This is a genomic window from Bradyrhizobium ingae (genome assembly GCF_055791185.1).
This window is the reverse complement of the sequence record NZ_JBVUBB010000034.1, coordinates 1-54,483: the sequence shown is the minus strand read 5'-3', so window position 1 is coordinate 54,483 and position 54,483 is coordinate 1. Positions and strand designations below refer to the sequence as shown.

Annotated in this window: 58 protein-coding genes (1 of these 58 only partly in view); 25 read left to right on the top strand and 33 right to left on the bottom strand. The window is 64.4% G+C overall.

Annotated elements, in window-relative coordinates; all coding sequences use genetic code 11:
* Positions 1-373: the 5' portion of an NADPH:quinone oxidoreductase family protein gene (locus tag ACV1FX_RS33095; RefSeq protein WP_473121738.1), read on the bottom strand. Its footprint begins 602 nt before the window's first position; 373 of the gene's 975 nt are visible here — the first part of the coding sequence; its start codon is at positions 371-373; the stop codon falls past the left edge of the window.
* Positions 374-605: 232 nt separating this feature from the next.
* On the opposite strand from ACV1FX_RS33095, the gene ACV1FX_RS33090 reads away from it, so the two are divergent.
* The 6 genes from ACV1FX_RS33090 to argG all read left to right on the top strand — a co-directional run bounded on the left by ACV1FX_RS33090 (position 606) and on the right by argG (position 6,643).
* Positions 606-1,445 (top strand): SDR family oxidoreductase, encoded by an 840-nt coding sequence (locus tag ACV1FX_RS33090; RefSeq protein ID WP_473121737.1) that lies wholly within the window; start codon positions 606-608, stop codon positions 1,443-1,445.
* Positions 1,446-1,605: 160 nt separating this feature from the next.
* On the top strand, positions 1,606-2,247 hold the full coding sequence (locus ACV1FX_RS33085) for an invasion associated locus B family protein (RefSeq protein WP_473121736.1): 642 nt from the start codon (positions 1,606-1,608) through the stop codon (positions 2,245-2,247).
* A 179-nt stretch (positions 2,248-2,426) separates the two neighbouring features.
* Positions 2,427-3,629: a dual-specificity RNA methyltransferase RlmN gene (gene rlmN, locus ACV1FX_RS33080; protein ID WP_473121735.1), complete on the top strand. Its 1,203-nt coding sequence runs from the start codon at positions 2,427-2,429 to the stop codon at positions 3,627-3,629.
* 176 nt (positions 3,630-3,805) lie between these two features.
* Positions 3,806-4,300: a hypothetical protein gene (locus ACV1FX_RS33075; RefSeq protein WP_473121734.1), complete on the top strand. Its 495-nt coding sequence runs from the start codon at positions 3,806-3,808 to the stop codon at positions 4,298-4,300.
* 132 nt (positions 4,301-4,432) lie between these two features.
* Positions 4,433-5,209, top strand: coding sequence for a phosphatase PAP2 family protein (locus ACV1FX_RS33070; protein ID WP_473121733.1), 777 nt, complete (start codon positions 4,433-4,435; stop codon positions 5,207-5,209).
* A gap of 96 nt (positions 5,210-5,305) precedes the next feature.
* Complete coding sequence (gene argG, locus ACV1FX_RS33065) at positions 5,306-6,643, top strand: argininosuccinate synthase (protein ID WP_473121732.1); 1,338 nt, start codon at positions 5,306-5,308, stop codon at positions 6,641-6,643.
* A gap of 55 nt (positions 6,644-6,698) precedes the next feature.
* Here argG and ACV1FX_RS33060 read toward each other — a convergent pair whose 3' ends face one another.
* The 10 genes from ACV1FX_RS33060 to sdhC all read right to left on the bottom strand — a co-directional run bounded on the left by ACV1FX_RS33060 (position 6,699) and on the right by sdhC (position 18,606).
* Positions 6,699-8,651, bottom strand: coding sequence for an OmpA family protein (locus tag ACV1FX_RS33060; RefSeq protein WP_473121731.1), 1,953 nt, complete (start codon positions 8,649-8,651; stop codon positions 6,699-6,701).
* 164 nt (positions 8,652-8,815) lie between these two features.
* Positions 8,816-9,103, bottom strand: a complete 288-nt coding sequence (locus ACV1FX_RS33055; protein WP_473121730.1) for a hypothetical protein — start codon at positions 9,101-9,103, stop codon at positions 8,816-8,818.
* 87 nt (positions 9,104-9,190) lie between these two features.
* The gene (locus ACV1FX_RS33050) at positions 9,191-9,577 is read right to left on the bottom strand and encodes a VOC family protein (protein WP_473121729.1); all 387 of its coding nucleotides are present in this window, start codon (positions 9,575-9,577) and stop codon (positions 9,191-9,193) included.
* Between the two features lie 24 nt (positions 9,578-9,601).
* The gene (locus tag ACV1FX_RS33045) at positions 9,602-10,426 is read right to left on the bottom strand and encodes an FkbM family methyltransferase (protein WP_473121728.1); all 825 of its coding nucleotides are present in this window, start codon (positions 10,424-10,426) and stop codon (positions 9,602-9,604) included.
* A gap of 263 nt (positions 10,427-10,689) precedes the next feature.
* Positions 10,690-12,648: an ABC transporter ATP-binding protein/permease gene (locus ACV1FX_RS33040; RefSeq protein WP_473121727.1), complete on the bottom strand. Its 1,959-nt coding sequence runs from the start codon at positions 12,646-12,648 to the stop codon at positions 10,690-10,692.
* A gap of 58 nt (positions 12,649-12,706) precedes the next feature.
* Positions 12,707-14,845 (bottom strand): ATP-binding protein, encoded by a 2,139-nt coding sequence (locus ACV1FX_RS33035; protein ID WP_473121726.1) that lies wholly within the window; start codon positions 14,843-14,845, stop codon positions 12,707-12,709.
* Positions 14,846-15,039: 194 nt separating this feature from the next.
* Positions 15,040-15,822, bottom strand: a complete 783-nt coding sequence (locus ACV1FX_RS33030) for a succinate dehydrogenase iron-sulfur subunit (RefSeq protein WP_473121725.1) — start codon at positions 15,820-15,822, stop codon at positions 15,040-15,042.
* 130 nt (positions 15,823-15,952) lie between these two features.
* Positions 15,953-17,803 carry a succinate dehydrogenase flavoprotein subunit gene (sdhA, locus tag ACV1FX_RS33025; RefSeq protein ID WP_473121724.1) on the bottom strand — a complete coding sequence of 617 codons (1,851 nt, stop codon included), beginning with the start codon at positions 17,801-17,803 and terminating at the stop codon, positions 15,953-15,955.
* Between the two features lie 3 nt (positions 17,804-17,806).
* A complete protein-coding gene (gene sdhD, locus ACV1FX_RS33020) occupies positions 17,807-18,211 on the bottom strand; it encodes a succinate dehydrogenase, hydrophobic membrane anchor protein (RefSeq protein ID WP_473121723.1) in 405 nt (134 codons plus the stop codon).
* Positions 18,208-18,606, bottom strand: coding sequence for a succinate dehydrogenase, cytochrome b556 subunit (sdhC, locus tag ACV1FX_RS33015; RefSeq protein WP_473121722.1), 399 nt, complete (start codon positions 18,604-18,606; stop codon positions 18,208-18,210). Before sdhC ends, sdhD begins: the two co-directional genes overlap by 4 nt.
* 524 nt (positions 18,607-19,130) lie before the next feature.
* On the opposite strand from sdhC, the gene ACV1FX_RS33010 reads away from it, so the two are divergent.
* The gene (locus ACV1FX_RS33010) at positions 19,131-19,991 is read left to right on the top strand and encodes a sulfite exporter TauE/SafE family protein (protein ID WP_473121721.1); all 861 of its coding nucleotides are present in this window, start codon (positions 19,131-19,133) and stop codon (positions 19,989-19,991) included.
* A 101-nt stretch (positions 19,992-20,092) separates the two neighbouring features.
* Here ACV1FX_RS33010 and ACV1FX_RS33005 read toward each other — a convergent pair whose 3' ends face one another.
* Together ACV1FX_RS33005 and ACV1FX_RS33000 are read right to left on the bottom strand one after the other, a co-directional pair.
* A complete protein-coding gene (locus ACV1FX_RS33005) occupies positions 20,093-20,599 on the bottom strand; it encodes a DUF3658 domain-containing protein (RefSeq protein ID WP_473121720.1) in 507 nt (168 codons plus the stop codon).
* Positions 20,600-20,628: 29 nt separating this feature from the next.
* Complete coding sequence (locus ACV1FX_RS33000; RefSeq protein WP_473121719.1) at positions 20,629-22,158, bottom strand: malonate--CoA ligase; 1,530 nt, start codon at positions 22,156-22,158, stop codon at positions 20,629-20,631.
* A gap of 85 nt (positions 22,159-22,243) precedes the next feature.
* Between ACV1FX_RS33000 and ACV1FX_RS32995 the strand changes: the two genes are divergently transcribed.
* From ACV1FX_RS32995 to ACV1FX_RS32980, 4 genes are all read left to right on the top strand, one after another.
* Entirely contained in the window at positions 22,244-23,005 is a 762-nt protein-coding gene (locus ACV1FX_RS32995; protein WP_473121718.1) for an SDR family oxidoreductase, read from the top strand.
* A gap of 255 nt (positions 23,006-23,260) precedes the next feature.
* Entirely contained in the window at positions 23,261-23,815 is a 555-nt protein-coding gene (locus tag ACV1FX_RS32990) for a fasciclin domain-containing protein (RefSeq protein WP_473121717.1), read from the top strand.
* 182 nt (positions 23,816-23,997) lie between these two features.
* On the top strand, positions 23,998-24,627 hold the full coding sequence (locus ACV1FX_RS32985; protein ID WP_473121716.1) for a cytochrome b/b6 domain-containing protein: 630 nt from the start codon (positions 23,998-24,000) through the stop codon (positions 24,625-24,627).
* Positions 24,628-24,641: 14 nt separating this feature from the next.
* Positions 24,642-25,424, top strand: a complete 783-nt coding sequence (locus ACV1FX_RS32980) for a molybdopterin-binding protein (RefSeq protein ID WP_473121715.1) — start codon at positions 24,642-24,644, stop codon at positions 25,422-25,424.
* Positions 25,425-25,479: 55 nt separating this feature from the next.
* Here ACV1FX_RS32980 and ACV1FX_RS32975 read toward each other — a convergent pair whose 3' ends face one another.
* Positions 25,480-26,703 carry a YbfB/YjiJ family MFS transporter gene (locus ACV1FX_RS32975; RefSeq protein WP_473121714.1) on the bottom strand — a complete coding sequence of 408 codons (1,224 nt, stop codon included), beginning with the start codon at positions 26,701-26,703 and terminating at the stop codon, positions 25,480-25,482.
* Between the two features lie 132 nt (positions 26,704-26,835).
* Between ACV1FX_RS32975 and leuB the strand changes: the two genes are divergently transcribed.
* Positions 26,836-27,948: a 3-isopropylmalate dehydrogenase gene (leuB, locus tag ACV1FX_RS32970; RefSeq protein ID WP_473121713.1), complete on the top strand. Its 1,113-nt coding sequence runs from the start codon at positions 26,836-26,838 to the stop codon at positions 27,946-27,948.
* Positions 27,949-28,103: 155 nt separating this feature from the next.
* Here leuB and ACV1FX_RS32965 read toward each other — a convergent pair whose 3' ends face one another.
* Both ACV1FX_RS32965 and ACV1FX_RS32960 read right to left on the bottom strand, forming a co-directional pair.
* A complete protein-coding gene (locus ACV1FX_RS32965; RefSeq protein WP_473121712.1) occupies positions 28,104-28,490 on the bottom strand; it encodes a hypothetical protein in 387 nt (128 codons plus the stop codon).
* Positions 28,491-28,657: 167 nt separating this feature from the next.
* Positions 28,658-29,440 carry a hypothetical protein gene (locus tag ACV1FX_RS32960; RefSeq protein ID WP_473121711.1) on the bottom strand — a complete coding sequence of 261 codons (783 nt, stop codon included), beginning with the start codon at positions 29,438-29,440 and terminating at the stop codon, positions 28,658-28,660.
* 116 nt (positions 29,441-29,556) lie between these two features.
* Between ACV1FX_RS32960 and ACV1FX_RS32955 the strand changes: the two genes are divergently transcribed.
* The gene (locus ACV1FX_RS32955; RefSeq protein WP_473121710.1) at positions 29,557-30,591 is read left to right on the top strand and encodes an aspartate-semialdehyde dehydrogenase; all 1,035 of its coding nucleotides are present in this window, start codon (positions 29,557-29,559) and stop codon (positions 30,589-30,591) included.
* Between the two features lie 129 nt (positions 30,592-30,720).
* Here the strand turns inward: ACV1FX_RS32955 and ACV1FX_RS32950 are convergent, their stop codons facing one another.
* Entirely contained in the window at positions 30,721-31,365 is a 645-nt protein-coding gene (locus ACV1FX_RS32950) for a carbonic anhydrase (protein ID WP_473121709.1), read from the bottom strand.
* Between the two features lie 106 nt (positions 31,366-31,471).
* Here ACV1FX_RS32950 and ACV1FX_RS32945 point away from each other — a divergent pair, with 106 nt between their 5' ends.
* Positions 31,472-32,353, top strand: a complete 882-nt coding sequence (locus tag ACV1FX_RS32945; protein WP_473121708.1) for an HpcH/HpaI aldolase/citrate lyase family protein — start codon at positions 31,472-31,474, stop codon at positions 32,351-32,353.
* A gap of 39 nt (positions 32,354-32,392) precedes the next feature.
* The gene (locus ACV1FX_RS32940) at positions 32,393-32,623 is read left to right on the top strand and encodes a hypothetical protein (RefSeq protein WP_473121707.1); all 231 of its coding nucleotides are present in this window, start codon (positions 32,393-32,395) and stop codon (positions 32,621-32,623) included.
* A 333-nt stretch (positions 32,624-32,956) separates the two neighbouring features.
* On the opposite strand, the gene ACV1FX_RS32935 is transcribed toward ACV1FX_RS32940, so the two are convergent.
* A complete protein-coding gene (locus tag ACV1FX_RS32935; protein WP_473121706.1) occupies positions 32,957-33,457 on the bottom strand; it encodes a DUF1269 domain-containing protein in 501 nt (166 codons plus the stop codon).
* A 227-nt stretch (positions 33,458-33,684) separates the two neighbouring features.
* Between ACV1FX_RS32935 and ACV1FX_RS32930 the strand changes: the two genes are divergently transcribed.
* Both ACV1FX_RS32930 and ACV1FX_RS32925 read left to right on the top strand, forming a co-directional pair.
* Positions 33,685-33,957: a SemiSWEET family sugar transporter gene (locus tag ACV1FX_RS32930; RefSeq protein WP_473121705.1), complete on the top strand. Its 273-nt coding sequence runs from the start codon at positions 33,685-33,687 to the stop codon at positions 33,955-33,957.
* A gap of 1,083 nt (positions 33,958-35,040) precedes the next feature.
* Positions 35,041-35,550 (top strand): BA14K family protein, encoded by a 510-nt coding sequence (locus tag ACV1FX_RS32925; protein WP_473121704.1) that lies wholly within the window; start codon positions 35,041-35,043, stop codon positions 35,548-35,550.
* Between the two features lie 63 nt (positions 35,551-35,613).
* Here the strand turns inward: ACV1FX_RS32925 and ACV1FX_RS32920 are convergent, their stop codons facing one another.
* The 4 genes from ACV1FX_RS32920 to ACV1FX_RS32905 form a co-directional block, all read right to left on the bottom strand.
* Positions 35,614-36,033 (bottom strand): hypothetical protein, encoded by a 420-nt coding sequence (locus tag ACV1FX_RS32920; protein ID WP_473121703.1) that lies wholly within the window; start codon positions 36,031-36,033, stop codon positions 35,614-35,616.
* A gap of 190 nt (positions 36,034-36,223) precedes the next feature.
* On the bottom strand, positions 36,224-37,009 hold the full coding sequence (locus ACV1FX_RS32915; protein WP_473121702.1) for a glycosyltransferase family 32 protein: 786 nt from the start codon (positions 37,007-37,009) through the stop codon (positions 36,224-36,226).
* Between the two features lie 93 nt (positions 37,010-37,102).
* Complete coding sequence (gene leuD, locus ACV1FX_RS32910; RefSeq protein ID WP_473121701.1) at positions 37,103-37,708, bottom strand: 3-isopropylmalate dehydratase small subunit; 606 nt, start codon at positions 37,706-37,708, stop codon at positions 37,103-37,105.
* A gap of 258 nt (positions 37,709-37,966) precedes the next feature.
* Positions 37,967-38,365, bottom strand: coding sequence for a metallopeptidase family protein (locus tag ACV1FX_RS32905; protein ID WP_473121700.1), 399 nt, complete (start codon positions 38,363-38,365; stop codon positions 37,967-37,969).
* Positions 38,366-38,525: 160 nt separating this feature from the next.
* Between ACV1FX_RS32905 and ACV1FX_RS32900 the strand changes: the two genes are divergently transcribed.
* On the top strand, positions 38,526-38,801 hold the full coding sequence (locus tag ACV1FX_RS32900) for a hypothetical protein (protein ID WP_473121778.1): 276 nt from the start codon (positions 38,526-38,528) through the stop codon (positions 38,799-38,801).
* A 1-nt stretch (position 38,802) separates the two neighbouring features.
* On the opposite strand, the gene ACV1FX_RS32895 is transcribed toward ACV1FX_RS32900, so the two are convergent.
* A complete protein-coding gene (locus ACV1FX_RS32895) occupies positions 38,803-39,015 on the bottom strand; it encodes a hypothetical protein (protein ID WP_473121699.1) in 213 nt (70 codons plus the stop codon).
* Between the two features lie 242 nt (positions 39,016-39,257).
* Between ACV1FX_RS32895 and ACV1FX_RS32890 the strand changes: the two genes are divergently transcribed.
* The 3 genes from ACV1FX_RS32890 (at position 39,258) to ACV1FX_RS32880 (ending at position 40,603) form a co-directional block, all read left to right on the top strand.
* On the top strand, positions 39,258-39,476 hold the full coding sequence (locus tag ACV1FX_RS32890; RefSeq protein WP_473121698.1) for a hypothetical protein: 219 nt from the start codon (positions 39,258-39,260) through the stop codon (positions 39,474-39,476).
* Between the two features lie 95 nt (positions 39,477-39,571).
* The gene (locus ACV1FX_RS32885; RefSeq protein WP_473121697.1) at positions 39,572-39,838 is read left to right on the top strand and encodes a hypothetical protein; all 267 of its coding nucleotides are present in this window, start codon (positions 39,572-39,574) and stop codon (positions 39,836-39,838) included.
* Positions 39,839-40,051: 213 nt separating this feature from the next.
* A complete protein-coding gene (locus ACV1FX_RS32880; RefSeq protein WP_473121696.1) occupies positions 40,052-40,603 on the top strand; it encodes a hypothetical protein in 552 nt (183 codons plus the stop codon).
* Between the two features lie 131 nt (positions 40,604-40,734).
* Here ACV1FX_RS32880 and ACV1FX_RS32875 read toward each other — a convergent pair whose 3' ends face one another.
* The 5 genes from ACV1FX_RS32875 to ACV1FX_RS32855 form a co-directional block, all read right to left on the bottom strand.
* Positions 40,735-40,944, bottom strand: coding sequence for a hypothetical protein (locus ACV1FX_RS32875; RefSeq protein WP_473121695.1), 210 nt, complete (start codon positions 40,942-40,944; stop codon positions 40,735-40,737).
* A gap of 96 nt (positions 40,945-41,040) precedes the next feature.
* Complete coding sequence (gene leuC, locus ACV1FX_RS32870) at positions 41,041-42,447, bottom strand: 3-isopropylmalate dehydratase large subunit (protein ID WP_473121694.1); 1,407 nt, start codon at positions 42,445-42,447, stop codon at positions 41,041-41,043.
* A gap of 325 nt (positions 42,448-42,772) precedes the next feature.
* Positions 42,773-43,153 (bottom strand): 50S ribosomal protein L19, encoded by a 381-nt coding sequence (rplS, locus tag ACV1FX_RS32865; protein ID WP_027523516.1) that lies wholly within the window; start codon positions 43,151-43,153, stop codon positions 42,773-42,775.
* A gap of 111 nt (positions 43,154-43,264) precedes the next feature.
* The gene (gene trmD / locus ACV1FX_RS32860; RefSeq protein WP_473121693.1) at positions 43,265-44,011 is read right to left on the bottom strand and encodes a tRNA (guanosine(37)-N1)-methyltransferase TrmD; all 747 of its coding nucleotides are present in this window, start codon (positions 44,009-44,011) and stop codon (positions 43,265-43,267) included.
* Between the two features lie 68 nt (positions 44,012-44,079).
* A complete protein-coding gene (locus ACV1FX_RS32855) occupies positions 44,080-45,333 on the bottom strand; it encodes an MFS transporter (protein WP_473121692.1) in 1,254 nt (417 codons plus the stop codon).
* Between the two features lie 128 nt (positions 45,334-45,461).
* On the opposite strand from ACV1FX_RS32855, the gene ACV1FX_RS32850 reads away from it, so the two are divergent.
* Complete coding sequence (locus tag ACV1FX_RS32850; protein WP_473121777.1) at positions 45,462-46,373, top strand: LysR substrate-binding domain-containing protein; 912 nt, start codon at positions 45,462-45,464, stop codon at positions 46,371-46,373.
* Between the two features lie 5 nt (positions 46,374-46,378).
* On the opposite strand, the gene rimM is transcribed toward ACV1FX_RS32850, so the two are convergent.
* The 3 genes from rimM to ffh all read right to left on the bottom strand — a co-directional run bounded on the left by rimM (position 46,379) and on the right by ffh (position 48,921).
* Positions 46,379-46,891: a ribosome maturation factor RimM gene (rimM, locus tag ACV1FX_RS32845; RefSeq protein WP_473121691.1), complete on the bottom strand. Its 513-nt coding sequence runs from the start codon at positions 46,889-46,891 to the stop codon at positions 46,379-46,381.
* Positions 46,892-46,900: 9 nt separating this feature from the next.
* Positions 46,901-47,233 (bottom strand): 30S ribosomal protein S16, encoded by a 333-nt coding sequence (rpsP, locus tag ACV1FX_RS32840; RefSeq protein WP_027523519.1) that lies wholly within the window; start codon positions 47,231-47,233, stop codon positions 46,901-46,903.
* A gap of 131 nt (positions 47,234-47,364) precedes the next feature.
* A complete protein-coding gene (gene ffh, locus ACV1FX_RS32835; RefSeq protein WP_473121690.1) occupies positions 47,365-48,921 on the bottom strand; it encodes a signal recognition particle protein in 1,557 nt (518 codons plus the stop codon).
* A gap of 333 nt (positions 48,922-49,254) precedes the next feature.
* On the opposite strand from ffh, the gene ACV1FX_RS32830 reads away from it, so the two are divergent.
* Positions 49,255-50,250 (top strand): MBL fold metallo-hydrolase, encoded by a 996-nt coding sequence (locus ACV1FX_RS32830; protein ID WP_473121689.1) that lies wholly within the window; start codon positions 49,255-49,257, stop codon positions 50,248-50,250.
* Between the two features lie 201 nt (positions 50,251-50,451).
* Here the strand turns inward: ACV1FX_RS32830 and ACV1FX_RS32825 are convergent, their stop codons facing one another.
* On the bottom strand, positions 50,452-51,171 hold the full coding sequence (locus ACV1FX_RS32825; RefSeq protein ID WP_473121688.1) for an SIMPL domain-containing protein: 720 nt from the start codon (positions 51,169-51,171) through the stop codon (positions 50,452-50,454).
* A gap of 5 nt (positions 51,172-51,176) precedes the next feature.
* Positions 51,177-51,923 (bottom strand): GyrI-like domain-containing protein, encoded by a 747-nt coding sequence (locus ACV1FX_RS32820; RefSeq protein ID WP_473121687.1) that lies wholly within the window; start codon positions 51,921-51,923, stop codon positions 51,177-51,179.
* A 274-nt stretch (positions 51,924-52,197) separates the two neighbouring features.
* Between ACV1FX_RS32820 and dapF the strand changes: the two genes are divergently transcribed.
* Together dapF and mtaB are read left to right on the top strand one after the other, a co-directional pair.
* Positions 52,198-53,073, top strand: coding sequence for a diaminopimelate epimerase (gene dapF / locus ACV1FX_RS32815; RefSeq protein WP_473121686.1), 876 nt, complete (start codon positions 52,198-52,200; stop codon positions 53,071-53,073).
* Entirely contained in the window at positions 53,073-54,326 is a 1,254-nt protein-coding gene (gene mtaB / locus ACV1FX_RS32810) for a tRNA (N(6)-L-threonylcarbamoyladenosine(37)-C(2))-methylthiotransferase MtaB (RefSeq protein WP_473121685.1), read from the top strand. The genes dapF and mtaB overlap by 1 nt, the downstream gene beginning before the upstream one ends.
* Positions 54,327-54,483: the final 157 nt, after the last annotated feature.

Sequence of the window (54,483 nt, the reverse complement as noted above, 5' to 3'; positions counted from 1 at the left end):
CGTAGATGATGATGATGCCGGCCGCGCGGTCATAGTCGAGATTGTCGGGGATCTTCACGATCGAAGCGGCCGGCAGCGCGATCTTCTCGCGCGCGCCGTTGTGGCCGCAGGAGGCCACGACGCGGTCGCCCACTTTCAGGTCGGTCACGCCGGAGCCGATGCTCTCGATCACGCCGGCGACTTCGGCGGCCGGCGAGAACGGGAACGGCGGCTTGATCTGGTACTTGCCCTGAATCATCAGGATGTCGAAGAAATTCAGCGCTGCCGCCTTGATCGCGATCACGGCTTCGCCGGGCCCTGCCACCGGATCCGGCACATCGGCGAGGACGAGATCGTCGGGTTGGCAATATTGCGAGCAGAGGATGGCTTTCATGGCGACACCTTCTTGAGACACATGTTCATAGACATGCTTGGCGTTTCGAAATCGGAATTATGGTTGGGCTCGTTTCTGCCGGATTTAGTGCGAGCCGACAATCCGGTTTCTTTCTCCAACGCGCCGCGCCGACTTTCCCGATGTCATCCTGGCTTTCGCCGGGACGTCTACTGGAGAGATTCTTCGCTGCGCTCGCAATGACGGGAGTTCGCGGAACGGAAGGATTCAAACGATGTTTGAAACAGGCCTGCTCAGGGACAAGCGCATCCTGGTGACCGGCGGCGGCTCCGGGCTTGGTGCTGCGATGGCGCGCCGCTTCCTCGCGCTCGGCGCTGAGCTCGTGATCTGCGGCCGCAAGCTCGATCGCCTCGAGGCTGCCGCCAGCGAGATGCGAAACGGGACCGGCGGCAAAGTCACGATCATCGCCTGCGATATCCGCGACGGCGCTATGGTCGACGGCATGATGGATCAGGTCTGGCGCGAGGCGCCGCTCGACATCCTCGTCAACAATGCGGCCGCGACCTTCATCGCGCAGAGCGAGCATCTGTCATTCCGCGCCGCGGACGCGATCCTGGCGCCGACGCTGCACGGCGCGATGTATTGCACGCTCGCTGCGGGTCGACGCTGGATCGAAGGCGGACACAAAGGCGTCGTGCTCTCGATCCTCTCGACCTCGACCATCACCGGCCGCGCCTTCACCGTGCCTTCAGCGATGGCGAAGTCGGCCGTGCTGGCGATGACGAGGAGCCTCGCTGTGGAATGGGGACCGAAGGGCATCCGCACCGTCGCGATTGCGCCGGGTCCGTTCCCGACCGCCGGTGCCTCCACCCAGCTGCGCCCGGAGGGCCGCGATGAGGGCTGGGCGTCGCGCAATCCGCTGGGCCGCACCGGCGAGCATGCTGAGCTCACCGACCTCGCCAGTTTCCTGGTCTCCGACCGCGCCGGCTATATCAATGGCGAGATGGTAGTGATCGACGGCGGCGCTCATTTGCGCAGTTCCGGCGCCGAGGATCTGCTCGCCTGGACCGAGGCGCAATGGGCCGCTCAGCGCACCGTAAAGTCCAAGAATTAGTTCAAGAGTTAGTCCAAGAGTTAACCGAAGGCCTAGACGTTCGGCTAGGACTTTCTTCCGTAACCTCGTTCCGAATCAGGCGCTTACCGGCTATTTTCGCCTTGGGACAAAGTCCGGCCGAGCCATCTTCCAGTCACAATATTGAGGGAACCACTCCAGCATGTGGCGGGTGCTTTTTTTATCCTTGATGACTGGTGTAGTGGCGTGCGGGATGGCCGATCTCGCGCGCGCGCAAACCGCCCAGCCTGCCCAGCCGGCGCCCAAGGCAGCGGCTAAGCCGGCCGCGGCTGCCAAGACGGCCGCAAAGCCCGAGAGCAAACCGGTGGCGCCGCCGCCGGCGATTGCAGGCGGTGCGGAGCCGACCCTGATCGGCCAGTTCGGCACCTGGGGCGCCTATTCGGCGACACCCAACGGCAAGAAAGTCTGTTTTGCGCTGGCAAAACCCTCGTCCTCGAAGACCAATCCGCCGAACCGCCCGCGCGATCCGGCCTATGCCTTCGTCTCCACCCGGCCGTCGGAGAGGGTCAGCAACGAAGTTTCGGTCATGATCGGCTACGCGCTGAAACCCGGCTCGGAATCGACCCTGGAGGTCGGGGGCGCGTCCTACGCGATGTATACGCAAGGCGACGGCCTCTGGATCAAGAACGCGGCCGAGGAGGACCGGATGGTCGAGGCCATGCGCAAATCGGCCGATCTGGTGGTCAAGGGCGTCTCGGCCAAGGGCACCGAGACCACCGATACGTTCTCGCTCAAGGGCCTGGCGCAGGCCCTCGATCGGATCGCTCAGGACTGCAAGCGTTAGCGCGGTCGCAATCGGCAGGGCCGGTTGCTATATAGAAGCAGTTCCGAGAATTTTTCCGTCATTCCGGGGCGATGCGAAGCATCGAACCCGGAATCTCGAGGTTCCGGGTCTGGTCCTCAGGGGCGCTTCGCGATCCCTTCGGACCATCCCGGAACGACCAATAACCCTAGGTCCATTCAATGCAGTCGCCTGCCACGCCGCACAACGCAACACTCGTGGAGAAGACTCCGCTCGAAACCTATGTGCCGCCGGCGAGGCCGTCGCTGATCGGCCTGTCGCGGGGTGAGCTCGCCGATCGCCTCGGCGAGATCGGCGTTGCGCCCGCGCAGCGCAAAATGCGCGTCCAGCAATTGTGGCACTGGATCTATTTCCGCGGCGCCAAGAGTTTCGATGAGATGACCTCGATCTCGAAGGACATCCGCGCCGAGCTCGCAAAGCACTTCACCGTCGACCGGCCCGAAGTCGTAGCCGAGCAGATCTCCAACGACGGCACCCGCAAATGGGTGTTGCGCCTGCCGAGCGGCGACAATGCCGAGAGGGCGCACGAGGTCGAGTGCGTCTACATCCCCGAGACCGATCGCGGCACGCTGTGCGTCTCCTCGCAGGTCGGCTGCACCTTGAACTGCGCCTTTTGCCACACCGGCACGCAGCGGCTGGTGCGCAACCTCACCGCCGGCGAGATCGTCGGGCAGGTGATGGTGGCGCGCGATCGCCTGAATGATTGGGCCGATCGGGAGAACGGCACGCGCCTCGTCACCAACATCGTGATGATGGGCATGGGCGAGCCGCTCTACAATTTCGACGCGGTGCGCGATGCGCTGCTCATCGTCGGAGACAATGAGGGCATCGGCATCTCCCGCCGCCGCATCACGCTGTCGACCTCGGGCGTGGTGCCGAACATCGTGCGTGCCGGCGACGAGATCGGCGTCATGCTCGCGATCTCGCTGCATGCGGTGCGCGACGAGCTGCGCAACGAGCTCGTGCCGCTCAATCGCAAATATCCGATCGCGGAATTGTTGCAGGCCTGCCGCGATTATCCGGGCGCTTCGAATGCGCGCCGTATCACCTTCGAATACGTGATGCTCAAGGGCGTCAACGATTCCCTCGACGACGCCAGGCTGCTGGTGAAGATGCTCAAGGGCATCCCGGCCAAGATCAACCTGATCCCGTTCAATCCGTGGCCCGGCACGGCCTATGAATGTTCGGACTGGGACCAGATCGAGAAATTCTCCGAATACATCTTCAACGCCGGCTATTCCTCGCCGGTGCGCACCCCGCGCGGCCGCGACATCCTCGCCGCCTGCGGTCAGCTCAAATCGGAGACTGAAAAGCTCTCCGCCCGCGAACGCCAGGCGCTGCGCGCGATGGCGATGACCGATTGACATGAAGCGGCCATCAACATCCGTCATGGCCGGGCGTCATTATTTCTAGGCAATCGTTCCGGGGAGGCTGAGAGCCGAGCCCGGAATCTCGAGGTTCCGGGTTTTCGCTTCGCGCGTCCCGGAATGACGGTGGGGGACGTTGTGTTACATTCGGTCAACGATGATGGATGCGTCCGATGGCACTGATCGGCCGCCTCGTCGTGATCTTTCTCGGCTTTCTCGCGTCATGCCTGGTCGGCGGCATGATCGTCGTCGCTGCGCTGCTGTTCCCGGAATTCTCCGATCTCGGCGCAGGTCCCGTCGATGAAGGCACGATCGACATCCTGCTCGGCTTTGGCTTCATCTTCGTCTCCGGCTTTGCGCTGTTGCCGGCGATGGTCATCGTCGCGATCACCGAGGCCTTCTATATCCGCAGCGCGCTCGCCTATGCGGTCGGTGGCGGGCTCGTCGGGCTTGCCTGCTATCTCGGCCTCATTCCATTCCATCCCGAGACGCTCGAGTTCGAGGGCATCGTGCGCCGCCATCTCGAGATCATGACCGGCGCGGGCATCATCGCCGGCTTCGTCTACTGGATGATCGCCGGCCGCACCGCCGGTGCCTGGCGCCATCCGCCGCCCCCGCGCAAGCCGCCCCCACCGCTGCCGTCGCATTCGCGGCCGGATGCGCCGTAGGTAGTGTAGTCATTCCGGGGCGGTCCGTAGGACCGAGCCCGGAATCTCGAGATTCCGGGTTCGATGCTTCGCATCGCCGGAATGACAGCCGAAGGGTTTCCATCTCATTTCCACTCCGCTAAACCGCGCGCCATGAACCGGACCGGACTCTTCATCGCGCTGGCGCTGTGGCTCGTGATCGGCGTCGTCTTCGGCGTCTTTCCCGAGCTCGATCTCAAGCTCGCCGCGCTGTTCTTCGATCCCGCGACGAAGACGTTTCCGCTCAAGCTGAATGGCTGGGCGGGCTTTGCACGCGATGCGGCGATGTGGATCGCCTGGGCGTTCGCAGCTCCATCGATCGTGGCGCTGGTAGCCAAGCTGATCAGGCCCGACCGGCCGCTGATGGTGTCGGGACGAACCATCGTCTTCCTGCTGGTGACGCTGACGCTGTCGGCCGGCATCCTCACCAATCTCGCCTTCAAATCCTATTGGGGCCGACCGCGCCCGGTGGTCGTGACCGAGTTCGCCGGCGATCTGCCGTTCGTGCCGTGGTGGGATCCGCGCGGTGGCTGCGGGCGCAACTGCTCGTTCTTCTCCGGCGAAGGGGCGACCGCGTTCTGGACGCTGGCGCCGGCGGCGTTAGCGCCACCGCCGTGGCGGCCGCTTGCCTATGCGGGCGCCGTGGTATTCGGCGCGGTCACCAGCGGCCTGCGCATGGCCTTCGGCGGGCACTTCTTCACCGACGTCTCGATCGCCGGCCTCGTCACCTTCGTGGTGATCTGGCTCGCCTACGCCCTGATTTACCGCTGGCCGCGGACGCGATTTTCGGACGAGGCGGTCGATGCCGCCCTGACTCGGCTGGCCTGGCCGGCCTATCGGCTCCGCCGCCGCCTGTTTGGCGGCGAAACCGGCCCGGCGACGTCGATGTGAGCCATTAAAGGCGTGCCCACGCGCGCGAAATTTGATAATCGCGCAAGTCAAATCGAACCACGACATCAGCCCTTTTGAGATCCGATTGGAAGCGCCATGACTACGATTTTGAAGAGCCTGCCCACAGGGGAAAAAGTCGGCATCGCTTTCTCCGGCGGTCTCGACACCAGCGCAGCTCTGCTCTGGATGAAGCAGAAGGGCGCGCGCTGCTACGCCTATACCGCCAATCTCGGCCAGCCGGATGAAGCCGACTACAACGAGATCCCGCGCAAGGCGATGGAGTTCGGCGCCGAAAAGGCGCGCCTCGTCGATTGCCGCACGCAGCTCGTCCATGAAGGCATCGCCGCGATCCAGTCGGGCGCCTTCCACATCTCGACCGGCGGCATCACCTACTTCAACACCACGCCGCTCGGGCGCGCCGTGACCGGCACGATGCTGGTTGCCGCGATGAAGGAAGACGGCGTCAACATCTGGGGCGACGGCTCGACCTTCAAGGGCAACGACATCGAGCGCTTCTATCGCTACGGCCTTCTCACCAATCCGGGCCTGAAGATCTACAAGCCCTGGCTCGACCAGCAGTTCATCGACGAACTCGGCGGCCGCGCCGAAATGTCGGCGTTCATGACGGCGCAGGGCTTTGCCTACAAGATGAGTGCGGAGAAGGCGTACTCGACCGACAGCAATCTGCTCGGCGCGACGCATGAGGCAAAGGATCTCGAGAGCCTCGACAGCGGCATCAAGATCGTCAACCCGATCATGGGCGTGCCGTTCTGGCGCGAGGACTGCAACGTCAAGGCCGAGAAGGTCGTCGTGCGTTTCGAGGAAGGCCAGCCCACAGCGCTCAACGGCCAGACCTTCAGCGATCCCGTCGCGCTGTTCCTCGAAGCCAATGCCATCGGCGGCCGCCATGGCCTCGGCATGAGCGACCAGATCGAGAACCGCATCATCGAGGCCAAGAGCCGCGGCATCTATGAAGCGCCGGGCATGGCGCTCCTGCACATCGCCTATGAGCGGCTCGTCACCGGCATCCACAACGAGGATACCATCGAGCAGTACCGCATCAGCGGCATGCGTCTTGGCCGTCTGCTCTATCAGGGACGCTGGTTCGACTCGCAGGCCCTGATGCTGCGCGAGACCGCGCAGCGCTGGGTCGCGCGCGCCGTCACCGGCGAGGTGACGCTGGAGCTGCGCCGCGGCAACGACTATTCGCTTCTGAACACGGAAAGTCCCAACCTGACCTATGCGCCGGAGCGGCTGAGCATGGAGAAGGTGGAGGACGCGGCCTTCACGCCGGCCGATCGCATCGGCCAGCTCACCATGCGCAACCTCGACATCGCCGATACGCGGATGAAGCTCGGTCTCTATTCGAAGGCCGGCCTGCTGTCGGGCAGCGAAGGCTCGCAGATCTTCAGGCTCGAGAGCGACAAGGGTTAATCGAGAAACAAAAATGGCCGGGATCGCTCCCGGCCATTTTCTCTTTGCGATGTTCTTACTGCCGCGGCGGGGGTGCCGCGTTGGCCTGGCCGCCGTTGAGCAGCGGGGTGATGCGGCGGACGGTGACGCGGCGGTTGATGAGGCTCGGGCCGTCCGTCTGCTCCTTCAGGTACTGCTTGCCGTAGCCCTGCGAGGTCAGGTTCTCGGCCGGCACACCGAACTGCTGGGTCAGCAATTCGGCCGCTGCCTGCGCCCGGCGATCGGACAACGACAGATTGTCGACGTCGTTGCCGACCGCATCGGTGTGGCCCTCGATCAGGAACACTTCTTGCGGGTTGGCCTGGATCGCCTGGTTGATACCGTCGGCGATCACCTGAAGCCGCGCCGCCTGGTCCGGCGGAATGGTCCACGATCCCGTCTCGAAGTTGATCGAGTTGACGTCGATGCTCGGCATCTGCATGCGAACATTGGGGCTGTAGCGGATCTCGTCGAGCGAGTAGCGCCGATCGATCCGCTGTACCGGTGGGGCCCGCATCGTCTCGTAGATCACCTGCGGCGATGCCTCCTGGGCGTCGACGATGTAGCGATCGTAGGGGATGCTGACCACCGGCGGCGGCACGTCGACATAGAAGCCGCCGACCGCCCGCGGATCGCGATAGGTGTTGTCGATGATCACGATTTCGCGTCCACGCGTGTCTCTGCGGATTCGCCGCAGCAGCGAACCGTCCGGACCGACCACGGTGATCACCTCGGTGCCATCAGGACGGATCACGACCGTGCGGGTTTCGCCGCCGACCGTCTCGGTGCGGATGTCGCGGGCGCCGTAGCGGAAGCGATAGAGGTCGTTGCCGCGGACATATTCCTGACCGCTGGGGTCGCGGATGATGATGCGGTCCGGCTCGGTGTAGATGGTGCGGCCGCCTTCGACGACCTCGTGCCGCTGATTGCGATAGTCGGCGATGGTGGCGCCGATCACCGCTCCGGCGACCACGCCTGCACCGATCGCGAGCGGCGTCAGGTCACGCTGCGGCGGACGCGGCGGAGGCGGCAGCGGTGCTGCGACCGTGGGCGCGACCCGGAAGGCCGGCGCCACCGTCGGCGGAGCGTATTGCGCCCGGTTGGGCGGCGGGGCTGCGGCTGGCGAGCCAGGGACGACAGTCGGCGCCGCGGCGCCGGCAGGAGCTGCGGGCCGGGCCGGGGCGCCCGCCTGTGGCGCAGGCGGAGTTGCGGCAGCGGGCGCGCCCGCAGGCGGTGTGGCTGCAGGAGGCGTCGCACCCTGACGTCCGGGTGCCGGCGCCACGGCGCCGCCCGGCGCTGGCGTAACGGTTGGCGCCGGCGTGACGGCCGGTGCGGGCGCAGGCCCGCCCGGTCGGACAGACGGCGGCGCGCCGGGAGCGGGCGTTGCCGCGGGTGCAGGCGTGCCTGTCGGGGCCGGACGGGCGTTGGGTGCGGCCGGCGTCGGCGCGGGTGATGCCGCAGGCGCCGGCGTTGGCGCGACCCGTGCTGGAGGTGCCGCCGGGGGAGTTGGTGCCGGCGTCGGGGCAACCCGGGACGGCGCCGCCGCAGGCGGCGGGGGTGGCGGCGTGGGCGTGCGCGTCGGCTGCGCAGCAGCGGGCGGCGTCGGCGGCTTGGGCGCAGCAGGCGGCGGCGTGGGTGCCGGAGGGGCCTGATGCGTGGCCGGCGGAGGAGGTGGCGTCGTCGGCCGTGACGGTGCAGGCGCGGCCGACGGTGGTGTCGGGACATGCGGAGGCGCAGCCGTCGGCGGCGGCGTGCTGGGCCGCGCAGGTGCTGCAGGCGGCGGGGTCGGTGCGGGGCGAGCGGCCGGCGGTTGTTGCGGCGCTGCCTTCGGCTGCTCCCGCGAGGGCTGCTTCGGTTTTCCGTCAGGGCCGACTTCGCCCTGCGCCTGTGCGGTCACGATGGGTGCGCTTTGCGCATGCGATGCGGAGCTTGCGAATGGCATCGCGGTCAGAGCCGTCGTGGCAAGCAGCACGAAGCGAAATTGAGTCATGTGGTGGGATCCTAGGGAAGGTTCTTGCAGAGGAAGTTCTGGAACGGAAGTTCTTGGAACGTCAGTGTTGCGATCAACGGATACGCGTTAGGCCGGATTGTGGCGGGCGAAGCAGCCGCGTCTCGATTTATTTCTGCATGCAAATCACTTCAGAACATCGACGTTCATTGCGCATTCAGGCCCATCTTGCAATCGCCTCGGAGGCGAGGTTGCGACAAATTCGTGTCCGTCGCTGGATTGGGCGTGCGCGGCGCGCTCGGTCCGCGCGATGGAATCTCGTCCGGCCTCTTGCCCGGCAGCTCGTCGGGCCGCGGTGATTCGCCGGGCTCGCGCACCGGTGGCGTTATATCCGGCTGCGGATTTCCCGGCGGCATTTCCGGCGGCATTTCCGGCGGCGGCTCGCTCGGTGTGCCCGGTGTTGCTGGCGGAATCTCCGGGGGCTCGATCGGCATCATCCATCATCGACATGTCGTTGCTCGAAAGACGACAACGTTGCCGGTGCGTCGATGTTCCCCATGCAACATGACGACGGAACAGGCTCACTCCGGCGCATGACAGACAGCTTCGATGTTGTGGCCATCGGGATCGAGCACGAACGCGCCGTAGTAAGTCGGATGATAATGCGCGCGAATGCCCGGCGGTCCATTGTCGCGTCCGCCGGCGGCGATGGCCGCCTTGTAGAATGCATCCACCGTGGCGCGATTCTTGGCGAGAATCGCGACATGGACCGGCTTGTTCAACGCGCCTTCGCCGCCGATCCAGAAGTCCGGCTTGCCGTCGGCGCCAAAGCCCGCGGCGGGATCGTGGCCGGTCTGCTCCTGCGTGACCTCCATGATCAGGCTGTAGCCGAGCGGCGCCAGCGCCTTGGTGTAGAACGCCTTGGCACGCTCATAGTCGGAAACCGGAAAGCCCATGTGGTCGATCATCGGATTCTCCGTCGTTGATTATCGTCAGCGCGACAGGAAGGTGTTGCTCCGCGTTCTGCGCGTAACGGCAAAGCCGCGCGCGACCATGTCTGCAATACAATCCTCACGCCATTCGTTTTGTGACAGATGCTCGATCACGACAGCGCGGGGCCATAGCGATTGCGGCGCATCGCGGAAGAAGCCGATCAGCACGCGGTCCTCGAAGCCTTCGACGTCGATCTTGAGGGCATCGACCGTCGTGGCGCCGGACTCTTCGAGAATGCGTATCAGTCGCAACGACGGCACTTTGATGGCCTTCGCGGTCGCAGTGCCCGTCACGACATGACTGGCGCCGAGATTGTCGCCGTCGGTCTCGATCAGCAGCTCGCCATCGGCTTCGCCTGCCGCCGCCTGCACGAGGCGGACCTGCGTCGATTGTGAGGCCGTGTTGTTGAACGACAGCCGCGCGAAGGTCATCGGATGCGGCTCGATCGCAATGACCTTGCCTTGCGCGCCGACGTGGCGCGCCATCACCAGCGCGAAGGTGCCGACATTGGCGCCGACGTCGACGAACACGCCGCCTGGCGGCGTGTGCTGGCGCAGGAAGTCGAGCTCGTCGAGATTATAGTCGGGATTGAACAGCGCGCCGCGCTCGGTCGCGCTCGCCTGGTGATGGAAGCGGAACGATGCGCCCTGATATTGCACGTCGACGGGACCGGTACGCAGCAAATTGACCAACCGCGACAGCCACGGGCGGAATGCGCCGCGCTTCAGCCCGGATCGGTGCGCAAGCGAAATGATCGCGGCCTGCGCCGCATTGGGCGCGAACGCGCCGAATGGCGCGGGCGTGGTGTCGGTGTCGGGCGTCAAGCAGAAGTCCTCGTTGCAAGCGGCGCATGCATAGCCGGTTTCGCCAGCAACTCCAATGTTCGATCCTGGCCACAATCTCAGTGCCGTCACGGCCTAGAGCATGATCCGGAAAAGTGTGAAGCGGTTTTCCGAAAAGATCATGCTCAAACAATAACCTAAAGCGCGATGACGATTCATCCTGATCTCATCGCGCTTTAGTTGCGCAATTGCGCACCAGGCCGGGACGACGAAGACAGAATCCTCCTCGGTGCGTGCCTACGGTGTCAGACCGCCTTTTTTGGTGCCGGCTTTCGCTGACGCAGGAAACGGCCGAGCAGTCTTCGCCGGCCCTTGCGCGGGACGAGGTCGACGTCGCTGACGAGCTTTGCGCCGCCTTTGCGCCGCTCGAGCACGATCTTGCGACTGTGGAAGGCTTCGAGCTCGGCGCGATGCGCGACGCTGACGATGGTCGCCTTCGGCAGTTCGTCCGTAATCATCTTCATCATGCTGTCCTGACTCTTTTCGTCGAGTGCCGACGTCGCCTCGTCGAGCACGACGATATCTGGCTGGTGCAGGAGCAGGCGTGCGAAAGCGAGGCGCTGCTTCTCGCCGCCGGACAGCGTCTGATCCCATGGTCCCTCTTCCTCGATCTTCTGCTTGAGATGGTCGAGCCCGACCTTGTGCAGAGCCTCGCCGATCTCCTCGACCGCCCAGTCCTCCGCCGCGCCGGGATAGGCGACCGCACGGCGCAGACTGCCTGATGGCACATAGGGCCGCTGCGGCAGCATGAACAGCCGTCGGTCGGGATGGAGATTGACGCTGCCGCCACCCCATGGCCACAGGCCTGCGATCGCGCGCACCAGCGTGCTCTTTCCGGTGCCGGATTCGCCGGCCACCAGCAGCCGCTCGCCGGGCTCGATCACCACCTCGGTTTCGCCGACCACGGCGGTGCCGTCGTCCAGCGTGACGGAAAGATCGCGCAATTCGAGCATCGCATCGTTTCCGGTTTCGCCACGCTTGATGCGGCCGAGGCCGTCGCCCTGCTCGGCGCGCTCGAGCCCATCGAGCGACATCATCAGCGAGGCGATGCGGCGCGCGCATGCATTCCAGTCGGCGAGCCGCGGATAATTGTCGACCAGCCAGCCGAACGCGCTCTGCACGATGGTGAAGGCGGAGGCCGCCTGCATCACCTGTCCCAGCGTCATGCTACCGTCGAGGAATTTTGGTGCGCAGAGCAAGAGAGGGACCACGGGAGCAACGAGGCTCGAGCCCTGCGAGACCAGCGTCGTGCGCATATGCTGGCCGGCAAGGCGCGCCCATTGCTGGAGCACGTTGGTGAAGTTGCGGTCGATGCCCTCGCGCTCCTCGTCTTCGCCGCCGAGCAGGGCGATGCTCTCGCCGTTCTCGCGCACGCGCGTGAGGGTATAGCGGAAGTCGGCTTCCGCCTGGTTCTTGTCCTCGGAGACTTGCACGAAGCGCCGGCCGATCACCAGGATCGAGCTGGATGCGATTGCGGCGTAGAGGATCGCGGCGACGACCAGGAAGCCGGGAATGGTGAGCGACGATCCGCCGATCGTGACGGTGAGCGCGCCGCCGATGGTCCAGAGCACAACGATGAAGGTCGCGGCCGACAATAGCGCCGAGGTGACGCCGGCAAGGAAGTCGACCGGCGAATCCGTTGCGATTCGCAAATCCTCGGCGATCCGGTATTCGGGATTGTCGTGATCGCCGCTGACGAGATTGAGCTGGTAATAGCGGCCGCTCGCCAGCCAGCGCGTCAGCACGCTGGCGGTGAGCCATGCGCGCCAGCGACGCTGGATGCGCATGCGCGCGAACACCTGCGCGACGCCGAGCACGATGCTGCCGATCGCAAGCGGGAAGAACACGGCCGTGAGATGGAAGACGGTCGCCGCATCCCGCTTCTCGATCGCATCGAAGATCGCGCGGTTCCAGACGTTGATGCCGTATTGAAATCCGACCGTCGCGACGATCAGCACGACGAGGCCGATCGAAAACGGCCAGGCCAGCCTGTCGCCGTTGCGTCCCCAAAAACCCCTGGCGGTGATCCAGAAGCGCGTCAGCAGATAGTCCTTGCGCGCCTGCTCGACCTCCTCGGGCGAAAGCTCTGCGTCGGGTTCGAGCACCTCCGGCGGGGGCGGGGCAATCTGCTCGCCGCTTTCACCGACGATGTCGACAATGGGCGGCTTCCCGCCCTTTTCACGTTTTGCGGACGGCGTTTGCATCGCCGGAACAACGCGAGGGAAATCAGCCGGTTCCCTCGCTGTTCCCCGTTAAAGCGATTCACTCCGCAGCGCCGTCCCGCACCCGGCGCAGCCGTGCGGCCTTGTACAGCACGCGCGACAGCGCCTCGATCGAGTAGGGCTTTTGCAGAAGCTCGAAGCCGAAACTGCCATCCTGCGCCAGCACCTGGCTGTAGCCGCTGGTGAGCACGATCGGCACGTCGATGCCGCGGTCGCGGATCGCGTGCGCGAGATCGAGCCCGGTCATGCCGGGCATCACCACGTCGGAGAACACGACGTCGAAGCGATCCGCGTCCGCCATCAGCTCGGCGAGGGCGTCATTGGCATTGTCGACCAACGTGACGCTGTAACCGAGCTCGGTGAGCCCGTCGGCGGCGAAATTGGCCACCTCGATATTGTCCTCGACGACCAGTACCGACATGCCGCTGCCGGCCATTGCGGGCGCGGTGTCGGGCGCCTGCCGCTGTGGCAGCACCTCGGCGGGCACGCGCGGCAGGTAGAGCATGAAAGTGCTGCCGCGGCCGACCTCGCTTGCAACCGTCACCTCGCCGCCGGATTGCTTGACGAAGCCGAACACCTGCGACAGGCCAAGCCCGGTGCCTTGCCCGATCTGCTTGGTGGTGAAGAACGGCTCGAAGATGCGGCCGAGCTGGCTCGCGGGAATGCCGGACCCGGTGTCGGTGACCGTGACCGTGATGAAGCCATGGCTGCCGACCAGGTGTGCCAGGCTGTCGGGAACAGCCGACGCGGCCTCCACTGTGAACGTGATCCTGCCGCGGCCCTGCATCGCATCGCGCGCATTGACCGCCATGTTGAACAGCGCCGTCTCGAACTGGCCGGCATCGGCGTTGACGAGAAAGGACTCCGCCGGCAGCCGCATCACGATCTCGATGGCCGGTCCCGTCAGCGTGGCGATCATGTCGCGCAGCGACTGCACGCGTGCGCCGACGTCGAACACCTCGGGCTTCAGCGTCTGCCGCCGCGCGAAGGCCAGCAGCTGCGAGGTCAGCTTCGCGGCGCGCGCGACGGCCTCGGTGATGGCGTTGATGTAGCGCTGCCGCCGCTCATCCGATAATTGCGGCCGGTTCAACAAGTCGATGGAGGCGCGGATCACGGTGAGGAGGTTGTTGAAGTCGTGCGCTACGCCGCCGGTGAGCTGTCCGAGCGCCTCGAGGCGCTGGCTGTGCTTGAGCGCCTCCTCGGCGTCGCGCCGACGCGCCGCTTCGGCCTGGAGGTTCTGCGTGCGCCGGAATGCCAGCGCGAGGATGAAAAAGAGCAGGGCCGTGGCAGGCAGGCCGAAGATCAGATGCTGGCCCATGGTGGCGAGCCAGCGCGAACGGATCGCCGAGGTCTCGAGCCCCGCGCTCACATAGATCGGATATTCGGCGACGCGCTTATAGCCGATGCGCCGCTCGATGCCGTCGGCGGGCCAGGCGATCGTCATCAGCCCGTGCTCCGGGCTCAGCGCGATCTTCCGGCCGACCGGCCCGCTCGGATCGAGCCGCACGTCGTGGTCGAGGTGCGGATAATGCGCGAGCAGGACGCCATCGGTCCGCCCCATCGCGAAGAAGCTGCCGGGATCGCTGCCGATGCGTGCATAGAAGCTCTCGAAATATTCAGGAAACACCGAGGCCTGGATCACGCCGATGAAGCTGCCGTCGTCGGAATCGCGGCGCCGGCTCACGCCGAAGAAACGGGCACCCTGGTAGGGCTGACGCGGTGTCAGCGGCGTGCCGATGAATGTGCCGACGGTCTGGTCGACATGGACGTTGAAGTAATCGCGGTCGGCAAAGCTCAGCTGTGGCGCCGGATACAGGAGGCTGTTGACCAGCGCGTGGCCCTGCGCGTCGAAGATCCAGGCGGACTTGAGCTGCGGCAGCGAATCGGTCAGCCGTTTCAGGCGCCGGTGCAGCGCCTCCTCGCGCGACCGGATCGCATCGTCCGAAAGTCCGCGCACCACCTCGTTGAGCTCGGCCAGGCTCCGGTCGATGGTTTCGAACACCTTGAGCGCATGCTCATGGGCGACGTCGAGCGTGCGCTCGATCTCGCGATCGGCGATGTCGTTGGTCGAATGATAGGAGATCGCCGAGGCGATGATGAACAGCGCAATCGGCAGCGCCAGGGATGCCGCCATCATCCACTGCAGCAGTTTCAACGAATTGCGTTGCGCGCCCTGCACAGTCGCTCCTGACCCGGAACGAAGCTTACTTGAATTTCCCGCAGGGAAGGAAGTGGCTTGTGATGGGAACCTTTGGTTGCGTCAGGCGCGTCTCCGCCCGCGAAAGGTGCGCCGGTGGCAATCACAGGATAAGCTACCATAGGTAGCAACGCCGCCCCGACCGTGACGGCCGGGGCCGATGCACAAAATTTCGCTTAAACTTGCCGCTCGACGAGCTTTAGCTTCAGCTCGGCAATCGCTTCTGCGGGGTTGAGGCCCTTCGGGCAGGCCTTGGCGCAGTTCATGATGGTGTGGCAGCGATAGAGCCGGAACGGGTCCTCGAGATTGTCGAGCCGCTCGCCAGTCGCTTCGTCACGCGAATCGGTCACCCAGCGATTGGCCTGGAGCAGCGCGGCAGGGCCGAGATAACGCTCGCTATTCCACCAATAGCTCGGGCAGGAGGTCGAGCAGCAGGCGCAGAGGATGCACTCATAGAGGCCGTCGAGCTTCTCGCGGTCCTCGTGGCTCTGGCGCCATTCCTTCTGCGGCGTCGGCGAAGTGGTCTTCAGCCAGGGCTCGACGGAAGCGTATTGCGCGTAGAAGTTGGTGAGGTCGGGGACGAGGTCCTTCACCACCGGCTGGTGCGGCAGCGGGTTGATCTTCACCGCGCCTTCCTTCACGTCGTGCATCGAGCGGGTGCAGGCCAGCGTGTTCTGGCCGTCGATGTTCATGGCGCAGGAGCCGCAGACGCCCTCGCGGCAGGAGCGGCGGAAGGTCAGCGACGGATCGATGTGGTTCTTGATCCAGATCAGGCCGTCCAGCACCATCGGACCGCAGTCGTTGGTGTCGACATAATAGGTGTCGACGCTCGGGTTCTTGCCGTCGTCCGGATTCCAGCGATAGACGCGAAATTCACGCAGGCTCGTTGCGCCCGCGGGCTTCGGCCAGGTCTTGCCGCCTGATATCTTCGAGTTCTTCGGAAGTGCGAATTCAACCATTAGTCCAGCCTCTGGTTCTCCGCGTCATTGCCGGGCTCAAGCGCGAAGCGCCTCTTCACCCAAAAGTCCGGCAATCCATCCTCTCGGGAAGATGGATGCGCGGGTCAAGCCCGCGCATGACGAGTGGTGATCAGTACACACGCGCCTTCGGCGGGATGTACTGCACGTCATTGGTCATGGTGTAGTTGTGCACCGGGCGGTAGTCGATCGTCACCTTGGCGGCGTCGTCGAGCCAGGCCAGCGTGTGCTTCATCCAGTTCTTGTCGTCACGTTCAGAATAGTCCTCGCGGGCATGCGCGCCGCGGCTCTCGGTGCGGTTGGCGGCCGAGTTCATCGTCACCACCGCCTGCGAGATCAGGTTGTCGAACTCGAGCGTCTCGACGAGGTCCGAATTCCACACCAGCGAGCGGTCGGACACGGCGATGTCGGTGATGCCGCTGTGGACCTTCTGGATCAGATTCTGGCCTTCGCTCAGGACCTCGCCGGTGCGGAACACGGCGCAATTGTTCTGCATCACGTGCTGCATGCCCTCGCGCAGCTTCGCGGTCGGTGTGCCGCCTGAGGCGTAGCGGTAATGGTCGAGGCGGCCGAGCGACTGCTCGGCCGAGTTCGCCGGCAGCTCCGGCTGCTTGCCGTTGGCTGTGAGCTTTTCGGCGCAGCGCAACGCTGCGGCGCGGCCGAACACCACGAGGTCGATCAGCGAGTTGGAGCCGAGACGGTTGGCGCCGTGCACGGAGACGCAGGCCGCTTCGCCGATCGCCATCAGGCCCGGGATCACGGCGTTGTCGTCGCCGTCCCTCTTCGTCAGCACCTCGCCGTGATAATTCGTGGGGATGCCGCCCATGTTGTAGTGCACGGTCGGCACGATCGGGATCGGCTCGCGCGTCACGTCGACATTGGCGAAGATCTTCGCCGACTCGGAAATTCCCGGCAGCCGCTCGGCCAGCACGGCTGGGTCGAGATGGTCGAGGTGCAGGAAGATGTGATCCTTCTTCTTGCCGACGCCGCGGCCCTCGCGGATCTCGATGGTCATCGCGCGCGAGACGACGTCGCGCGAGGCGAGATCCTTGGCCGACGGCGCGTAGCGCTCCATGAAGCGCTCGCCTTCGGAGTTGACGAGATAGCCGCCTTCGCCGCGCGCGCCTTCGGTGACGAGACAGCCCGAGCCGTAAATGCCGGTCGGGTGGAACTGCACGAACTCCATGTCCTGCAGCGGCAGGCCGGCGCGCAGCACCATGCCGCCGCCGTCGCCGGTGCAGGTATGGGCCGAGGTGCAGGAGGCATAGGCGCGGCCGTAGCCGCCGGTCGCCAAAATCGTGGTCTGGGCACGGAAGCGATGCAGCGTGCCGTCATCGAGCTTCAGCGCGATCACACCGCGGCAGGCGCCCTGGTCGTCCATGATCAGGTCGATGGCGAAGAACTCGATGAAGAATTCCGCAGCGTGCCGCAGCGACTGGCCGTACATCGTGTGCAGCATGGCGTGACCGGTGCGGTCGGCCGCGGCGCACGTGCGCTGCGCCTGGCTCTTGCCGAATTCCGTGGTCATGCCGCCGAACGGGCGCTGGTAGATCTTGCCGTCCTCGGTGCGCGAGAACGGCACGCCCCAATGCTCGAGCTCGTAGACCGCCTCGGGCGCGTGGCGCACCATGTATTCGATCGCGTCCTGGTCGCCGAGCCAATCCGACCCCTTCACGGTGTCGTACATGTGCCAGCGCCAGTCGTCCTTGTGCATGTTGCCGAGCGAAGCGGAAATGCCGCCCTGCGCCGCGACGGTGTGCGAGCGGGTCGGAAACACCTTGGTGATGCAGGCCGTGCGCAGGCCCGCCTCGCTGCAGCCGACGACGGCGCGCAGGCCCGCGCCACCCGCGCCGACGACGACGACGTCATAGGTGTGGTCTTCGATCGGATAGGCTTTTCCGTTGGTGGCGGGAGCGCCGTTGCCCTTGCCATTCGTGGTGCCGGCCGATGTTCCGGTAGCCATGGGTTACACTCCGGATGACAGCTTGAGGATCGCGTAGGTCGAGGCGAGCGCCACCGCGATCGAGAAGAAGTTGTTGAGCATGACCGCAACGAGCTTCACCTTCTCGTTGTGGACGTAATCCTCGATCACGACCTGCATGCCGATCTTCATGTGCCAGGCGCTGGCGAAGATGAAGAGCAGGAGGATCAGCGCGATCGGCAGCGAGCCGAGAATCTGCGCAGCGCCGGCCTGGTTGCGGCCGAGCAGCATCATGACCACGACGATCACGGGCAGCATCAGCAGCACCATCGCAACGCCGGTGAGGCGCTGGCGCCAGAAGTCGGACGTGCCGGAATGCGCGGCGCCGAGATTGCGGACGCGGCCGAGCGGCGTGCGCATGCTGCGCTTGGGCGTCTCGGTCGTGCTCATCGTCCGCCTCCGATCGCGTAGGCAATGATCCAGATCAGGACAGTGAGCGCGACGCCGCCGATCAGCGCCCCCCAGGTGAGCGCCTCGCGCTCATTGGCCTTGAAGCCATAGCCGAGGTCCCAAAAGAAATGCCTGATGCCGCTCAACATATGGTGCATCAGCGCCCAGGTGTAACCGAACACGATCAGCCGGCCGAAGAAACTGCCGGTGAAGGCCTGCACATGGGAATACGCCGCCGGTCCCGAGGCTGCCGCGATCAGCCACCAGGCCAGCAGCAGGGTTCCGACATAGAGCGCGATACCGGTGGCGCGGTGGACGATGGACAGCGCCATCGTCAGCGTCCAGCGGTAGACTTGCAGGTGAGGTGAAAGCGGTCGTTCGATCCGTGCGGTCATGGCGGCTTTGATGCTTTGTTGCGGCCCAGCATGGGGCGCGCGGGGATCGCGAAAGGTCGGCCCTATTTACGGAGTCGAATCTATCCGCGCAATCACCAAATCGCCATAAAGCGAACCGGCGTTCAGCACTACAGCCTTGATGAAACAAGGCCAATCAGAGGCTTGGTATACCAGCTCCATGTCGACCAAACAAGATATGAATATATATTCCTATCTTCAATGGACAAACGAGGCGCATTGAAATTGCTATTGGAACGCCTCTAAACCATCATCCACCGACGACGGTTCGAGCCTACGGGCCCCCTCTCGCCCATGAGGGCGCGTGACCCGGCCAAGACGCCTCGGGCTGCCTATCGCCACGCTCAAATCCGCGCGGGCTCGGGATATGCGCGTCCCGCATTCCACCCCAGCCGGGAGGCGCGGCATGTCGACCGGGGGAGGCAGATCGCCTACAGCACTGCGAAGAGCTCTCTTCGAGCAGGCGAATCGGGAAAGTTACGACCAGTCGGCGGGGCAGGTCAGGGGTGATTGCAGGTCTCGATATCAAGGAAATCGTCGAGCTGGCGCTGCTGCTCATCGCGGTCGGCGCGCTCTCCGGCTTTCTCGCCGGCGTATTCGGCATCGGCGGCGGGGCGATTCTGGTCCCCGTGTTCTATGAATGCTTCCGCATCGCCGGCGTGCCGCTGGAGGTGCGGATGCCGCTCTGCGTCGGCACCTCGCTGGCGGTGATCATCCCGACCTCGATCCGCTCGTTCCAGGCACACTACAAGCGAGGCGCGGTCGACATGACGATCCTGCGCGTCTGGTGGCTGCCGATCGTCATTGGTGTCATCGCCGGCAGCCTGGTCGCGCGTTTCGCGCCGGAGCGGCTGTTCAAGATCATCTTCGTCGCCGTCGCTTATTCCGCAGCGGCGCGGCTGATCTTCGCGCGCGAGACCTGGAAGTTCGGCGACGACCTGCCGAAGGGTTTTCTGATGCGTGCCTATGGTTTCGTGGTCGGCATCCTCTCGACCCTGATGGGCATCGGCGGCGGCCTGTTCTCCAACCTGCTGATGACGTTCTACGGCCGTCCGATCCATCAGGCGGTCGCGACGTCATCGGCGCTCGCGGTGCTGATCTCAATCCCCGGCGCCCTCGGCTACATCTATGCCGGCTGGCCGGCGGCCGCGCGTTTTCCCGAGGTCGCAGCGCTACAAATTCCGTTCGCGCTCGGCTTTGTCTCGCTGATAGGCGCCGTGCTGGTGATGCCGATGAGCCTCGTCACCGCACCGCTCGGCGTGAAAGCCGCGCATGCAATGTCCAAGCGCACGCTCGAGACCGCGTTCGGCTGTTACCTCTTTATCGTAGGCAGCCGATTTGTGCTGAGCTTATTGAGTGGGCAGTGAACGTGTTGTCGTAGGGTGGGTTAGCGAAGCGTAACCCACCACTTGCGCGCCGCGCTGCTACGGAAGAGGTGGGTTACGCTACGCTAACCCACCCTACAGCTCTAGTTGATGGACCGGTCCTTCAATCTCACTTCGCTGCGGCCCCACATCTGAAGATCGCCTTGCGACTCCAAAAGGCCGGCTTCGACCAACGCCTGAATGCGAGCCGCAAACACTTCGAAATCGATAGCCGCGCCTAGCTCTCCCGCTTCGACTTTCTCGATCGCGCGGAAGAGGATCATCGCTACCTTCCGCCAACGCGTCTCCATGACAGAGAAAATGATTCGATCAATATCAGTCTCAAGCACAGACGACGGAAGTGAAACGTCTTCCCATCGCAGTGTGCTGTCGATCGTGGGAGGTGGTCCCGGCGGTTCGAGATCCGGAAACCGTTTGTAGATCAGCCGCAGAAGTTTGAAATGCAGATGGAAAACCGCCGTTACGAGCGGCTCCGCAAACAACTTTCGGCCGTCATCGCCAACATCGACTATCGCGGCTTCAGCCTGCCGGAATGCCGCCGCAGCATCGAGCAGGTGTTGGTGTATCTTTTTTGCTTGCTCTCGGTTCATGTCCCCCAGCCCCCCGGAGCATTGCGCTCCTACTTCTTCGCGTAAATATCCTTATACGTATCCCGCAGCACGTTCTTCTGCACCTTGCCCATCGTATTGCGCGGCAGCTCGTCGACCACGAACACCCGCTTGGGCATCTTGAACTTTGCCAGCCGCCCGTCGAGCGCCTTCAGCACCGAGGCTTCGCTGATTTCGGCGCCCTTGTTGCAGACCAGCACGGCGGTGACGCCCTCGCCGAAATCGGCATGCGGCACGCCGATCACGGCGGATTCGATCACACCCGGCATGGCGTCGATCTCGCTCTCGATTTCCTTGGGGTAGACGTTGAAGCCGCCGGAGATCACGAGATCCTTGCCACGGCCGAGGATGTGGACGTAGCCCTTCGCGTCGATCTTGCCGAGATCGCCGGTGATGAAGAAGCCGTCCGGGCGGAATTCGGACTTGGTCTTCTCCGGCATGCGCCAATAGCCCTTGAAGACGTTCGGCCCCTTCACCTCGATCATGCCGATCTCGTCACGCGGCAGCTCTTTGCCGGTCTCGGGATCGGTCACGCGGGCGGACACGCCGGGGAGTGGAAAGCCGACCGCGCCGGGCACGCGCTCGCCATCATACGGGTTCGACGTGTTCATGTTGGTCTCGGTCATGCCGTAGCGCTCGAGCACCGCATGGCCCGTTCGCGTCGACCATTCGCGATGGGTGTCGGCCAGCAGCGGCGCCGAGCCCGAGATGAACAGGCGCATGTGCTTCGTCGTCTCGCGCGACAGCGCCGAATTCTGAAGCAGGCGGGTATAGAACGTCGGCACGCCCATCAGCACGGTGGCGCGTGCCATCAGCTTGATGATCAGGTCCGGGTCCAGCTTCGGCAGGAAGATCATCGAGGCACGGGCGAACAGCGTGACGTTGGTCGCCACGAAGAGGCCGTGGGTGTGGTAGATCGGCAGCGCGTGGATCAGCACATCCTTGTCGGTGAAGCGCCAGTAGTCGACGAGGGTCAGCGAGTTCGAGGCGAGATTGTCGTGGGACAGCATCGCGCCCTTGGAACGGCCGGTGGTGCCCGACGTGTAAAGGATCGCGGCAAGATCATCGTTTGCGCGCGGCACGGTGGCGAAGTCGGCGCTCGCCTTGTCGGCGGCTTCCGTCAGCGAGCCCTTGCCGTCCGCGCCCAGCGTCTCGACCTTGGCCTTCACCTTGGCGGCGATCGCGGCGATGCCTTCGGCCTTGGAGGGGTCGCAGACCACGAGCGACGGCTCGGCATCGGTGATGAAGTAGTCGAGCTCGTTCAGCGTGTACGCCGTGTTGAGCGGCAGGTAGACGGCGCCGGCCCGCACGGTCGCCAGGTACAGCACGATGTTAGTGACGGATTTTTCGACCTGCACGGCGACGCGGTCGCCGGGTTTCACGCCGCGTTCGACCAGCACATTCGCCATCTTCCCCGCGCGCGCCACCAGCTCGCCATAGCTGATGCGGCCGCCATCCTGCGTCTCGATCGCCAGGCGGTTCGGATCATCGAGCTTGTCGAACAGGCGGGAAAACAGATTGGCGTTGGCAGCTTGGTTCATGCAACATTCCTCGACGGCAAAGACGGTCAAAACCGAGGGCTGGATTAGCAAAAACAGCCCCGATGAAGCAACGGAGACAGTTTGCATGACAAAAAATGGGAAACGCGTGGCCTGGATCACGGGCGGCGGCAGCGGGATCGGGGAGGCCGGCGCGGAGGCGCTCGCGGCCGACGGCTGGACGGTGGTGGTGTCCGGTCGGCGCAGGGAGGCGCTGGATGCCGTGGCGGCGAAGATCACCAAAGACGGCGGGGCGGCGGAGGCGATCGCGCTCGATGTCAGCGTTGCCGCAGATGTGCAGAGGGCGGCCGATGCGATTTTGGCGAAACATGGCCGCATCGACCTCCTGGTCAACAGCGCCGGCGTCAACGTGCCCAAGCGAAGCTGGAACGACATGGAACTGGAGGGCTGGGACCAGCTCGTCGAGATCAATCTCAACGGCGTGCTCTATTGCATGCGCGCGGTGCTGCCGGCGATGCGCAGGCAGCAGGACGGGTGCATCATCAACGTCTCGTCCTGGGCCGGCCGCCACGTCTCGAAGATGCCGGGCCCGGCCTACACCACGACCAAACATGCGGTGCTGGCACTGACCCATTCCTTCAACATGGACGAGTGCGTCAACGGCCTGCGCGCCTGCTGCCTGATGCCTGGCGAGGTCGCGACGCCGATCCTGAAATTGCGCCCGGTCGTGCCGAGCGAGGAGGAGCAGGCCAAAATGCTGCAATCCGAAGATCTCGGCCGCACCATCGCCTTCATCGCCTCCATGCCGCCGCGCGTCTGCATCAACGAGGTGCTGATCAGCCCGACCCACAATCGCGGGTTTATCCAGACGCCGCGAAGCAGGGATTGAGAGGCGCAGCTGCGTTCTCCGCTCGTCGTCCCGGGCTCGCGCTTTGCGCGCCCCGGGACGACGAGCTGAGGATGTGGCGCACTCACGCCCTCCACACGGAAACCCCCACCCAAAGTTTCACGCATCACAATAAATTATTCCCCGAAACCGCTCGCCGATTCCTCCCGTAGTTCGGCCCAACGACGGCGCCCCTACCTCACACCTGTCGCAGGCGCCGTTGTTGCAGGACTTCATCCAGATATCGGGAGACACTCCATGTCGAAGCGTATTGCCTATCTCGCCGCTGCTGCTTTCAGCGCACTCGCCATCACCGCGAACCTCGTCGCGCCGGTCAGCGCCGAGGAAAAGACCGTGATGGTCGGCGGCGCCGCGATGTTCCCCTCCAAGAACATCATCCAGAACGCCGTGAACTCCAAGGACCACACCACGCTGGTCGCTGCGGTGAAGGCCGCCGGCCTCGTGCAGACGCTGGAAGGCAAGGGCCCGTTCACGGTGTTCGCGCCGACCAACGCCGCGTTCGGCAAGCTGCCGGCCGGCACCGTCGACACGCTGGTCAAGCCCGAGAACAAGGCCACCCTGACCAAGATCCTCACCTACCATGTGGTGCCCGGCAAGCTCGAGGCCTCCGACCTCACCGACGGCAAGAAACTGAAGACCGCCGAAGGCGAGGAGCTGACGGTCAAGAAGATGGACGGCAAGACCTGGATCGTCGACGCCAAGGGCGGCACCTCGATGGTGACGATCACCAACGTCAACCAGTCGAACGGCGTCATCCATGTGGTCGACACCGTGCTGATGCCGGCGACGTAACACCGCACCAACCTGTTTCATCCCCCACAGGACGCGGCGAAACAAGCGAGCCGGGGTCCCCGGCTCGCTTTATTGTGACCACGATACCTTCGGGGTATCAAATCGATAGAAGCGAGGGCGTAACGAAACCCGAGTGGCTGGCGTATATTTGTTGTCACGCGATACCTGAGGACGGAACCATCATGTCGAGCCTAGCCGCAGCCGACGCTCCCATCAGCACCACCAAGGCCAGGGTCATCCAGCCTGGCTGGGTGAGGGTGATGCACTGGATCAACGCGCTGGCCATGATCCTGATGATCATGTCGGGCTGGCAGATCTACAACGCTTCGCCGCTGTTCAACTTCAGCTTCTCCCGCAACATAACGCTCGGCGGCTGGCTCGGCGGCGCGCTGCTCTGGCATTTCGCGGCGATGTGGCTGTTGATGATCAACGGGCTCGCTTATCTCATCACGGGTTTCGCCACCGGCCGCTTCGCCAGGAAGCTGCTGCCGATCACGCCGTCGGGCGTGCTCCGTGACGTCAGGGCGGCGTTGACCTTCAGGCTCGGCCATGACGATCTCACCGTCTACAATTACGTGCAACGGCTGCTCTATGCCGGCATCATCGTGGTCGGCGTGCTCATCGTGCTGTCGGGCCTGTCGATGTGGAAGCCGGTGCAGCTCTATTATCTGGTGATGCTGTTCGGCGACTATCCGACCGCGCGTTACGTTCACTTCTTCTGCATGGCCGCGATCTGCGCCTTCCTCGTGGTTCACGTCGCACTCGCGCTGCTCGTGCCGAAGAGCCTGCGTGCCATGATCATCGGGCGCTGAGAGGGAGAAGGAACATGGCCAAGCGTTCATTCCTGATCCCCGGCGTCGACAAGCGTCTGCTCGTCAAGGACTCGCTCAAGGTGATGCCGGATCTCACCCGCCGCCGCTTCATCACGGGTGGTGCGAGCTTGGGTGCGTTGACGCTGCTCACAGGCTGCGACGTCGTGGATTCATCATCGGCCGAGGAGATGCTCAAGCAGGTGTCGAAATTCAACGACGCCGTGCAGGCTTTCATCTTCAATCCGGACGCGCTGGCGCCGACCTTCCCGGAGAGCGCGATCACCAAGCCGTTCCCGTTCAATGGCTATTACGATCTCGACGAAGCGCCCGAGATCGCGGGGCCGGACTGGAAGCTCGAGGTGCGCGGCCTCGTCGACAACAAGAAATCCTGGACGCTGGACGAGCTCTATCAATTGCCACAGGTGACGCAGATTACGCGGCACATCTGCGTCGAGGGCTGGAGCGCGATCGGAAGCTGGACCGGCACGCCGCTGCGCGATTTCCTGAAACTGGTCGGCGCCGACACCCGCGCGAAATATGTCTGGTTCCAGTGCGCCGACAAGGACGGCTACAATTCGCCCCTGGATATGCGTAGCGCGCTGCATCCGCAGACGCAGATGACGTTCAAATTTGCGAATGAAATCCTGCCGCGCGCCTACGGCTATCCGATGAAGATCCGCGTGCCGACAAAGCTCGGGTTCAAGAGCCCGAAATACGTGGTCTCGATGGAGGTCACCAACGAGTACAAGGGCGGCTACTGGGAAGACCAGGGGTATAATTCGTTCAGCGGAAGCTGACGAATTCGTAGGGTGGGTTAGCCTTATCGTCGTCCTGGCTTTCGCCAGGACGACATCAATTGCGAGGCGCCACCTTCCGCTGGCACAGCGCCGCGACCGCGCCGAGCGCTAACAGCGCCGCTGAGACGTTCAGCGCATACGACAAACTTCCCAGCGCATCCGTGATCGCGCCGACCACGATCGGTCCGAGCGTCTGTCCGACGCCGAACGAGATCGTCATAGCCGCGATCGCGGTCGGCCACACCTGCGGCGGATAGTTGAAGCGCACGAAAGCGGTCGTCGAGCCGACCACGGCAAAGAACGCGACACCGAACACGACCGCCGAGATAGCAAGCCAGGCGGTCGAGCCTCCAAGGATCGGCAGTGCGGCGCCGAGCGCGTTGGTGCCGAGGATGATCGCGGTCGCGAGGCCGCCACGGTCGAGCGCGAGAACGCCGCGCCAGGCCCAGGGTGTCGCAAAAGCGCTGAGCCCGATCAGGCTCCAGAACGCGGCCTGTGCCGCGGCCCCGCCGCCGGCGTCGCGGACATAGGCGATCATGAAGGTCATGTAGGCGATGTAGCCCGCGCCGAACAGGAAGTAGCCGGCGAGATAGATCAGGATGGGTGGAAGCGCGAATGAGCCGTGCCCGGCATCGCTGAAGCGCGCCTTGCTCTCGATCCGGATCAAAAACAGCGGGATGGTCATGGCGGCCGAGAGCAGCGCCAGCGCCCACCACACGATCCACCACGAGCCCGGCCCGAACCATTGCAGCGCGAATGGTGCAATCAGCCCCGAGGCGAGGATGCCGATGCCGGGGCCCGCATAGAACAGGCTGAGCAGGAAATTGGCCCTTTCAGGGTGCGACTGCGCGATCGTCGCGGCCAGCGCGCCGCCGGCGACGAAGCCCGCCGCCGCACCCAGGCCCAGCACCAGCCGGGCCGTGCTGAGCGCGATGAAGTTCCCGGTCAGCGCGCAGACCGCCAGGGCCGCGACGCAGGCCAGCGTTCCGCCGCGGATCGCGGCCGCCCATCCGACCCGCTTGATCAGCCGCGAGGCCATCAGCGCGCCCGCGAGGTAGCCGACCGCGTTGATGGTGTTCATGAAACCGGCGGCCGAGTAGGACCAGTGCAGGCTGTCCCGCATGTCCGGCAGCACCAGAGCATAGGCAAAGCGGCCGATGCCGAGCCCGACCGTCGCCGCCAGCGACAGCGTCAGGATCAGCCGCGCGGGGCGCGCGTCGGGTGAGGGGCGGCGGTCTTGAGCAAGGCGATCTTGAGCGAGGCGGTCTTGGGCGTGCAAGGAATGCTCCGGCAAGGCGGATTGTGACAGGCCTCACCCGCCTTGCACAGCCGCGCCGTGGCAATGGTGTCTTGCCAAGTGCGCAACGCCGCTCTAGCACTCCGGCCAACCCCCGACCCAGAGGAACCGACCATGGCGACCCATAAACTGCTGCTGCTCCCCGGTGACGGCATTGGCCCCGAAGTAATGGGCGAGGTGAAGCGGCTGATCGACTGGATCAATTCAGCCGGGATCGCCAAGTTCGAGACCGACACCGGGCTTGTCGGCGGCGCTGCCTATGACGCGCACAAGGTATCGATCTCCGAGGGCGACATGGCCAAGGCCAAGGACGCCGACGCCGTCATCTTCGGTGCGGTCGGCGGCCCGAAGTGGGATGCCGTGCCCTACGAGGTGCGCCCCGAAGCCGGCCTGCTGCGGCTGCGCAAGGACCTCGCTTTGTTCGCCAACCTCCGTCCCGCCGTGTGTTATCCGGCGCTGGCCGACGCCTCGAGCCTGAAGCGTGAGGCCATCGAGGGCCTCGACATCGTGATCGTGCGCGAGCTCACCGGCGGCGTCTATTTCGGCGAGCCCAAGACCATCACCGATCTCGGCAACGGTCAGAAGCGTGCCATCGACACCCAGGTCTACGACACCTACGAGATCGAGCGCATCGCCCGCGTCGCCTTCGAGCTTGCCAAGAAGCGCAAGAACAAGGTGACGTCGATGGAGAAGCGCAACGTCATGAAGTCGGGCGTGCTCTGGAACGAGGTGGTCACGCAGGTCCACAAGCGCGAATACGCCGATGTGACGCTCGAGCATCAGCTCGCCGATTCCGGCGGCATGATGCTGGTGAAATGGCCCAAGCAGTTCGACGTCATCGTCACCGACAATCTGTTCGGCGACATGCTCTCCGACATCGCGGCGATGCTGACCGGCTCGCTCGGCATGCTGCCGTCGGCTTCGCTCGGCGAAGTGGACGTCAAGAGCAAGAAGCGCAAGGCGCTGTATGAGCCCGTGCACGGCTCGGCGCCCGACATCGCAGGCAAGGGCCTCGCCAACCCGATCGCGATGATCTCGTCCTTCGGCATGGCGCTGCGCTACTCATTCGATATGGGCGCGCTTTCCGACAAGGTCGACGCCGCGATCGCAGCGGTGCTGGCGAGCGGCCTGCGCACCGCCGACATCAAGTCGGAAGGCACCACCGCCGCCTCGACCACACAGATGGGCGAAGCGATTCTGAAGGAATTGCAGAAGCTGCACGCGTAACAACGGGCGCCGTCATTCCGGGATGGTGCGTTAGCACCAGACCCGGAATCTCGAGATTCCGGGTTCGGCTCTGCGAGCCGCCCCGGAATAACGCCTCCCCAAAAACAAAATGGCCGGGCAAATGCCCGGCCATTTCGATTCATGCGAAGCTGTTATTACCAGTACAGCGGGAACGCCCTCGGATAGCCGCCGACGTCGGCCGGTGTGCTGAGCGGCTGGCGATCGATCGGACGGTTGAGGTTCTCGCGCGCGAAGGTGGGATAGCCGATCTCCGGCGGGAAAGCGTAGTCGGAGAACTTGCGGTCGCCCGGGTTGACCTCGGTGCCGCCATCGAGCCAGGAGCGCTTGCTCACATAGATGCGGGTGCGCGGGCCCTGCTGATAGACGACGTTGGGGCCGCCGGGACCGTAATAGACCCGGCCGCGATCATCATAAGTGCGCTTGGTCTTGGCATCGGCCGAGGCGGTCAGGCCGATGGCGGCAACAGCGCCCGCTGCAAGCCACAGCGCCAATTTGTTTGCGGCAGAGAATTTCGAGCTCATCACGTCCCCTTCAGGCGGCAGGCCACCAATCGATTTCGCCTCATACTAGCCCGCCGGGGGTGGTTGCAACTAGGTCAATTGGGTCACACCGCGTCGGAATAATTGCCCCTGCGGCCAAAAGTTGCATGAAAACCAGCCACTTGCCAGCCGCTTCGCCCTCACGCGCGTCAAAGCGCGCCGCGCAGCTGCGCATTGTCGGCGCCCATCAGCCAGTCCGCGGAGGCGGGCGGGCCGCAAGCGCGGCGCTTCAGTTCGGCATGGGCGAAAAATTCGGCCAGCTTCGGCTCGTTGCCGGAGGTGAGCAGCGTGAGCCGGTTCAACGTGCAGGCGATCGCGGCGCGCCGGGTGGGCAACGTGTCGCCCTGGCACGACCAGCCGGAGATCTGAAGCAACGGCGCCTCGATCCGTTTGGCATAGCCAAGGCAGCCGGTGGCCTGCCCGCTGGGACGAAACAGGGCTATGGGGCCAAACTTGCTGTCGATGATTCCGGCTTCCTCGAGCGGCGTCGCCTGTCCAAGGCCCATCCGGGCCACCATGTTGGCCGGCGGGCGCACTGCCGGGTCGAACTCGCCGCCTGGGCGGTAGATTTCGAGCTCGGCGGCCGGCACCGGCGTATCGCCCACCCAGCGCATGACGTCCTTGCGGCCACCCTCGGGGTGCCGAAGGATGATGTAAGCATTTGTTTTATCGTTGGAATCGAGTCGGCTGACAGCAAAGGCCGGATGCGAGCGGTCGGCCACTTTCCAACCTGGCCGCTCGGCCGGATCGTCCTCAGGCAGGCTCAGCAACTGGCCGAGCGCGGCGAGGCCGAGCATGGCAAGCAGGGCCAGCGTCCCCACATAGGCGAACAGGCGCGCCAGCGTGCCGACGACCGCGTCGGTCGAGCCTAGGAGTGCCAGATGGATCCTGGTTCTGGGAAATGCGGCCGCGGGGGCCTGGTACGGCGGCATCCAATGCCTTCTGGCACGGTCAAACGTTGTCTTGAGGGCGGTTCTCGCATAGAAGCGCTGCTCTTCCTGGTTAAGCGCGCCGCTTCGGGAAGGCCTTTTTCATCGGAGAGTGAACGATGGGTTACAAAGTCGCAGTCGTCGGAGCGACCGGCAATGTCGGACGGGAAATGCTCAACATTCTCGATGAGCGCAAATTCCCCGCGGACGAGGTCGTGGCGCTGGCGTCACGCCGCAGCGTCGGTGTCGAGGTCTCCTATGGCGATCGGACCTTGAAGGTCAAAGCGCTCGAGCACTACGACTTCTCCGACATCGACATCTGCCTGATGTCGGCGGGCGGCTCGGTGTCGAAGGAATGGTCGCCGAAGATCGGCGCCGCCGGTGTGGTCGTCATCGACAACTCGTCCGCCTGGCGGATGGACCCGGACGTGCCGCTGATCGTGCCCGAGGTGAACGCCGATGCGACCAAGGGCTTTGCGAAGAAGAACATCATCGCCAACCCGAACTGCTCGACCGCGCAGCTCGTCGTCGCGCTGAAGCCGCTGCACGACAAGGCGACCATCAAGCGCGTCGTGGTCTCGACCTATCAATCGGTGTCGGGCGCGGGCAAGGACGCGATGGACGAATTGTTCTCGCAGACCAAGGCCGTCTACACCAATGACGAGCTGGTCGCGAAGAAATTCCCCAAGCGCATCGCCTTCAACGTCATCCCCCACATCGACGTCTTCATGGAGGATGGCTACACCAAGGAAGAGTGGAAGATGATGGCGGAGACCAAGAAGATCCTTGATCCCAAGATCAAGCTCTCCGCGACCTGCGTGCGCGTGCCGGTGTTCGTCGGCCATTCGGAAGCCGTCAACGTCGAGTTCGAGAACCCGCTGGCGCCGGACGAGGCGCGCGAGATCCTGCGCAAGGCGCCCGGCTGTCTCGTCATCGACAAGCAGGAGCCCGGCGGCTACGCCACGCCGTACGAGGCGGCCGGCGAGGACGCGACCTATATCAGCCGCATCCGCGAGGACGCCACCGTCGAGAACGGTCTCGCGTTCTGGTGCGTGTCGGACAATCTTCGCAAGGGCGCCGCGCTCAACGCCATCCAGATCGCCGAGGTCCTGATCAACCGCAAGCTGATCACGGCCAAGAAGAAGGCGGCGTAAGAGCGATCGAGATTTTGTAGGGTGGGCAAAGGCGCAACGCGCCGTGCCCACCACTTTTCTCGATGTCATCAGAACTGGTGGGCACGCTTCGCTTTGCCCACCCTACGAATTCTCGCCGCGTTGACGAACCTACGCCGCGTCCCGGACGCTCCTGAATTCCTTCGCGACCTTGTCCAGCACGAACAGCGATCCCTCCGCGACGCCGAAATAGGCGCCGTGGAGCTGCATCTGGCCGGTGTCGACCGCCTTGCGCACGAACGGGAAGGTCATGAGGTTTTCGAGGCTGCGGAACACCCCGGCCTTTTCGATGCGCTCGACGAACTGCGCCATGGTCTCGTGCTCGCGCTGTTCGACGAGCTCGCCGGGCTTGATGAACATCTGCATCCATTTGCCGATGAAATCGCCGGGGGTCAGCGGCTCGATCTTGTCGACGAAGGCGCGGATGCCGCCGCATTGCGCGTGCCCGAGCACCACGATGTGCTTCACCTTCAGCACCGTGACGGCATATTCCAGCGCCGCCGAGACGCCATGCGCATTCTCGTCGGGCTGATAGGTCGGCACCAGATTGGCGATGTTGCGGACGACGAAGAGTTCGCCCGGGCCGACGTCGAAAATCACTTCCGGCGAGACGCGGGAATCGCAACAGCCGATTACCATCACTTCCGGCGACTGCCCCTTCACCGATAGCTCGCGGTAGCGGCTCTGCTCGGCCGGCAGCCGCTGGGTGGCGAAGGCCTTGTAGCCTTGCAGCAAATGCTCAGGGAATGTGATCATGGCCTATGCCTAATCATATACCGCAGGGGTGAACAAGCCTTTCGAATAGGCAGGCCAGGTGCTATCGGCTCGGGAGAGAACACTTGAACTTCAAGGGAACGCTCGCATGACCCGCCCGCGCCGCAGCCATCTGTTCATGCCCGGCTCCAACCCCCGCGCGCTGGAGAAGGCCCGCATCCTGCCGGCCGACGGCCTGATCCTGGATCTTGAGGATTCCGTCGCCCCCGACGCCAAGGCGGTGGCGCGGGACCAGATCGCGGCTGCGATCGCAGCAAAAGGCTTCGGCAAGCGCGAGATCCTGATCCGCACCAACGGCCTCGATACGCCCTGGTGGGCCGATGACGTCGCGATGGCTGCCAAAGCTTCGCCCGATGGCATCCTGGTTCCAAAGGTCTCCAGCGTCGAGGATCTCGACACCATCGGCCGACGGCTGGCAGAGCTCGGCGCCCCGCCGAACGTCAAGGTCTGGGCCATGATCGAGACGGCGCGCGCGGTGCTGCATGCCGAGGAACTCTCCGCCGCCTCGCGTGATCCGAGCACGCGCCTCGTCGGCTTCGTGTTCGGGCCGAACGACATCTCCAGGGAGACGCGGATCAGGATGCTTGAGGGCCGCGCCGCGATGATCCCGATGATCACCCATTGCATCCTGGCGACGCGCGCGCACGGTCTCGAAATCCTCGACGGGCCCTATAGCGACATCAACAATTCGAGCGGCTTTGCCACCGAATGCGCGCAGGGGCGCGATCTCGGCTTCGATGGCAAGACACTGATCCATCCCTCGCAGATCGAAGCTTGCAACGCGATCTTCACGCCGCCGGAAGAGGAGGTCGCGCGCGCCCGAAAAATCATCGCCGCGTTCGCCTTGCCGGAGAACGTCTCGCGCGGCGCGATCCGGCTCGATGGTGCGATGGTCGAGCGCCTGCACGCCGACATGGCGCGGCGCACGATCGCGATCGCGGATGCGATCGCGGCGATGAGCAAAGGCTGAGTCCGCCCTTCCGACGCCTGGCAGCCGGGCAACGCGGCGATGATCACCTGTTCGGAATGCGCTCAGGGAGTGTTTGCGGTCGCTGCGTTCCCGGCCGATTTGGCCCAGGTCGGCTTGACCCCGGCCGACTTGACCCCGGCCGACCTGGCCTCGGTGGGCGCGCTGCCGGTGGACGAACCGTCGGTGGACGTGCCACCGGGCGCTGATGTGGCCGTCGCCACCCATGCCAGCCGGCCGGACCACCCCAGCCCATGCCGCGCCGCCAATTGAAGCCGCATCGGTACCAGCCGCCGCCACGCCATCCGCCGTTGTACCAACAGTAACGGTGGCCTCTCCAGGTGAACTGGACTGTGTCCGTCAGGCGAAGCTGATCGGCAACCTCGCGCGCGCCCAGGGGGGCGATCAGGCTCGCCTGTGAGGCACCGCCGGTCGTCATGACCACCGCCGAAGCAGCCGCTATAGCGAGTACCCATAAAGTCAATTTTCGCATCATTTGCTCCTCGCTTGTGAGCGAGCGGGGTTGCTGCCGCTCTCGGCGGTTCTTGCTCGGGTCCCAGGGTTTTGCCTCTGACTTTGCCTCTCTTGGGTCAGGCAGCCTTGCGTCTAGGCGGCCTTGGACTGAGTTGCGGCTGCGAGGGTATCGCGCAAATGCTGTTCCTTCTTTTCATCGAGCGAGGTCTTGAGAACCGTTCCTCCCGCATCCTTGATCTCATTGAGAACCTTGTCTGCGGTCATGTTCTGGATCAGCAGGAACAGCACGGCGTCTCCCGATTTCACCTTCGCGGTGAGATCCTTCATGAACTGATCTCTGATCCCGAAGTCACTCAGCGCGCCGCCCAATGCGCCTGCGCCGGCACCGAGGGCCACGCCGATGAGAGGATTGAGGAACACCAACCCGAACAGCAGTCCCCAGAAGCTGCCGCTTGCGGCGCCCGTCATCGCCGTGTTCACGAGCTGATTGAGCTTGACGGAATCTCCCGTTTTGACCGCGATCACGGCATCGTTGATCGTGATCAGATACTCCTTCTGGAGCTTGAGTATTTTCTGCCGCACTTCCTCGGCTTTGGCTTCGGATGGATACACGATCGCAACAAGGTCTGACATTGAACACTCCCGTAGTGACTTTGAGTGCTGCCCCTGATCCGCTTGATACGCGCGGCCACGTTTAACACAGACCGAAAAATCTCCTGTCGGCTAATCGGTTCCATGTGTTCACAAAGCGGAGATGTTTTTTGAGAGCGCGTGCAATTGAGTAAGCGGGATTGTCATACGCGTCGTTGAACAAGGGGCGTTACAAGCTTGCCTGCCCGCGCAATCTGTGAGGAGGGGTGATGGATCTCAGTCAAATCATCGGCTTCGCGGCGGGCTTCGGGACAACTTTCGCAGCTCTGCCCGACCTCATCGCAATGCTGAAACGACGTTCCAGCGTCGGCATGAACCCCAGAATGGCAGCGATCATGGGCACGTTCCAGATTCTCTGGGTGATCTACGGCGTATCGATCGGTTCGAGGAACATCGTCATCTGGAACGTGATCGCGGTCGTGACCAATTTTCTCACCGTCGGGGCATTCATCTACTTTCGTCGCCAGGAGGTGCGCTCATGATGACGGGGCGCACACAGGGTTCACGTCAATGGAACCCGCGGCCGGCGAACGAGCCGTCGCTGCGAACGCCTGCCGAATGGGACTTTTGGATCGTTTCACGCGCGCGCTTAGCAACCACTGAACGAGCAGGACGTTTTGGCAATCTCGAATGAGGAGATTGGGGCAAAATCTCGGAGCTAGATCCCGGAGCAAGATCTCAGAGGAGGAATCGATATGTCGCGTTCAAAGCTGGCGCTTATCTCCGCGATGACGTTTCTCTCGATGGGCTTCGTCCTCAGTCCTGAAGACCCTGCCAATGCTGCCACGTTCTGTGCGCAGTTAAGAGGCGCCAAAGCCGCCGGGCAACCCGACTGCTCGTTTTCGACACTGGATACTTGTCGCGCACGCGTCAAGCATAGGGGCGGCGGACATTGCTATAAATTGACCCAGTAGCCGCTCGCCGGTGCGGCGCGCCGCTCGTGCGATCGAGCGGCAGCGTGGAGGCGTTCGGTAGTAACCCCGTAGTTCTCGGCGGCGGTTGCCGCTGACGAGGTTCGCTTGCGCGCGACCGAATCGCTTTTCGCGGATGCCCGAAACGGCCGCCGGATCCGCTCGGGGAACATCATCGCACGATCGCCCACTGCTCGGCTCCAGCCATAATTATGGTCGCCTCGCCGTGCATTCTAGGCAGCGTGATGACAGTCGTGGGCGAGACGCTGACAGAGCGATGCGACTTTCCTGAATTCAAGCCGGCGCGGGTCGTCATCGACCGGCGCGTCAAGTTGAAGAGGCGTCCTTCGCATGCGCTATCCGATCGATACTGCACCGAAGAACGGGCACACGATCGTGCTCGAGGATGAAGCGAGCGGAAGCCTTGAGGTCGCTCGGTGGTCTGCTGAGACCGATGAATGGATCGGGGAGTACGGCGAAGCGAGCCGTATGAGGCCTTCGCATTGGTACCCGTGTTACAGCTTTCTTGAATTTGGTGCGTTGGAGGCGCCCCTCGAGCGATCGGTTACCGAGATGACCTCTGCGGGTGCCGAGAATGTTCAGATCGTGGCTTCGCGCAAGCGACGAGGGTCTGCGCGTTGGTGGATTGCCGCAATGATCATCGCAGGCGTCGTTGGTGGCGTCTATGCGCAGCGGATCCTGCTGAATCCCCGGCAGGTCTCCACCACCGCGCCGCAGGGCGACGTCGCGAAGGCGCGAAATAAAACCGAGACGACGGGACTGGCACGTTCACGCGACAGCAGCGGGACGAGCGAGGTGACGCAACAGGCCAAGCAGTCGGTCGACAGCGCGACAGCGGAATTGCGGCAGTCTCTCCAGAAGGAGCACGATCGAGCCGAGGCACTGGCGACTGAACTGGCGCAGGTGCGACAAGCCACGGAAGAGAAGAAAGCGATTTCGGTCGAGGACACGCCGGTCATCAAGCAGTCTGCTCGCGTCGCGCCGGAGCAGGGTGTGCAAGAGAGCAGAGTAGCTGAAACAAGCCGACAGCGGCGTCCGTCTGTGAGCCAGAGCGCCGGCCCCAACTGCCAGCAGTATCGGACCTATAATCCGTCCTCCGGGACCTACCGGGGTTATGACGGGCAGGTCCATGCCTGCCCCTGATTGCTGCCCTGGTCAGGAGCGGCCCCGCTCACGACGACGCGATTTGGCGAACGCTCCTGCTCATCAGTGCGGTGCGTGGCCCGTGCGATCGAGTGTCTCCAGCGTGGAAGCGTTCGGGCAATAACCCCTGTAATTCTCCACGGCGGTGCCGTCTGCGAGATCGCGGTGGCAGTGGGCCTTTTCGTTGCACAGCGCGCAGACGCGCTCCATGTCGCGCAGCAGAAGCGGCTGCGCGCGGCCGAGCTGCTCTTCGCTGATGCCGAGCTGCGCCAGCATCTTCGGCAACTCGTCGGCGGCATGATGGCCGTGACGGACCAGCTCTTCGAGATCATCCGGCGATATCCGCAGATCGCTGGCAATCCGGTTGAAATCGGAACGGTCGAGCTGACGCATCTCGTTCAGCTCGCGGCGATGCTTCAGCCAGCAGGCAAAGGAATCGATGAGGTTCTGCACCACGGGATAAGGTCTGCTCTCGGTGCTCATCTCGAAGCTCCATTCGGCGGTATTGGAATGAATAGAGCAGACCTGCAGAAAATTGCGTTGCGCTGGATCAAACAGGAAGATCGTGCTGCGGGCTTGCTCAATCGGCCTCGCCATCGCATATGGCGGACGACATCGAGTTTGTTGAAGCGGTGGCGGCAGAAATCGCAGAAATCGCCCCTGCTCGCAGCAACTAAGCAAACCGCTCCGCTGCCCAGGCATACAGGCTGCCGGGAATCGGCTTCTGGCCGCCACGGCCCTTGGGCGAGATGTGCAGCCCGATGATATCGGGGTTGGCGACGAGGCCGCGATAGTTGGACGGTTCGAAGAACAGCTTTGGCTCGGCGTGCACCGCGTAGAATGATTGCTTCGGCAGCGCGTGTTGCAGTTCGCCGAAGCGGTGCGCGAGTGCGGTCAGCGCGGCCGGGCCATAGATCGCGACACGAATGTCCGAGAGCCGGTTCGAGCCTCCGCGCAGGCGACGCAGTGCGAAGGTCAGGCGATGGCGCAGTGACAGCCAGTCCGGTGTCAGCTCCTCCTGCTCCATCAGCTCTTCGAAGGCGCGAACGATGCCGTGCCCGGGTGGCAAATAGAGTACGGAGTTGCCGAGCTGGCGCGGCCGCTCCCAGGCGAAATAGGGCTTTGCCGGATCGATCTCGACGGGCTTCAGCAGCAGCACGTCTGCGTCGAGCCACAGGCCCGCGCTCTGCGCCATCAGCTTCATGCGGAAGAAGTCGCTGAACTGAAGCGTGGTCCAGTCGCGCCAGCTTCCGTCCGGCTGCGGCGGTCGCAGCTTTTCCGAGAACGCATGCGGCAGGACCGCCTCTGCCTCGGCATTGTCGACGCCGGCGGGAAGGCCGGGAATGGTGTCGAAGCTGTAGACCGTGACCCTGTGTCCGGCCTTCAACTGCGAGCGCAGGCAGGTCTGGCGCAGGGCGTCCATCGGGCCATGCCAGAAGGTGACGACATCAGGCAACATGCGCGGAAGCTATAAGGGATAATCGGGTCAAAGAAAAAGCCCCGGCACTGCCAGCACCGGGGCTCGAAACGGAAGCCGATCTCAGGCGTAGGCTCAGGCCCAGGCGCGTTCGCGCTTGAGCTTTTCCTCATAGGTGTCGATCGAGGCCTTCTTCTCCATCGTCAGGCCAATGTCATCGAGGCCGTTGATCAGGCAGTGCTTGCGGAACGGATCGATCTCGAACTTGACCTTGCCGCCGTCGGGGCCGCGGATCTCCTGGTTGGGCAGATCGATGGTGAGCGTCGCATTGGCGCCGCGCTCGGCGTCGTCGAACAGCTTGTCGAGGTCTTCTTGGGCAACGCGGATCGGCAGAATGCCGTTCTTGAAGCAGTTGTTGTAGAAGATGTCGCCGAACGAGGTCGAGATCACGCAGCGGATGCCGAAGTCGAGCAGCGCCCAGGGCGCGTGCTCGCGGCTCGAGCCGCAGCCGAAATTGTCGCCGGCGACCAGCACCTTCGAATTGCGATAGGCCGGCTGGTTGAGCACGAAATCCGGGTTCTCGCTGCCGTCGTCCTTGTAGCGCTGCTCGGAGAAAAGCCCCTTGCCAAGGCCGGTGCGCTTGATGGTCTTCAGGTACTGCTTCGGAATGATCATGTCGGTGTCGACATTGATGATCTTCAGCGGCGCCGCGACGCCTTCCAGCGTGGTGAACTTGTCCATGGTTGCGCTTCCCGGGTAGGTCAGGGGACGGCTGTTTATCCCGAAAGGGGCCTAAATCCTAGGCCAATTTCGGCAGGGCTCGTCTGCTCATTGCCAGGAGCGAGGTGCACCCCCTCTCCCGCTTGCGGGAAAGGGTTGGGGATAGGGTGTCTCCGCAAGCGATGGCCCCCGAGAGGAGAAAGCCCCCACCCGCGCCTTCGGCGCGACCTCCCCCGCAAGCGGGAGAGGTTGACCGAGCCCGCGGCCGATCGATTTATCCTAGTCCACCCGAGCCTCGATCGCGGCCATGTCGTCGTCGGAGAGGCCGAAATGGTGGCCGATCTCGTGGATCAGCACATGCCGGACGATATGGCCGAGGCTCTCCTCGTGCTCCGCCCAATAGTCCAGGATCGGCCGGCGGTAGAGCCAGATCATGTTCGGTAGACGCGCCACATCACCAAGGCTCTGTTGCGGCAGACCGACCCCCTGGAACAGGCCGAGCAGGTCGAACTCGCTCTCGCAGTCCATCTCGTCCAGAACATCCTCGGTCGGGAAGTCGTCGACGCGGATGATCACGCCTTCGCAGAGATCGCGAAAGTGCTTGGGCAGGCGCTCGAAGATGTCGTGCGCCACCACTTCCATCTCGGCAAGCGAGGGCGCTTTCAATTCCGTCCACATGCCTCCTCTTAGCGCGGGTTCCATGGCGATGCATCCCGCTTTATGATCGTGGCACGGTTGACGCGCGGCGCCAAAACGGGGAGCGTACGGCGCCTCGATGGGGACGGTTCAGGTGGGTGGTACGATGCGGGCGGGAACAGCGGCACTGATCTTACTTTGCATGGGGTTGTTTTCGCTGTTTGTTGAGTCCGGCGCGAAAGCCCAGAGCGCTGGCGCGGAAGTCCGGTTGGCCCAGGTCTTTTCTCCGGATGCCCCGCCGCCGCGCCGCCGACCGCGATTGCGCGTCGTGCCGTACGAGACGCCGGATGGGGTGTACCCGCGCTACAATCCAGGCCCGGACGCGGTGCGGGAATGCAGCGCCACCTATGTGCAGGAATATCGGCCGAGCGGCACGGTGATCGTGCCGCGCATGAGCTGTTACTGGCGGCGGGGCTAAATCAACGACCTCGCAGCGCGCCCATCAGGCCGACGCCGACGATGAGTGCGGACGCGCCATAGACCAGGATTGCCATCACCGCTTGCGTGAACGGGCTCGCCGTGCCGGCTTCGACGCCCGGCCCCTGCGCGGCGAGCGCCGCTTCCGAGCCGAACAGCGTGAGGGTCGAAACAGCAAGGCGAGAAACTGGCCGCCCGCCGCGAGACTGTGCCATGACCATCTCCTGTATCTGGTCGTCCAGAAGATACGCAGATCATTGACGGTTGGTTTTATTGGCGCAAACGAAATGCGTTGCGCGGGTCTCGAAAGCATCCGGCCGCAGGTCTTTCGCGTGCATCGCTTTGCGTTCATCTTTGCGGCGCGTTCATTCATACACGATTCAGCCCGTCGCCTCTAGCGTCCTCTCCGTGACGTCATGTTGGATTGCGTCACACAAAGTGATCGGAGGAGGACGAAATGCAATCAACGAAGGCCAGGATGCTTGGTCTCGCAGCCGTCGCAGCCGTGCTCATGTGTGCTGTGCCCATCGAGCGCGCGCAGGCCGTATCGCTGATCAATCCCGGCGCCGCGCAGTCTGTGCAGGATGTTGCGGCCACGACGACAGAAGTGGGCTGGCATGGCTGGCACCATCATCACTGGCGCTGGCACCATTGGCATCACCGTCACTGGTGGTGACGCGTCGATCGGCGGCAAAACAGGCCCGGATGCCGGGCCTGTTTTCGCTTGCAGATGACATTGCGAAGGCCCCATGCTGATGGCATGGAGATGTCATGAAGACTGCGATCGTGATCGCCGGCGCTTTGGGACTGGCGATGGCCTTGCCGGATGCCTCGTTCGCGGTGACATCAGTCGCGACGCCGCACCAGGTCTCGGTGCGAACAGTCGATTTCGGGACGCCGCGCCACGACCGCTCCGTGCGTCACCTTCGTCGCTCGGCGCCGTATGAACCGCACTACTACGCGCGGCCGGTCTATTATCGGCCCTATCCCTATGGCGTGCCCGCTCCCTTCGTGCTCGGCTTCGGGCCGTGGTGGTGAGGCCTGCGCGCTCATCATCCGCGCAACTGCACACGCGTTCGCGGCGCTCCATCACGGCGTCGATTGCGGAACGTCATTCATTCATGGGGCGTTCACGTCGCTGTCCCTAATTTAATCTTAGGGAGCGACCGCAAATGAACAGCGCCCGCCAAGTCCGCCTCGCACTTTGAGACGGCAGCTCACAGCCGCGCTGTCCAGATCCAGGAGGGTTTGATGCTGAGGAGTTTTGATCCCCGGGCAGGCGTGATCCGCTTGTTCGGACTTGCGGCCGCGGCAGCGCTGGTGCTGTCGGCAGGGACTGCGCAGCGCGCCGAGGCGCTGACCCCGATCAATCCGGTCGCCTTGCCGGCAGCGAAGGCCGCGGCCGATGACATGGTCACGCAGGTCCGCCATGGTGGTGGCGGCGGCGGCTTCCGCGGTGGCGGAGGGTTTCACGGCGGCGGAGGCTTTCACGGAGGCGGCGGTGCGCATTTCGGTGGCTTCCGCGGCGGCGGTTTCCACGCTGGTGGCTTCCGTGCCGCGCCGGTCTTTCACGGTGGCGGCTATCGCTACGGCGGCTTCCGTTACGGCGGATACCGTCACTACGGAATCTACCGGCGCCACTACTTCCACCGGCGCTTCTACGGCGGCTACTATCCCTATTACAGCTATCCCCGCTGGCACCGCTGTCGGGTGATCTGGACCTATTGGGGCCCGCGCCGCATCTGCCGCTGGCACCATTGGTATCGCTGGCACCATTGGGGCTGGCGGCACCCCTATTGGTGATGTGAGAGCCGCCGAACTCTATCCGTCGCGTCATGGCCGGGCTTCGTCCCGGCCATCCACGTTCTTGGGCCTCGCAAAGAAAGGTCGTGGAAGCCCGGGACAAGCCCGGCCATGACGCGGAGTGCTTGTGGCTACAGCCAGTCCTTCAATTTCCAGGACGCAGATTTCCAGCGCATCAGGTTGTCGAGCTTCCATTGCCGGAACATTGCCGGCGGCCAGCGGCTGAGGCGCGAGGTCTCCTCGACCTCAGGCTTGGCGACGATGCGCAATGGCGTGGCGCGCCGCCGATGCTGGCGCGTCGCATCGCTGATGAGATCGACATATTCGGGCTTGTTGGCCATGGCCTCTTCATCCTCGCGAGCTCGTCGCGAGGATGAATCTCAGGCATGCCGCTTAAGGCATGCTTGCCTTGATCGTTAGAATTGCGCCGATGTGGCTCAGCGCCAATCCCTGACGTCGACGAAGTGACCCGCGATCGCAGCCGCGGCCGCCATCGCCGGCGACACCAGATGCGTGCGGCCCTTGAAGCCCTGGCGGCCCTCGAAATTGCGGTTCGAGGTCGAGGCGCAGCGCTCTTCCGGCTTGAGCTTGTCGGGGTTCATCGCGAGGCACATCGAGCAGCCCGGCTCGCGCCATTCGAAGCCGGCCTTGATGAAGATCTTGTCGAGACCTTCGGCTTCCGCCTGCTCCTTCACGATGCCGGAGCCCGGCACGACCATGGCGTTGACATGGGCGTTGACGGTCTTGCCCTCGGCGATCTTCGCCGCGGCGCGCAGGTCTTCGATGCGGCCATTGGTGCAGGAGCCGATGAAGACGCGATCGAGCTTGATGTCGGTGATCTTCGTGCCCGCGGCCAAGCCCATATATTTCAGCGCGCGATGCTTGGACAGGCGCTTGGCCTCGTCCTCGATCTTGTCCGGATCCGGCACGAGGCCGGTCACCGAGATGACGTCTTCAGGCGATGTGCCCCAGGTCACGATCGGCGGCAATTTGGCTGCATCGAGCCGCAGCTCGTGGTCGAAATGCGCGCCGTCGTCGGAGCGCAACTTCTCCCAGTAGCGCATCGCGGCATCCCAGGCGGCGCCCTGCGGCGATTTCGGGCGGCCGCGCAGGAAGTCGAACGCCTTCTGGTCGGGCGCGACGAGCCCGGCGCGCGCGCCGCCTTCGATCGACATGTTGCAGACCGTCATGCGGCCTTCCATGCTGAGCGCGCGGATCGCATCGCCGGCATATTCCAGCACGTAGCCGGTGCCGCCCGCGGTGCCGATTTCGCCGATGATGGCCAGGATGATGTCCTTGCCCGTCACGCCCTCCGGCAATTTGCCGTCGACGGTGACGCGCATGTTCTTGGCCTTCTTCTGGATCAGCGTCTGCGTCGCCAGCACGTGCTCGACCTCGCTGGTGCCGATGCCGTGCGCGAGCGCGCCGAACGCGCCATGCGTCGAGGTGTGGCTGTCACCGCAGACGATGGTGGTGCCGGGCAGCGTGAAGCCCTGCTCGGGGCCGATGACGTGGACGATGCCCTGGCGCTTGTCGAACTCGTTGTAATATTCGATGCCGAATTCCTTGGCGTTCTCGGCGAGCGCCTTGATCTGCTCGATGCTTTCCGGATCGGGGTTCGGCTTGCTGCGATCGGTGGTCGGCACGTTGTGGTCGACGACGGCGAGCGTCTTCTCCGGCGCGTGCACCTTGCGCCCCGTCGAGCGCAGGCCTTCGAAGGCCTGCGGCGAGGTGACTTCGTGCACCAGATGGCGGTCGATGTAGAGCAGGCAGGTGCCGTCCTCGGCTTCGTGCACCAGATGGTCGTTCCAGATCTTGTCGTACAGCGTGGTCGGTTTGGACATGAGCGTGAGCTCCGGGACTATTGTGTGGGAAGAGCGCGGATGACGCGCGGGGCAACAAAATCGTCAGCGCAGCTTTTAGGCTGCGCGCGTAAGCTCTGACGTTGCCGAGGTCGCAAAGCGTCCGAAGAACCGGCCGGGCAGCCGCGAGCGATCGTCGATGACGATGCGCTTGATGGGCTCGTTGCTGGTCCGATCTGGAAACATTCTATTCGTATATAGCATAGAGCGACGAAATCGCGAGAGCTTCCGAATTCGTCATTGGGTGCAAACAAAAAAGCGCGGAGCCGAGCCCCGCGCTTTTTGTCGATCCGCCTGTTTGCGAAGATTACTCGTTGACTGCAGCCGCGCGGTCCTGCTTCTCGACGATGCGGGCCGACTTGCCGCGGAGATTGCGCAGGTAATAGAGCTTGGCGCGACGCACCTTGCCGCGACGCACCACCTTGATCGAGTCGATCATCGGGGAGAGCAGCGGGAACACGCGCTCGACGCCCTCGCCATAGGAGATCTTGCGCACGGTGAAGCTCTCGTTGAGGCCACCGCCGGAACGGCCGATGCAGACGCCTTCATAGGCCTGCACGCGGGTGCGGTCGCCTTCGACGACCTTCACGTTGACGATCACGGTATCGCCGGGGGCGAATTCCGGAATCTCCTTGCCGGCGGAGAGCTTGTCGAATTGCTCTTTTTCGAGCTGCTTGATCAGGTTCATGGGTAATTCTCCATCGGCGCGCCCAGCCACGAAAAAGAGGGGGCTGCGCAAAATTCGTCTATCCAGCCTTTGCGGATTTGGCCGCTCCTATAAGGCAAGCGGGAGCGTTTGTCACCCGTCTGTCGTGTTTTTTGGCGTTTTTTGGCCGGAGGCCCGATTCGCCGCTTTTTCCCACAGATCCGGGCGCCGGGCGGCCGTCAGAGCCTCGGCTTCGGCCCGCCGCCAGGCCGCGACCTTGGCATGATCGCCGGAGGTCAGGATTTGGGGGATCGGAACCCCCTCGAACAGCTGCGGACGGGTGTATTGCGGGTATTCCAGAAGGCCGTCCGAGAAGCTTTCCTCGGTTCCCGAGGCCTCCTTGCCCATCACACCCGGCAAGAGCCGGACGCAGGCGTCGATCAGCGCCAGCGCGGCGATTTCGCCGCCTGAAAGCACGTAATCGCCGATCGAGACCTCCTCCAGGCCCCGTCCGTCGATCACCCGCTGGTCGATTCCCTCGAACCGGCCGCAGACGATCAGGGGGCCGGGGCCTTTTGCCAGCTCCGTCACCCGGACCTGGGTCAATGGCCGACCGCGGGGGCTCATCAGCAGCTTTGGTCGCACCTCGCCGATTTCGGCCGCATCGATGGCCGCGGCCAGGACATCCGCCCGCAGCACCATGCCCGGCCCGCCGCCGGCCGGCGTGTCGTCGACGCTGCGGTGACGGTCGGTCGCGGAGGCCCGGATGTCCCGCGCGTCGAGCTGCCAAAGCCCGGATGCCAGCGCCCGGCCGGCCAGGCTCACGCCGAGCGGTCCCGGAAACATCTCCGGAAACAGCGTCAGTACCGTCGCGCGCCAGGGTGAGGAGGGGTTGGTCATGGCCGCTGGTTAGGGCATTGCGGCCGGCAGGTCGAGGCCTCGTGCGAACGAAGGTTGGTCAGGTCACATCAAGCGCCTGAGCGGCGCTCGCTCGCCTCGTCGGACAGATGCGGGGCGAGCGCGAGCGTCAGCGGACAGATGACGAGCGCCGTCGCGGCGGTCGCCGCGGTTGCCAGCGTCGAACCGAGCGCGTCGCCGAGAAGGCCGTACAGCACCGGCGCGATCGCGCCCGATCCGATGGTGCCCGTATAGAACAGGGCGAAGGCGTGCTCGGTGCGGTGGGGCGATGTGAGCTCGGGGACCGTCCCATAAAGGACCGAAGAGGTGCCGTTGAGCATGACGCCTAGCAGCGGCAGCATGACGATGACAGGGGTGAGCGGCAGCACCAGCACGGCGGCGATCAGCACGGCCGTTCCACTCTCTGTGAGAAGCACGGTACGGATCGTACCGAAGCGTTCGCCGAGCCAGCCGCATGTGAATTTGCCGGCCGCACCGCCGATGAAGACCATCGCGAGAGCGAAGCCGCTGGTCGGCAGCGATGCACCCTTGTCGCGAAGCAGGAAGGGCAGGAAGGTGAGGAAGCCCATCCTGACGGCGCTGTCCAGGATTCCGATCGCAAATAGCCAGTGGAAGCCGCCGCGGCCTGTGTGCGCAGTTTGCGATGAGGCCGCCGTCTTGCGCGCCATTCCCGTTCCGGCCGCCGGCATCAACAGCGCGATGCCGGCGGCCACGAGCAGGCCTGCCAGCGACAGCAGGAGCAGCGCGTGCTGCCATGACATCACCACAAGCAGCAAAGCGGTCAGCGCCGGGATCGCCGCCTTGCCGAGATCGCCGCTGAAATTGTAGATGCCGAGTGGTCCGCGGGCCGACTTGCCGTAAGCGCGCGAGACTGCGGCCGAGGCGAGCGGATGCTGGGTGCTCGATCCGGCACCGGACACAATGAGGGCCGCGGCCAATCCCACGACACCGCCGGATAATCCGGCCAAGACATAGCCGAGCGCCGCCAACATCGTGCCGAGCGCCAGCAGAGTCTTTCCATCAATGCGTTCGGCGATGCGGCCGACCGGGATCTGCAACCCCGCCATTGTGCCGGAATAGAGCCCGCGCATCACCGCCAGCAGCCCGTAGCTGAGCGCAAACTCGCTCTGCCAGACCGGCAGCAGCACGTAGATCAGGTCGGTGTACCCGTCATGGAGCGCGTGGTTCAGTCCCGTCGCCGCGAGCGTGCGGCGCGCGCGACCGAGGTCGGTGTCAGGCCCCGCCGTCCGGCTGGATGCATCAGCGCGTAGATTTGACAGAAAACCTAAAGGCAGGATTGCCAAGATGTCTGGCCCGAAGTTGATAAAAGAGGAATTGTTTGAGTGCCTTGCGAGGCACTATGTGCACTTTGAGCTGCGGTCACAAACCAGTAATAATCGAGCGGTGCGTTAGAAAATCTCTTGTATCAGCCATGTTCATTCCTCGTCGCAGCCTGCCCCCGCTGAATGCCATCCGCGCCTTCGAGGCCGCCGCTCGGCTCGGCGGTTTCAAGGATGCGGCCGTGGAACTGGGCGTGACCCATGGAGCGGTCAGCCAGCAGATCCGCCTGCTCGAGGCGTGGCTGGGCCCGCCATTGCTGTTCCGGCGATCGGTCCGGCGGGTGGTGCTGACGCCGGCCGGCGCGTCGCTGCTGGCCGAGATCGCGCCCGCGCTCGATCGCGTCTCCTCCGCCGTGCAGCAGCATCGAACGCGCCGCGGCGAGGCGCCGGCCGCGGTGCTGCGCGTCAATGCGCTCGCCACGTTCAGCCTGCGCTGGCTGTTGCCGCGCATGAGCCGGTTTCGTGCAGAGCATCCCGACATCGAGGTGCGCCTGTCCACGTCGAATGATCCGGTGGATGCGTTGCCGGAATTGTTCGACGTCGTGATCCGCGGCGGTCCCGACACCTTCCACGGCTTTGCGTCGCGCTTCCTGTTGTTGGAGCGCCGGCTGCCGGTGTGCAGCCCCTCTCTGCTCGAGCAAATGCCGTTGGCGGACGTTGCTGACCTCGCGCGGCACACGCTGCTGCATGTCACGTCGATGCCGCGGCTGTGGCGCGACTGGTTGACCGACGCAGGCCAGTCCGCGCTGGAGCCCGCGTCGTCGCTGTCGTTCGATCATTTCTATTTGACGATCCAGGCCGCGCTCGATGGTCTCGGCGTTGCCATGGGGCCGACGGCGCTGATCGCCGACGATCTCGCGGCCGGCCGTCTGGTGACGCCGTTTCCCGGGATCAGCCTGCCAGCCCGCAGCTATTTTGCGTATTTCCCCGAAGGCCGCGACGACGGTCCGCATCGCGCGGTGTTTTGTGATTGGCTCGAGCAGCAGGGCCGCCGGATGGGCTAAGTGGTTTACCGCTCCTCGCCCTCGATCTCCTGCGGCAGCGCGATCACGACGCGGCCGCCGTTGATGTCGACTTCCGGCACCACCGCGTTGGAGAACGGCAGCAGCAGCGTCGTGCCTTTCGGCGGGGCAATCTCGATGATGTCGCCGGCGCCGAAATTATGGATCGCGAGCACGCGGCCGAGCGCATCGCCGGCCGTGGTGACGGCAGCGAGTCCGATCAGGTCGGTGTGGTAATATTCGTCCTCGTCGGTCGCGGGGAGTTTTTCGCGCGCGACATAAAGCTCGATGCCGTTGAGCCGCTCGGCCTCATCGCGGGTCGTGACGCCCTTGAACGTCGCGACCAGATGATCCTTGGCCTCGCGCGCCTGGGCGACCTCGAACTGGCGTTTGCCGTCGAGGGTCGACAGCGGACCGTAGCGCCGCACGGCAAAGGGATCTTCGGTGAAGGTCCACAATTTGACCGCGCCGCGCACTCCATGCGCGGCGCCGATCCGCGCGACGCAGACCCGCGCCGGCATGGGCTGGCCTTAGGCCTTCGCAGCGGCTTCGGCCTGCGCCTTGCGCTCCTTGCGCGGCACGGCCTTCTGCGGGTTGCTGCGCGCTTCGCGCTTCTTGACGCCGGCGGCGTCGAGGAAGCGCATCACGCGGTCCGAGGGCTGCGCACCCTTGGCGAGCCAGGCCTTCACCTTGTCCATGTCGAGCTTGAGACGGGTCTCGTTGTCCTTCGGCAGCAGCGGGTTGAAGTAGCCGAGACGCTCGATGAAGCGGCCATCACGCGGGAAGCGCGAGTCGGCGACGACGACGTGATAGACGGGACGCTTCTTGGTGCCTGCGCGCGCGAGGCGGATAACGACTGACATGTTGGTCTCCTGAGTGTCGGTTAATTGAAAGGTTGTTCGTCATTGCGAGGAGCGAAGCGACGAAGCAATCCAGACTGCTTCCGTGGAAGCATCTCTGGATTGCTTCGCTCCGCTCGCAATGACGGTCGAGGTCACTTTTTCTTCCCCAGTCCGGGGAAGCCGCCGAGCCCGGGAAGGGTCGGCTTGTTGCTGAGGCCCGTGAGCCCCGGCACATTCGGTAGGCCCTGGCGCAGGCCCGCGGGCAGGTCCTTCGGCAGGTTGGGCAAGCCTTGGCCGCCACCACCGCCCTGCATCTTCTCCTGCAACGCCTTCATCTCTTCGGGCGAGGGCATCTTCATGCCGCCACCAAAGCCCATGGCCTGTGCGATGCCGGCGAGCGGGCCGCGTTTGCCCGAGCCCATGGCCTTCATCACGTCCGCCATGTTCCGGTGCATCTTGAGCAGCTTGTTGACGTGCTCGACGCTCTGGCCGCTTCCGGCGGCGATCCGCTTCTTGCGGCTCGCCTTGAGCAGGTCCGGATGACGGCGCTCCTCGCGCGTCATGGAATCGATGATTGCGACCTGGCGCTTCAGGATCTTGTCGTCGATCCCTGCGGCGGCGATCTGGTTCTTCATCTTGGAGATGCCGGGCATCATGCCCATCAGCCCGCTGATGCCGCCCATGTTGGCCATCTGCGACAGTTGCTCGCGCATGTCGTTGAGGTCGAACTGGCCCTTGCGCATCCGCTCGGCGGTGCGCGCGGCCTTCTCGGCGTCGATATTCGCGGCGGCCCGCTCGACCAGCGACACCACGTCGCCCATGCCGAGAATGCGGCCGGCGATACGGTCGGGATGGAAGTCCTCCAGCGCATCGGTCTTTTCGCCGGTGCCGATCAGCTTGATCGGTTTGCCGGTGACTGCTCGCATCGATAGCGCGGCACCGCCGCGGCCATCGCCGTCCACCCTTGTCAGCACGATGCCGGTCAGGCCGACGCGCTGATCGAAGGAACGCGCGAGGTTCACGGCGTCCTGACCGGTGAGGCTGTCCGCGACCAGCAGCACCTCATGCGGATTCGCAGCCGTTTTGATCGCGGCTGCCTCCGCCATCATCTCTTCGTCGAGCGTGGTGCGGCCGGCGGTGTCGAGCAGCACGATGTCGTAGCCGCCGAGCTTGCCGGCTTCCAGCGCGCGCTTCGCGATCTGCGGCGGCTGCTGGCCCGCGACGATCGGCAACGTCGGGATGTCGAGATCGCGGCCGAGCACGGCGAGCTGCTCCATCGCCGCCGGACGGTAGACGTCGAGCGAGGCCATCAGCACCTTGCGCTTGTCGCGCTGGACGAGGCGGCGGGCGAGCTTGGCGGTGGTCGTCGTCTTGCCCGAGCCTTGCAGGCCGACCATCATGATCGGCACCGGCGGCACGGAATTGACGTCGATGGTCTGGCTTTCGGCGCCGAGCGTGTTGATCAGCTCGTCATGGACGATCTTGACGACCATCTGGCCGGGGGTGACCGACTTGACGACGGTGGCGCCGATCGCCTGCTCGCGCACGCGCTCGGTGAAGCTGCGCACCACTTCGAGCGCAACGTCGGCTTCCAGCAGCGCGCGGCGCACTTCGCGCATCGCGGCGTCGACGTCCTTTTCGGTCAGCGCACCGCGCCCCGTCAGACGATCGAGGATGCCGCCAAGCCTTTCCGACAGATTGTCGAACAATGAAGTCGTCCTGTTGCTGTCCCCCGTGGGGGCGCGCTCCGTTACACTCCGCTGTCATGCCCCGCCTTCGCGGGGGATGACCACTTCCTCGGGCAAGCGATCTTCCAAACACCTTTGCGCCCGAGGGCGCATCGCGCTGTCGGGCGTTGACCTCTGGCCTCCAGGGCCAGTCGGCGGGTCGAAAAGAAAGCCTTTCCGAGAAGTGGTGCGGCCTTAAACCCCCGCAAGGCACAAAAGTCAAGGAAACAAGGCGGAATGCCGCATCTTGAAGGGGCCGGCCCGGCTGCTTATTCCTTCCCGGAACCTTTATTTTGGGGCCATTCGGGCCGTTAAATGAGCCGCCGCAGCATCAAGACCTATTCCGGCCCGCCGTCCGATCATTTCGACGGCGAAAAGTTCTTCGACCCCGATGGAGTTCCGCCAAGATCGCTGCGCGAGGTTCTGCGCTGGCAGTTCGGCGGCAAGCGCGACCGGTCGGTCTGGCCGGCCTGGGTTCCGAGCCCCTATGCCGACTATCCGCCGGTGGAGGTTAATGGCGGCAAGGTCAGGCTGTCCTTTGTCGGGCACGCGAGCTGGCTGATCCAGACCGGCGGTCTCAACATCCTCGTCGATCCCGTCTGGTCGATGCGGGTCTCGCCGGTGGGCTGGGCCGGGCCGAAGCGCCACAACGACCCCGGCATTGCCTTCGACAAGCTGCCGAAGATCGACGTCGTGCTGGTCTCGCACGGTCACTACGATCACCTCGACATCGCGACGCTGTCGCGGCTCGCCAAGAACTTTGCCCCGCGCGTCATCACGCCGCTCGGCAATGATCTCACCATGCGTGAGCGCGACGGCGCGATCCGCGCCGAGGCGTTCGACTGGCACGACCGAGTCGAGCTCGGCGGCGGCATTGCCGTGCATCTCGTGCCGACACGGCACTGGTCGGCGCGCAGCCTGTTCGACCGCAACAGGGCGCTGTGGGCGAGCTTCGTGCTGGAGACGCCCGCGGGAAAGATCTACGTCGTCTGTGATTCCGGCTATGGCGAGGGCGCGCATTTCCGCCGCGTCGGCGAGGCGCATGGCCCCTTGCGCCTCGCGATCCTGCCGATCGGCGCCTACGAGCCGCGCTGGTTCATGCGCGAGCAGCACATGAACCCGGAAGACGCCGTGAAGGCGCTGGCCGATTGCGGCGCGCAGGCCGCGCTGGCGCATCACCACGGCACGTTTCAGCTCACCGACGAGGCGATCGACGCGCCGGCAAAGGCGCTGCTCGAAGCGCTGGATGCCGCGAACATCCCGCGCGAGCGGTTCGTGGCGCTGAAGCCGGGGCAGGTGGTGGAGATATAGCTCTCACCGCGAATACAACTCGTCGTCCTGGACAAGCACAGCGAAGCGGAGCGCAGATCTGGGACCCATTACCCCAGGGAGTGGTCAGGGAGTGGTTGTGGCGCGAAGCCGGTAACCCCGAGTCTTCGCCAATTACTCCCTGGGGTTATGTGTCCCGGCGTTCGCCGGGACGACACCGATGTTGCGGGGGCAGTGTGCCTTTTACTGCGCTGGTTGCGCCGGCTTGATCGCCCAGCTCACATTCACCGTCACCGACAGCGTCTCCTCGCCGGGAGCGACCTGCGCCGGGGCTGCGGCCATAGGTGCGGCTGCGACGCGGCTCTTGAACAGCGGCATCGGACCGCCGCCTTCGGAGATGCTGAGGGGCGCGCCGAGCGTCACGCCGGCGGCCTTGGCGTAGATCTCGGCCTTGCGGCGGGCATCGGCAAGCGCCTGCTCGCGGGCGCCGTCGAGCAGCTTTGAGGCCTGCGTGACCTCGAAGGAAATGTTGCCGACGTCATTGGCGCCGGCGCCGACCAGCGTGTCGATCACGCTGGCTACCTTGGTCACGTCGTGGATCTTGACGGTGACGCGGTTGCTGGCACGGAAGCTGACGATGCTGGTTGCGCGATCCGACGTCTTCGACGAGGTCGCATATTGCGGCTGAAGCGACAGCCGCGAGGTCTGATAGTCCTTTTCGTCGATGCCTGCGCCCTTCAAGGCCAGCAGCACCTTGCCCATTGCCGCGTTGTTGGCGTCGGAGGCTTCCTTCGCGGTCTTCGCGTCGTTGGCGACGCCGGCATCGATCTGCGCGAGATCGGGCGCCGCCGATACGCTCGCCTCCCCGCTCACCGAGACCGCCGACGGAAAATCGTCGGCAAGCGCAGGAGTTGCGCCAAGCGCGGCGGTGAAAACAGCGGCCATGATCGCGTTGCTCTTCATCACGTTCACTTCAGCGGGACATAGACGTTGATCACGAGCTTGTCCTCCGCCGTCTTCAGGGGATCGGTGAGGTACTCCTCGATGAAGGTGTCCTTGGCTTCCAGCTTCTTGTCGTCGAGGTGATTGGTGATTGCCTCATAAGTGTTGTCCATGTTGTCGTAGGAGCCGCGATGGACGAACTTCAGCGCCTTGCCCTCCGGCGACTTGCCGATGCTCATGTCCTTGCCCAGGTTCTTGGGATCCTGGTCGATCGGGATCTCGGCGAGAAAGGTGAAGCCGGTGTCGTCGGTCGAGGTGTAGACGATCATCGGATTGCCCGCGGGCTTGATGCCCTGCTTGTCGAGAAGCGCGTTCAGCGCCTTGAACGAATCGATCAGCGTGTCGAAGGCGGAATCCCAGTTGGCGCTGCCTTTGGCCATCACGACCTTCTTCGGCTCCAGCGTCATCTCCTGGCCAAAGGGATCGGCGGCCTGAACCGGGGCGGAGGTGGCGGGCGGGGTCGTGGCCGCTGCAGGAGGCGCCGTCGGGTTGGGCGAGGGGGAGGCGCTGGCGGCCGGAGCCGGCGATGGGGACGTCGCTGGTGAAGGCGATGCGCTGGCGGCCGGGGAGGGCGAGGCTGACGGTGCCGGCGAGGGGCTTGCGGACGCCGCCGGTGCCGGGCTCGGCGTTTGGGCGAACGCGCCGGAGAGGCAGAAGGTAATGGCCGCTGCCGGGATCACCGCGGCCAAAAAAGGACGGAAAAAGCTCGTCATTACGTGTCTCCCCAAGGCACTTCAAACCAAGGCACTTTCAAACCAAGGCACTTCGACCAAGGCACTTCAAACTAAGGCACTTGCAAACCAACGCACTTGCAAAACCCCTGCCCGCATTTGCGCCGCCGCGCGTCCCGGCTCGCGCGAACGCGCCTATCTAACACGCATGGCCCAAATTCGTCCCATGACAGATGCGTCATAGGGCAGGTGCGGCAAATGACTGGCCAACCGTCCCATGATCGCCATATAAGACAGGCGAAATTCGGGACATTTCATGAGCGCGCTCGCCAACCACGCATTTGCCAAGATGAACGGCATCGGCAACGAGATCGTCGTTGTCGACATGCGGGATTCGGCTGCCCCGGTCACGCCGGACGACGCGCGTGCGGTCGCCTCCACCAAGGGGGGCGTGCCCTATGACCAGCTCATGGTGCTTCGGAAGCCGCGGCTCGACGGCACCGAGGCCTTCATCAGCATCTACAACAATGACGGCTCGGAGGCCGGCGCCTGCGGTAACGGCATGCGGTGCGTGGTGCGGCGCATCTTCGAGAAGACCGGGCAAAGCACGGCGACCTTCGAGACCGCCGCTGGTCTGCTCAATTGCTGGCAGGGTCCGGCACCCGATCTCTATACCGTCGACATGGGCGCGCCAAAGTTCGGCTGGCAGGACATCCCGCTGGCGGAGGAGTTTCGCGACACCCGCTATATCGAATTGCAGATCGGGCCGATCGACAAGCCGATCCTGCATTCGCCGTCGGCTGTGAGCATGGGCAATCCGCACGCGATCTTCTGGGTCGACGACGTCAACGCGTACGATATCGAGCGCTTCGGCCCGCTGCTGGAAAACCACCCCATCTTCCCCGAGCGCGCCAACATCACGCTCGCCCATATCGTCGACCGCGATCACATCACGATCCGCACCTGGGAGCGCGGCGCCGGGCTCACAAGGGCCTGCGGTTCGGCAGCCTGCGCAACCGCGGTCGCAGCGGCGCGGCTGAAGCGCGCCAACCGCAGCGTCGAGATCACGCTGCCTGGCGGCAAGCTCGGCATCGAATGGCGCGAGCGCGATGATCACGTGCTGATGACGGGCACAGCGACCTTCGAATATGAAGGCAATTTCGATCCGGCGCTGTTCGCTTCGGTCGCCTGATGGGCGTCGAGGTCCTGACCTTCGGCTGCCGCCTCAACGCCTTCGAGGCCGAGGTGATCCGGCGCGAGGCGGAGGGTGCGGGACTCGCAGATACCATCGTCATCAATAGCTGCGCGGTCACCAACGAGGCGGTGGCGCAGGCGCGGCAGTCGATCCGCAAATTGAAGCGCGAGCGGCCGAATGCGCGCATCGTCGTCACCGGCTGCGCGGCGCAGACGCAAAGCGAGATGTTCGCTGATATGGCCGAGGTCGATCGCGTCGTCGGCAATGACGACAAGATGCATGCCAGGGCCTGGCGCGAGGCGCGCGCCGCGTTCGATATCGGCGCGAATGACAAGATCGCGGTCAGCGACATCATGGCCGTGAAGGCAATGGCGCCGCATCTGATCGACGGCTTTGCGAGCGGCCTGCCGCGGGTGTTCGTGCAGGTACAGAACGGCTGTGACCATCGCTGCACCTTCTGCATCATCCCGTTCGGCCGCGGCAATTCGCGTTCGGTGCCGATGGGCGCGGTGGTCGAGCAGGTGCGCGCGCTAGCGGAGCGCGGCCATGCCGAGATCGTGCTGACCGGCGTCGATCTCACGAGCTATGGCGCCGATCTGCCGGGCGCGCCGAAGCTCGGCATGCTGACGAAGCAGATTTTGCGGCATGTGCCGGAGCTGAAGCGGCTGCGCATCTCCTCGATCGATTCGATCGAGGCCGATTCCGATCTGCTCGATGCCATAGCAGATGATGCGCGGCTGATGCCGCATCTGCATCTGTCGCTGCAATCCGGCGACGACATGATCTTGAAGCGGATGAAGCGGCGGCATTTACGCTCGGATGCGATTGCGTTCTGCGAACAGGTTCGCCGCCTGAGGCCGGACATTGCGCTCGGCGCCGACATCATCGCGGGCTTTCCGACCGAGACGGAGGAGATGTTCGCGCGCTCGCGCGACCTCGTCGAGGAATGCGGCCTCACCTTCCTCCACGTCTTCCCCTATTCCCCGCGCCCCGGTACCCCGGCCGCGCGGATGCCGCAGGTCGCAAGCGCGGTGATCAAGGATCGCGCGAAACGCCTGCGCGTTGCTGGCGAGATGGCATTGCGGCGCCGGCTTGAGACCGAGATCGGTGCGATCCGCAATGTGCTGATCGAGAGCGACAGCCAGGGGCGTACCGAGCATTATTTGCCGGTTGCGATCGCAGGGGTGCCGGTGGGAAGTGTGGTGCCGCTCAGCATCGGCGGTGAGGATGGCGAGCGGCTGACCACGTAGTCCGGTCGTCGCGTCGCGCAGCACCCCCAACGTCGTCCTGGCGAAAGCCAGGACCCATATGTGGACGGCCCCCGTGGCACAAGAGCCAAGTGAGGTTTGATCGGATCGCTTGCATCCATATGTCCGGCCTGTTGATGCGGCTTGTTGGACCGCTGGC

What these genes read in the sequence shown, in the direction of transcription:
- ACV1FX_RS33090 (WP_473121737.1), top strand. Translation starts at nt 606, where the DNA reads ATGTTTGAAACAGGCCTGCTCAGGGACAAGCGCATCCTGGTGACCGGC.
- ACV1FX_RS33085 (WP_473121736.1), top strand. Translation starts at nt 1,606, where the DNA reads ATGTGGCGGGTGCTTTTTTTATCCTTGATGACTGGTGTAGTGGCGTGC.
- rlmN (WP_473121735.1), top strand. Translation starts at nt 2,427, where the DNA reads ATGCAGTCGCCTGCCACGCCGCACAACGCAACACTCGTGGAGAAGACT.
- ACV1FX_RS33075 (WP_473121734.1), top strand. Translation starts at nt 3,806, where the DNA reads ATGGCACTGATCGGCCGCCTCGTCGTGATCTTTCTCGGCTTTCTCGCG.
- ACV1FX_RS33070 (WP_473121733.1), top strand. Translation starts at nt 4,433, where the DNA reads ATGAACCGGACCGGACTCTTCATCGCGCTGGCGCTGTGGCTCGTGATC.
- argG (WP_473121732.1), top strand. Translation starts at nt 5,306, where the DNA reads ATGACTACGATTTTGAAGAGCCTGCCCACAGGGGAAAAAGTCGGCATC.
- ACV1FX_RS33060 (WP_473121731.1), bottom strand. Translation starts at nt 8,651, where the DNA reads ATGACTCAATTTCGCTTCGTGCTGCTTGCCACGACGGCTCTGACCGCG.
- ACV1FX_RS33055 (WP_473121730.1), bottom strand. Translation starts at nt 9,103, where the DNA reads ATGCCGATCGAGCCCCCGGAGATTCCGCCAGCAACACCGGGCACACCG.
- ACV1FX_RS33050 (WP_473121729.1), bottom strand. Translation starts at nt 9,577, where the DNA reads ATGATCGACCACATGGGCTTTCCGGTTTCCGACTATGAGCGTGCCAAG.
- ACV1FX_RS33040 (WP_473121727.1), bottom strand. Translation starts at nt 12,648, where the DNA reads ATGCAAACGCCGTCCGCAAAACGTGAAAAGGGCGGGAAGCCGCCCATT.
- ACV1FX_RS33030 (WP_473121725.1), bottom strand. Translation starts at nt 15,822, where the DNA reads ATGGTTGAATTCGCACTTCCGAAGAACTCGAAGATATCAGGCGGCAAG.
- sdhA (WP_473121724.1), bottom strand. Translation starts at nt 17,803, where the DNA reads ATGGCTACCGGAACATCGGCCGGCACCACGAATGGCAAGGGCAACGGC.
- sdhD (WP_473121723.1), bottom strand. Translation starts at nt 18,211, where the DNA reads ATGAGCACGACCGAGACGCCCAAGCGCAGCATGCGCACGCCGCTCGGC.
- sdhC (WP_473121722.1), bottom strand. Translation starts at nt 18,606, where the DNA reads ATGACCGCACGGATCGAACGACCGCTTTCACCTCACCTGCAAGTCTAC.
- ACV1FX_RS33005 (WP_473121720.1), bottom strand. Translation starts at nt 20,599, where the DNA reads ATGAACCGAGAGCAAGCAAAAAAGATACACCAACACCTGCTCGATGCT.
- ACV1FX_RS33000 (WP_473121719.1), bottom strand. Translation starts at nt 22,158, where the DNA reads ATGAACCAAGCTGCCAACGCCAATCTGTTTTCCCGCCTGTTCGACAAG.
- ACV1FX_RS32995 (WP_473121718.1), top strand. Translation starts at nt 22,244, where the DNA reads ATGACAAAAAATGGGAAACGCGTGGCCTGGATCACGGGCGGCGGCAGC.
- ACV1FX_RS32990 (WP_473121717.1), top strand. Translation starts at nt 23,261, where the DNA reads ATGTCGAAGCGTATTGCCTATCTCGCCGCTGCTGCTTTCAGCGCACTC.
- ACV1FX_RS32985 (WP_473121716.1), top strand. Translation starts at nt 23,998, where the DNA reads ATGTCGAGCCTAGCCGCAGCCGACGCTCCCATCAGCACCACCAAGGCC.
- ACV1FX_RS32980 (WP_473121715.1), top strand. Translation starts at nt 24,642, where the DNA reads ATGGCCAAGCGTTCATTCCTGATCCCCGGCGTCGACAAGCGTCTGCTC.
- leuB (WP_473121713.1), top strand. Translation starts at nt 26,836, where the DNA reads ATGGCGACCCATAAACTGCTGCTGCTCCCCGGTGACGGCATTGGCCCC.
- ACV1FX_RS32965 (WP_473121712.1), bottom strand. Translation starts at nt 28,490, where the DNA reads ATGAGCTCGAAATTCTCTGCCGCAAACAAATTGGCGCTGTGGCTTGCA.
- ACV1FX_RS32960 (WP_473121711.1), bottom strand. Translation starts at nt 29,440, where the DNA reads ATGCCGCCGTACCAGGCCCCCGCGGCCGCATTTCCCAGAACCAGGATC.
- ACV1FX_RS32955 (WP_473121710.1), top strand. Translation starts at nt 29,557, where the DNA reads ATGGGTTACAAAGTCGCAGTCGTCGGAGCGACCGGCAATGTCGGACGG.
- ACV1FX_RS32950 (WP_473121709.1), bottom strand. Translation starts at nt 31,365, where the DNA reads ATGATCACATTCCCTGAGCATTTGCTGCAAGGCTACAAGGCCTTCGCC.
- ACV1FX_RS32945 (WP_473121708.1), top strand. Translation starts at nt 31,472, where the DNA reads ATGACCCGCCCGCGCCGCAGCCATCTGTTCATGCCCGGCTCCAACCCC.
- ACV1FX_RS32940 (WP_473121707.1), top strand. Translation starts at nt 32,393, where the DNA reads ATGATCACCTGTTCGGAATGCGCTCAGGGAGTGTTTGCGGTCGCTGCG.
- ACV1FX_RS32935 (WP_473121706.1), bottom strand. Translation starts at nt 33,457, where the DNA reads ATGTCAGACCTTGTTGCGATCGTGTATCCATCCGAAGCCAAAGCCGAG.
- ACV1FX_RS32930 (WP_473121705.1), top strand. Translation starts at nt 33,685, where the DNA reads ATGGATCTCAGTCAAATCATCGGCTTCGCGGCGGGCTTCGGGACAACT.
- ACV1FX_RS32925 (WP_473121704.1), top strand. Translation starts at nt 35,041, where the DNA reads ATGATCATCGCAGGCGTCGTTGGTGGCGTCTATGCGCAGCGGATCCTG.
- ACV1FX_RS32920 (WP_473121703.1), bottom strand. Translation starts at nt 36,033, where the DNA reads ATGAGCACCGAGAGCAGACCTTATCCCGTGGTGCAGAACCTCATCGAT.
- ACV1FX_RS32915 (WP_473121702.1), bottom strand. Translation starts at nt 37,009, where the DNA reads ATGTTGCCTGATGTCGTCACCTTCTGGCATGGCCCGATGGACGCCCTG.
- leuD (WP_473121701.1), bottom strand. Translation starts at nt 37,708, where the DNA reads ATGGACAAGTTCACCACGCTGGAAGGCGTCGCGGCGCCGCTGAAGATC.
- ACV1FX_RS32905 (WP_473121700.1), bottom strand. Translation starts at nt 38,365, where the DNA reads ATGTGGACGGAATTGAAAGCGCCCTCGCTTGCCGAGATGGAAGTGGTG.
- ACV1FX_RS32900 (WP_473121778.1), top strand. Translation starts at nt 38,526, where the DNA reads ATGGGGTTGTTTTCGCTGTTTGTTGAGTCCGGCGCGAAAGCCCAGAGC.
- ACV1FX_RS32895 (WP_473121699.1), bottom strand. Translation starts at nt 39,015, where the DNA reads ATGGCACAGTCTCGCGGCGGGCGGCCAGTTTCTCGCCTTGCTGTTTCG.
- ACV1FX_RS32890 (WP_473121698.1), top strand. Translation starts at nt 39,258, where the DNA reads ATGCAATCAACGAAGGCCAGGATGCTTGGTCTCGCAGCCGTCGCAGCC.
- ACV1FX_RS32885 (WP_473121697.1), top strand. Translation starts at nt 39,572, where the DNA reads ATGAAGACTGCGATCGTGATCGCCGGCGCTTTGGGACTGGCGATGGCC.
- ACV1FX_RS32880 (WP_473121696.1), top strand. Translation starts at nt 40,052, where the DNA reads ATGCTGAGGAGTTTTGATCCCCGGGCAGGCGTGATCCGCTTGTTCGGA.
- ACV1FX_RS32875 (WP_473121695.1), bottom strand. Translation starts at nt 40,944, where the DNA reads ATGGCCAACAAGCCCGAATATGTCGATCTCATCAGCGATGCGACGCGC.
- leuC (WP_473121694.1), bottom strand. Translation starts at nt 42,447, where the DNA reads ATGTCCAAACCGACCACGCTGTACGACAAGATCTGGAACGACCATCTG.
- rplS (WP_027523516.1), bottom strand. Translation starts at nt 43,153, where the DNA reads ATGAACCTGATCAAGCAGCTCGAAAAAGAGCAATTCGACAAGCTCTCC.
- trmD (WP_473121693.1), bottom strand. Translation starts at nt 44,011, where the DNA reads ATGACCAACCCCTCCTCACCCTGGCGCGCGACGGTACTGACGCTGTTT.
- ACV1FX_RS32850 (WP_473121777.1), top strand. Translation starts at nt 45,462, where the DNA reads ATGTTCATTCCTCGTCGCAGCCTGCCCCCGCTGAATGCCATCCGCGCC.
- rimM (WP_473121691.1), bottom strand. Translation starts at nt 46,891, where the DNA reads ATGCCGGCGCGGGTCTGCGTCGCGCGGATCGGCGCCGCGCATGGAGTG.
- rpsP (WP_027523519.1), bottom strand. Translation starts at nt 47,233, where the DNA reads ATGTCAGTCGTTATCCGCCTCGCGCGCGCAGGCACCAAGAAGCGTCCC.
- ACV1FX_RS32830 (WP_473121689.1), top strand. Translation starts at nt 49,255, where the DNA reads ATGAGCCGCCGCAGCATCAAGACCTATTCCGGCCCGCCGTCCGATCAT.
- ACV1FX_RS32825 (WP_473121688.1), bottom strand. Translation starts at nt 51,171, where the DNA reads ATGAAGAGCAACGCGATCATGGCCGCTGTTTTCACCGCCGCGCTTGGC.
- ACV1FX_RS32820 (WP_473121687.1), bottom strand. Translation starts at nt 51,923, where the DNA reads ATGACGAGCTTTTTCCGTCCTTTTTTGGCCGCGGTGATCCCGGCAGCG.
- dapF (WP_473121686.1), top strand. Translation starts at nt 52,198, where the DNA reads ATGAGCGCGCTCGCCAACCACGCATTTGCCAAGATGAACGGCATCGGC.
- mtaB (WP_473121685.1), top strand. Translation starts at nt 53,073, where the DNA reads ATGGGCGTCGAGGTCCTGACCTTCGGCTGCCGCCTCAACGCCTTCGAG.